General features: G+C 57.9%; 53 protein-coding genes (1 of these 53 only partly in view). 27 read left to right on the forward strand and 26 right to left on the reverse strand.

Going from position 1 to position 42,881, the window contains the following annotated elements:
- The 6 genes from G5149_RS11525 to zapE all read right to left on the reverse strand — a co-directional run.
- A protein-coding gene (locus G5149_RS11525) for a cytochrome c1 (RefSeq protein WP_421212472.1) crosses the window boundary here: on the reverse strand, positions 1–234 show its beginning. The gene continues 501 nt to the left of window position 1, outside the view; 234 of the gene's 735 nt are visible here — the first part of the coding sequence; it begins with the start codon at positions 232–234; its stop codon lies beyond the left edge, outside the window.
- Positions 231–1,448: a cytochrome b gene (locus G5149_RS11530; RefSeq protein ID WP_005341735.1), complete on the reverse strand. Its 1,218-nt coding sequence runs from the start codon at positions 1,446–1,448 to the stop codon at positions 231–233. Before G5149_RS11530 ends, G5149_RS11525 begins: the two co-directional genes overlap by 4 nt.
- 2 nt (positions 1,449–1,450) lie before the next feature.
- Positions 1,451–2,041 carry a ubiquinol-cytochrome c reductase iron-sulfur subunit gene (petA, locus tag G5149_RS11535; protein ID WP_040068840.1) on the reverse strand — a complete coding sequence of 197 codons (591 nt, stop codon included), beginning with the start codon at positions 2,039–2,041 and terminating at the stop codon, positions 1,451–1,453.
- A gap of 295 nt (positions 2,042–2,336) precedes the next feature.
- On the reverse strand, positions 2,337–2,729 hold the full coding sequence (gene rpsI / locus G5149_RS11540) for a 30S ribosomal protein S9 (protein ID WP_005336286.1): 393 nt from the start codon (positions 2,727–2,729) through the stop codon (positions 2,337–2,339).
- Between the two features lie 15 nt (positions 2,730–2,744).
- Positions 2,745–3,173 (reverse strand): 50S ribosomal protein L13, encoded by a 429-nt coding sequence (gene rplM / locus G5149_RS11545; RefSeq protein WP_005341737.1) that lies wholly within the window; start codon positions 3,171–3,173, stop codon positions 2,745–2,747.
- Between the two features lie 266 nt (positions 3,174–3,439).
- Positions 3,440–4,534, reverse strand: a complete 1,095-nt coding sequence (zapE, locus tag G5149_RS11550; RefSeq protein ID WP_216980255.1) for a cell division protein ZapE — start codon at positions 4,532–4,534, stop codon at positions 3,440–3,442.
- 140 nt (positions 4,535–4,674) lie between these two features.
- Between zapE and G5149_RS11555 the strand changes: the two genes are divergently transcribed.
- From G5149_RS11555 to G5149_RS11610, 12 genes are all read left to right on the forward strand, one after another.
- Positions 4,675–5,055: a YhcB family protein gene (locus tag G5149_RS11555; protein WP_216979970.1), complete on the forward strand. Its 381-nt coding sequence runs from the start codon at positions 4,675–4,677 to the stop codon at positions 5,053–5,055.
- 81 nt (positions 5,056–5,136) lie between these two features.
- A complete protein-coding gene (locus G5149_RS11560) occupies positions 5,137–6,498 on the forward strand; it encodes a Do family serine endopeptidase (protein WP_421212473.1) in 1,362 nt (453 codons plus the stop codon).
- Between the two features lie 107 nt (positions 6,499–6,605).
- Entirely contained in the window at positions 6,606–7,727 is a 1,122-nt protein-coding gene (gene degS, locus G5149_RS11565) for an outer membrane-stress sensor serine endopeptidase DegS (protein WP_005341742.1), read from the forward strand.
- 320 nt (positions 7,728–8,047) lie between these two features.
- Positions 8,048–8,410: a PRD domain-containing protein gene (locus G5149_RS11570; RefSeq protein WP_216979968.1), complete on the forward strand. Its 363-nt coding sequence runs from the start codon at positions 8,048–8,050 to the stop codon at positions 8,408–8,410.
- Positions 8,411–8,776 carry an SFCGS family glycine-rich protein gene (locus tag G5149_RS11575; protein WP_005355141.1) on the forward strand — a complete coding sequence of 122 codons (366 nt, stop codon included), beginning with the start codon at positions 8,411–8,413 and terminating at the stop codon, positions 8,774–8,776.
- On the forward strand, positions 8,776–9,072 hold the full coding sequence (locus G5149_RS11580; protein ID WP_005341745.1) for a DUF4312 family protein: 297 nt from the start codon (positions 8,776–8,778) through the stop codon (positions 9,070–9,072). The genes G5149_RS11575 and G5149_RS11580 overlap by 1 nt, the downstream gene beginning before the upstream one ends.
- Before the next feature lie 39 nt (positions 9,073–9,111).
- Complete coding sequence (locus tag G5149_RS11585) at positions 9,112–9,888, forward strand: DUF4311 domain-containing protein (protein WP_005355143.1); 777 nt, start codon at positions 9,112–9,114, stop codon at positions 9,886–9,888.
- 11 nt (positions 9,889–9,899) lie between these two features.
- Positions 9,900–10,550, forward strand: coding sequence for a DUF4310 family protein (locus G5149_RS11590; protein ID WP_421212474.1), 651 nt, complete (start codon positions 9,900–9,902; stop codon positions 10,548–10,550).
- Positions 10,551–10,592: 42 nt separating this feature from the next.
- On the forward strand, positions 10,593–11,732 hold the full coding sequence (locus G5149_RS11595) for an amidohydrolase/deacetylase family metallohydrolase (RefSeq protein ID WP_421212475.1): 1,140 nt from the start codon (positions 10,593–10,595) through the stop codon (positions 11,730–11,732).
- Complete coding sequence (locus tag G5149_RS11600) at positions 11,716–12,831, forward strand: DgaE family pyridoxal phosphate-dependent ammonia lyase (RefSeq protein WP_421212476.1); 1,116 nt, start codon at positions 11,716–11,718, stop codon at positions 12,829–12,831. The genes G5149_RS11595 and G5149_RS11600 overlap by 17 nt, the downstream gene beginning before the upstream one ends.
- Complete coding sequence (dagF, locus tag G5149_RS11605) at positions 12,831–13,589, forward strand: 2-dehydro-3-deoxy-phosphogluconate aldolase (RefSeq protein WP_288729328.1); 759 nt, start codon at positions 12,831–12,833, stop codon at positions 13,587–13,589. Before G5149_RS11600 ends, dagF begins: the two co-directional genes overlap by 1 nt.
- 105 nt (positions 13,590–13,694) lie before the next feature.
- Positions 13,695–15,599 (forward strand): BglG family transcription antiterminator, encoded by a 1,905-nt coding sequence (locus tag G5149_RS11610; protein WP_288729329.1) that lies wholly within the window; start codon positions 13,695–13,697, stop codon positions 15,597–15,599.
- Between the two features lie 17 nt (positions 15,600–15,616).
- Here G5149_RS11610 and npr read toward each other — a convergent pair whose 3' ends face one another.
- From npr to G5149_RS11660, 10 genes are all read right to left on the reverse strand, one after another.
- A complete protein-coding gene (npr, locus tag G5149_RS11615) occupies positions 15,617–15,889 on the reverse strand; it encodes a PTS phosphocarrier protein NPr (protein WP_042024530.1) in 273 nt (90 codons plus the stop codon).
- A 20-nt stretch (positions 15,890–15,909) separates the two neighbouring features.
- Positions 15,910–16,776 carry an RNase adapter RapZ gene (rapZ, locus tag G5149_RS11620; protein WP_021231839.1) on the reverse strand — a complete coding sequence of 289 codons (867 nt, stop codon included), beginning with the start codon at positions 16,774–16,776 and terminating at the stop codon, positions 15,910–15,912.
- A 45-nt stretch (positions 16,777–16,821) separates the two neighbouring features.
- Complete coding sequence (gene ptsN / locus G5149_RS11625) at positions 16,822–17,268, reverse strand: PTS IIA-like nitrogen regulatory protein PtsN (protein WP_005336322.1); 447 nt, start codon at positions 17,266–17,268, stop codon at positions 16,822–16,824.
- Positions 17,269–17,270: 2 nt separating this feature from the next.
- Positions 17,271–17,558: a ribosome hibernation promoting factor gene (gene hpf, locus G5149_RS11630; RefSeq protein WP_005336323.1), complete on the reverse strand. Its 288-nt coding sequence runs from the start codon at positions 17,556–17,558 to the stop codon at positions 17,271–17,273.
- 21 nt (positions 17,559–17,579) lie between these two features.
- Positions 17,580–19,019, reverse strand: a complete 1,440-nt coding sequence (locus tag G5149_RS11635) for an RNA polymerase factor sigma-54 (RefSeq protein WP_005341771.1) — start codon at positions 19,017–19,019, stop codon at positions 17,580–17,582.
- A 65-nt stretch (positions 19,020–19,084) separates the two neighbouring features.
- On the reverse strand, positions 19,085–19,810 hold the full coding sequence (gene lptB, locus G5149_RS11640; protein WP_005336333.1) for an LPS export ABC transporter ATP-binding protein: 726 nt from the start codon (positions 19,808–19,810) through the stop codon (positions 19,085–19,087).
- 3 nt (positions 19,811–19,813) lie between these two features.
- Positions 19,814–20,341: a lipopolysaccharide transport periplasmic protein LptA gene (gene lptA / locus G5149_RS11645; RefSeq protein WP_040068817.1), complete on the reverse strand. Its 528-nt coding sequence runs from the start codon at positions 20,339–20,341 to the stop codon at positions 19,814–19,816.
- Positions 20,328–20,888, reverse strand: a complete 561-nt coding sequence (lptC, locus tag G5149_RS11650) for an LPS export ABC transporter periplasmic protein LptC (RefSeq protein WP_005336338.1) — start codon at positions 20,886–20,888, stop codon at positions 20,328–20,330. Before lptC ends, lptA begins: the two co-directional genes overlap by 14 nt.
- Positions 20,885–21,439, reverse strand: coding sequence for a 3-deoxy-manno-octulosonate-8-phosphatase KdsC (gene kdsC, locus G5149_RS11655; RefSeq protein WP_113740250.1), 555 nt, complete (start codon positions 21,437–21,439; stop codon positions 20,885–20,887). Before kdsC ends, lptC begins: the two co-directional genes overlap by 4 nt.
- The gene (locus G5149_RS11660; RefSeq protein ID WP_040068812.1) at positions 21,439–22,434 is read right to left on the reverse strand and encodes a KpsF/GutQ family sugar-phosphate isomerase; all 996 of its coding nucleotides are present in this window, start codon (positions 22,432–22,434) and stop codon (positions 21,439–21,441) included. Before G5149_RS11660 ends, kdsC begins: the two co-directional genes overlap by 1 nt.
- A 207-nt stretch (positions 22,435–22,641) precedes the next feature.
- Between G5149_RS11660 and mlaF the strand changes: the two genes are divergently transcribed.
- Genes mlaF through murA form a run of 7 tightly spaced genes read left to right on the forward strand, consistent with a single transcriptional unit; the run spans position 22,642 to position 27,162 of the window.
- A complete protein-coding gene (gene mlaF / locus G5149_RS11665; RefSeq protein WP_005336343.1) occupies positions 22,642–23,442 on the forward strand; it encodes a phospholipid ABC transporter ATP-binding protein MlaF in 801 nt (266 codons plus the stop codon).
- Positions 23,442–24,221, forward strand: coding sequence for a lipid asymmetry maintenance ABC transporter permease subunit MlaE (gene mlaE, locus G5149_RS11670; protein WP_005341787.1), 780 nt, complete (start codon positions 23,442–23,444; stop codon positions 24,219–24,221). The genes mlaF and mlaE overlap by 1 nt, the downstream gene beginning before the upstream one ends.
- Before the next feature lie 7 nt (positions 24,222–24,228).
- Positions 24,229–24,726 (forward strand): outer membrane lipid asymmetry maintenance protein MlaD, encoded by a 498-nt coding sequence (gene mlaD / locus G5149_RS11675; protein WP_005341789.1) that lies wholly within the window; start codon positions 24,229–24,231, stop codon positions 24,724–24,726.
- A 2-nt stretch (positions 24,727–24,728) separates the two neighbouring features.
- Positions 24,729–25,361: an MlaC/ttg2D family ABC transporter substrate-binding protein gene (locus G5149_RS11680; RefSeq protein ID WP_005336350.1), complete on the forward strand. Its 633-nt coding sequence runs from the start codon at positions 24,729–24,731 to the stop codon at positions 25,359–25,361.
- On the forward strand, positions 25,358–25,630 hold the full coding sequence (locus G5149_RS11685) for an STAS domain-containing protein (RefSeq protein ID WP_323896078.1): 273 nt from the start codon (positions 25,358–25,360) through the stop codon (positions 25,628–25,630). The genes G5149_RS11680 and G5149_RS11685 overlap by 4 nt, the downstream gene beginning before the upstream one ends.
- Positions 25,630–25,887, forward strand: a complete 258-nt coding sequence (ibaG, locus tag G5149_RS11690; protein WP_005306001.1) for a BolA family iron metabolism protein IbaG — start codon at positions 25,630–25,632, stop codon at positions 25,885–25,887. The genes G5149_RS11685 and ibaG overlap by 1 nt, the downstream gene beginning before the upstream one ends.
- An 18-nt stretch (positions 25,888–25,905) precedes the next feature.
- Positions 25,906–27,162 carry a UDP-N-acetylglucosamine 1-carboxyvinyltransferase gene (murA, locus tag G5149_RS11695; RefSeq protein ID WP_005341797.1) on the forward strand — a complete coding sequence of 419 codons (1,257 nt, stop codon included), beginning with the start codon at positions 25,906–25,908 and terminating at the stop codon, positions 27,160–27,162.
- Between the two features lie 579 nt (positions 27,163–27,741).
- Here the strand turns inward: murA and G5149_RS11700 are convergent.
- Positions 27,742–28,995, reverse strand: coding sequence for a phospholipase D family protein (locus G5149_RS11700; RefSeq protein ID WP_421212477.1), 1,254 nt, complete (start codon positions 28,993–28,995; stop codon positions 27,742–27,744).
- Positions 28,996–29,059: 64 nt separating this feature from the next.
- On the opposite strand from G5149_RS11700, the gene G5149_RS11705 reads away from it, so the two are divergent.
- On the forward strand, positions 29,060–29,236 hold the full coding sequence (locus G5149_RS11705; RefSeq protein ID WP_337073412.1) for a hypothetical protein: 177 nt from the start codon (positions 29,060–29,062) through the stop codon (positions 29,234–29,236).
- Here the strand turns inward: G5149_RS11705 and G5149_RS11710 are convergent.
- The 3 genes from G5149_RS11710 to tatA all read right to left on the reverse strand — a co-directional run bounded on the left by G5149_RS11710 (position 29,214) and on the right by tatA (position 31,345).
- Positions 29,214–30,635, reverse strand: a complete 1,422-nt coding sequence (locus G5149_RS11710; RefSeq protein ID WP_337073413.1) for a lytic transglycosylase F — start codon at positions 30,633–30,635, stop codon at positions 29,214–29,216. The two genes, G5149_RS11705 and G5149_RS11710, sit on opposite strands and share 23 nt — an antisense overlap.
- 229 nt (positions 30,636–30,864) lie before the next feature.
- On the reverse strand, positions 30,865–31,167 hold the full coding sequence (locus G5149_RS11715) for a YfcZ/YiiS family protein (protein WP_421212478.1): 303 nt from the start codon (positions 31,165–31,167) through the stop codon (positions 30,865–30,867).
- Positions 31,168–31,183: 16 nt separating this feature from the next.
- Positions 31,184–31,345: a twin-arginine translocase TatA/TatE family subunit gene (gene tatA / locus G5149_RS11720; RefSeq protein WP_005339944.1), complete on the reverse strand. Its 162-nt coding sequence runs from the start codon at positions 31,343–31,345 to the stop codon at positions 31,184–31,186.
- Between the two features lie 276 nt (positions 31,346–31,621).
- Here tatA and G5149_RS11725 point away from each other — a divergent pair, with 276 nt between their 5' ends.
- Complete coding sequence (locus tag G5149_RS11725; RefSeq protein ID WP_216979955.1) at positions 31,622–32,590, forward strand: LysR substrate-binding domain-containing protein; 969 nt, start codon at positions 31,622–31,624, stop codon at positions 32,588–32,590.
- A 68-nt stretch (positions 32,591–32,658) separates the two neighbouring features.
- Here G5149_RS11725 and G5149_RS11730 read toward each other — a convergent pair whose 3' ends face one another.
- Both G5149_RS11730 and G5149_RS11735 read right to left on the reverse strand, forming a co-directional pair.
- Positions 32,659–33,258 carry a YhgN family NAAT transporter gene (locus G5149_RS11730; protein ID WP_005341806.1) on the reverse strand — a complete coding sequence of 200 codons (600 nt, stop codon included), beginning with the start codon at positions 33,256–33,258 and terminating at the stop codon, positions 32,659–32,661.
- Positions 33,259–33,357: 99 nt separating this feature from the next.
- On the reverse strand, positions 33,358–33,603 hold the full coding sequence (locus G5149_RS11735; protein ID WP_216979954.1) for a YecH family metal-binding protein: 246 nt from the start codon (positions 33,601–33,603) through the stop codon (positions 33,358–33,360).
- 210 nt (positions 33,604–33,813) lie between these two features.
- Here G5149_RS11735 and G5149_RS11740 point away from each other — a divergent pair, with 210 nt between their 5' ends.
- On the forward strand, positions 33,814–35,097 hold the full coding sequence (locus G5149_RS11740) for a dicarboxylate/amino acid:cation symporter (RefSeq protein WP_005341810.1): 1,284 nt from the start codon (positions 33,814–33,816) through the stop codon (positions 35,095–35,097).
- Positions 35,098–35,104: 7 nt separating this feature from the next.
- Here G5149_RS11740 and G5149_RS11745 read toward each other — a convergent pair whose 3' ends face one another.
- Both G5149_RS11745 and G5149_RS11750 read right to left on the reverse strand, forming a co-directional pair.
- Positions 35,105–35,419: a DUF2007 domain-containing protein gene (locus G5149_RS11745; RefSeq protein ID WP_005341811.1), complete on the reverse strand. Its 315-nt coding sequence runs from the start codon at positions 35,417–35,419 to the stop codon at positions 35,105–35,107.
- 9 nt (positions 35,420–35,428) lie between these two features.
- A complete protein-coding gene (locus G5149_RS11750) occupies positions 35,429–36,331 on the reverse strand; it encodes a LysR family transcriptional regulator (RefSeq protein ID WP_216979952.1) in 903 nt (300 codons plus the stop codon).
- 96 nt (positions 36,332–36,427) lie between these two features.
- Between G5149_RS11750 and G5149_RS11755 the strand changes: the two genes are divergently transcribed.
- Positions 36,428–37,480: an HlyD family secretion protein gene (locus G5149_RS11755; RefSeq protein ID WP_216979951.1), complete on the forward strand. Its 1,053-nt coding sequence runs from the start codon at positions 36,428–36,430 to the stop codon at positions 37,478–37,480.
- Entirely contained in the window at positions 37,480–39,033 is a 1,554-nt protein-coding gene (locus tag G5149_RS11760; RefSeq protein ID WP_005341814.1) for a DHA2 family efflux MFS transporter permease subunit, read from the forward strand. The genes G5149_RS11755 and G5149_RS11760 overlap by 1 nt, the downstream gene beginning before the upstream one ends.
- Before the next feature lie 78 nt (positions 39,034–39,111).
- Here the strand turns inward: G5149_RS11760 and G5149_RS11765 are convergent, their stop codons facing one another.
- On the reverse strand, positions 39,112–39,738 hold the full coding sequence (locus G5149_RS11765; protein WP_194494934.1) for a lysoplasmalogenase: 627 nt from the start codon (positions 39,736–39,738) through the stop codon (positions 39,112–39,114).
- A gap of 187 nt (positions 39,739–39,925) precedes the next feature.
- Here G5149_RS11765 and G5149_RS11770 point away from each other — a divergent pair, with 187 nt between their 5' ends.
- Positions 39,926–40,066, forward strand: a complete 141-nt coding sequence (locus tag G5149_RS11770; protein WP_216980339.1) for a hypothetical protein — start codon at positions 39,926–39,928, stop codon at positions 40,064–40,066.
- A gap of 66 nt (positions 40,067–40,132) precedes the next feature.
- Here the strand turns inward: G5149_RS11770 and G5149_RS11775 are convergent, their stop codons facing one another.
- Positions 40,133–41,263, reverse strand: a complete 1,131-nt coding sequence (locus G5149_RS11775) for a fatty acid desaturase (protein WP_421212479.1) — start codon at positions 41,261–41,263, stop codon at positions 40,133–40,135.
- A 147-nt stretch (positions 41,264–41,410) separates the two neighbouring features.
- Between G5149_RS11775 and fabR the strand changes: the two genes are divergently transcribed.
- Both fabR and G5149_RS11785 read left to right on the forward strand, forming a co-directional pair.
- Positions 41,411–42,031 carry an HTH-type transcriptional repressor FabR gene (fabR, locus tag G5149_RS11780; RefSeq protein WP_005341820.1) on the forward strand — a complete coding sequence of 207 codons (621 nt, stop codon included), beginning with the start codon at positions 41,411–41,413 and terminating at the stop codon, positions 42,029–42,031.
- A gap of 19 nt (positions 42,032–42,050) precedes the next feature.
- Positions 42,051–42,416: a YijD family membrane protein gene (locus G5149_RS11785; RefSeq protein WP_005341821.1), complete on the forward strand. Its 366-nt coding sequence runs from the start codon at positions 42,051–42,053 to the stop codon at positions 42,414–42,416.
- The last annotated feature ends 465 nt before the right edge of the window (positions 42,417–42,881 follow it).

The raw sequence follows: 42,881 nt of genomic DNA on the forward strand, positions 1-42,881 counted from the left end.
GAGGTTCTCCTTCATCAGCTCCTCGGAGATCTCCAGATCGGCAGCAACCCGGTTGTAGCGTTGATACTGGGTAGAATGGCAGCCTGCACAATAGTTCATGAAGGTGGCAGCTCCACGTTGCAGGGATGCCTTGTCGCTCAGATCATAATTGGCTTTGTCCAGATACACGGCCCCAGCATTGGCAAACACCAGTGATGGCAGCAGGGTCAGCACTGCAAATATTATTTTTTTCATTTAAATGTAACCCTCTCCGGCAGCGGCTTGGTGCGTTCGTTTTTGCTGTAGAAGAACAACAGCACGAAGAAACCGAAATAACCCAAGGTACAAATCTGGGCAACCAGCGTCAGGGTCGGCGTCGACGGCAGTACACCCAGCACCCCCAGAATGATGAAGCAGACCACAAACTGGGCGATGTTAAGCTTGTGCAGCTTGCTGCGATAGCGAACAGAACGCACCTTGCAGCGATCCAGCCAAGGCAGCAGGAACAACACCACAATAGAGAGGCCCATCATGATGACGCCAAGCAGCTTGTCAGGTACCGCACGCAGAATCGCGTAGAAGGGGGTGAAGTACCACACTGGCGCGATGTGAGCAGGAGTCTTGAGGCCGTTGGCCACTTCAAAGTTCGGCTTCTCGAGGAAGTAACCCCACATATCCGGCTTGAAGAAAATGATGGCGCAGAAGAAGAACAGGAAGCCAGCCACACCGATCATATCCTTGACGGTGAAGTAAGGGTGGAACGCCACCGCATCCAGCGGCCAGCCGTTCTCGTCCTTGTGCTTCTTGATGTCTATGCCATCCGGGTTGTTGGAACCCACTTCGTGCAGCGCCAGGATATGCATCGCAACCAGCATCACCAAAACCAGCGGCAACGCGATGACGTGCAGCGCGAAGAAGCGGTTCAGGGTCGCACCAGAGATAACGTAGTCACCACGGATCCACAGGGTAAGATCATCACCGATGACCGGAATGGCACCAAACAGCGAGATGATGACCTGGGCCCCCCAGAATGACATCTGTCCCCAAGGTAGCAAGTAGCCCATAAAGGCTTCCGCCATCAGCACCAGAAAGATCAGCATGCCGAAGATCCACAGCAACTCGCGTGGTTTCTGGTAAGAGCCGTAAATCATACCGCGGAACATGTGCAGGTAGACCACCACGAAGAAAGCAGAGGCACCGGTAGAGTGCATGTAACGCAGCAGCCAGCCATACTCCACATCACGCATGATGTACTCGACAGAGGCAAATGCACCCTCCGCAGAGGGGTTGTAGTTCATGGTCAGCCAGATGCCGGTGATGATCTGGTTAACCAGCACCAACATGGCCAGCGAACCAAAGAAGTACCAGAAATTCAGGTTCTTCGGTGCCGGATACTTGGCCATGTGGTCGTTGTACATGGCCGTAAGCGGGAAGCGGTCGTCAATCCAGCCCATCAGTTTGCTCAACATGATCAGGCCTCCTTGCCATCGGCACCGACCAGAATGGTGGTGTCGTTAATGAATTGATACGGTGGAATAACCAGATTCAGTGGTGCAGGCACCCCCTGGAACACACGGCCAGCCATATCGAACTTGGAGCCATGACACGGGCAGAAGAAGCCGGATGTGACCCCCTGCACCTGCTCGCCAAAACTGTCAGGCAGATAAGAAGGCGAACACCCGAGATGGGTGCAAATACCGACCGCGACAAAGATCTCTGGCTTGATGGATCTGTAGCCATTATGTGCATAATCAGGCTGTTGCGGCTCTTCTGATGAGGGATCCCGCAACTTGTCATCATGTGCAGCCAGGGCATCCAGCGTCTGTTTGGTGCGTTTGACCACCCAGACGGGTTTGCCACGCCACTCGACACGGATGAGCTGACCCGGTTCCAACTTGCTGATATCGACTTCAACCGGTGCACCGGCTGCTTTGGCCTTGGCACTCGGATTCCATGACTTTATAAACGGCACTGCGGTAAACGCAGCTCCTACCCCACCAACGGCAACCGTTGACCAGGTAAGAAATCTGCGGCGACCGGTATCAACTGGCGCATTGCTCATCCAAAAACTCTCCCATGTGGACTCCGCACATTCTTATAGTGTCCCTGTTCCCCATTTTTCCCGTGACAACAGCGGCGGAAGCTGGATTTACAATTGCCACAGAAAACAGGGGAAATTTTAAAGAAAAGATAACAACTTGACAAGAAAGAGCGGTGAGCAATAAAAACAATAAAGAAACAATTTTTTGTCTTTTGTGACGCGTGGTTAGCATTGATGTCGGTAATATTACCAATAAAAAAAGCCTGGCGGTTGCCAGGCTTTTTTGACACTCGAAAGAGTGAGCACCAAAAGCGAATTAACGCTTGGAGTACTGCGGACGCTTACGAGCTTTGTGCAGACCGACTTTCTTACGCTCAACCTTACGGGCATCGCGAGTAACAAAGCCTGCTTTACGCAGTTCGGAACGCAGGGTTTCATCGTACTGCATCAGAGCACGAGTGATACCGTGGCGGATCGCACCAGCTTGACCGGAGATGCCACCACCGTTAACGGTGATGTACAGATCCAGTTTCTCGGTCATCTCAACCAGTTCCAGCGGCTGACGAACTACCATGCGGGCAGTCGGACGACCGAAGTACTGCTCCAGGGAGCGCTGGTTGATTACGATCTTACCGCTACCCGCTTTGATGAATACGCGAGCAGTGGAGCTTTTGCGACGGCCGGTACCGTAGTATTGATTTTCTGCCATGTTGCCAGTTCCCGATTAGATATCCAGTACTTGAGGTTGCTGAGCAGCGTGAGCGTGCTCGGCGCCTGCGTAAACTTTCAGTTTACGGAACATGGCACGGCCCAGAGGACCTTTCGGCAGCATGCCTTTAACAGCAGCTTCGATTACCATTTCCGGTTTACGCTGAATCAGCTTGTCGAAGCTGATGGACTTGATACCACCCGGGAAACCGGAGTGAGCGTGGTACATTTTGTCGGTAGTTTTCTTACCGGTAACACGTACCTTCTCAGCGTTTACAACGATGATGTAATCACCGGTGTCAACGTGCGGAGTGTATTCAGCTTTGTGCTTACCACGCAGACGAGCAGCGATCTCGGTTGCGATACGACCCAGAGTTTTACCTTCTGCGTCCACAATGTACCAGTCACGTTTTACGGTTTCTGGCTTGGCAACGAAAGTTTTCATTAAGTTAAACCCAATTACCTGTTACAGACCCAATTGTTTATGGGGGCTCTCCCACAAACAACAAACGATGGCCTACCTGTACCCCTTCGAATACAAGTAAAGCTTAAAGTGTTGCTGTCTTATCGACAGCTGTAACGTGGGCCGAGCGATTATAAGTGAAGTTGCCTTAAATATCACCTGCTAATTTCACTGCCATGAAGCTAGCAAATGTCGCCCGGCCCTACCTGCCGCAGATGCCCATCCGACTGGCAGGCGCGGTATTGTGACTAAGGAAGGTGCACTCTGGCAAGGTATTCGTGCGATTGCATTTCCTGAAGCCGTGAAAGACAGCGTTTGAATTCGAAATTCAGCAGCCCTTCGCCGTAGAGTTCTGCCATGGGAACAGCCGCCGACATGATGAGCTTGACGTGCCGTTCATAAAACTCATCGACCATGGCAATGAAGCGGCGGGCCGCGTCATCCGTGCCTGTGCCCATTGGTTGAACATTGGCCAGCAACACGGTGTGGAACAGCCGGGCCAACTCGATATAGTCGTTTTGGGAGCGGGGAGTACAACAAAGTTGCTCGAAATCCATATAGAGCACCCCTTCTCCCATACCCAGCGACGTCAGCTGACGATGATTGACCTCGAACGCCCCCTCGCAAGCAGTGTGCCCACCGGTTAATTGCTGAAAATAGTGGTCAAGATTAGCTTTTGCCTGCAAATCCAGCGGGCAGTGATAAATCTCGGCTTGTTCCAGCGTGCGCAGGCGATAGTCGATACCGCCATCCACGTTAAGCACTTCACAATGACGCTCGATAAGCTCGATAGCTGGCAGAAAACGGGCTCGCTGCAGCCCGTTGCGATAAAGATCCTGTGGCGGAATATTTGAAGTGGCGACCAGCACGACGCCGTGACCAAACAGCTCCTGAAACAGCGTGCCCAGCAGCATGGCATCGGTGATGTCGGAGACAAAAAATTCGTCGAAACAGATGATGTCTGTTTCGCTAGCAAGCTTACTGGCTACCAGCTTGAGGGGATCGGATTGCCCGCTCAGCCCTTGCAGTTCATCGTGAATACGATGCATGAAACGGTGGAAATGGCTGCGCATCTTGCGCGTCCCCGGCAGGCTGTCGAAAAAAGTATCCATCAGCCAGGTCTTGCCTCGGCCCACTCCACCCCACATATATATCCCGAGGACGGGCTCCGGCGGCTTGGGCTTTTGCAGCCAGCCCAGCAGGCCGCGGGCTCTGGTCGGAGTCGGGGTTTGGCACAAATCCTGATAGAGTCGCTCCAGACGGGCCACCGCCATCGCCTGGGCGGGGTCGGCCACGAAGCCGGGGCGCTGCAAATCCTGCTGATATTTTTGCTGCGGGGTCATCCTGTCGATTGCCTTCAAGTCCCTGAATGAAGGACAAAATGGTATCACGCTCTCGGGGTGCACGGTATAGTGCCATCAAGGCGTAGCGGCCGCTTTGGCCGCATCAACCCACATTCATTTAGCTGTAACAAGGAGCATCTATGAGTCTGTTAAACGGGATCCTGCTGGCTGTCGCGGCCTTGATTATCGGTATCGTTCTCGGCCGTTTTTCGGTGCGTAGTCGCGATGCCGGCCGTCTGGAACAGGAACTGAAAAAGGCCCACAAGGAGCTCGAAAGCTATCAGGGCCAGATCAACACCCACTTCGCCGACAGCGCCGCGCTGATGGAGCAACTGGCCGAACAGTATCAGACCCTCTATCGCCATATGGCGGAGCAGAGCAAATTCCTGGCCAAGGCCCAGGAACCCCTGTTCCGTGAATCATTGGTAGAAGAAGCACCAACCAAAGAACCAGAGGAGCCGGGCGTACCGCCTCGCGACTATGCCGGTGCCTCTTCCGGACTGCTCAAACAACCAAACTAGTTCCTCGCGGAACTAATTGACCTGCCCTGTGGTCTGACCTTGACGATTGCAATGCAACTTTTTCTGGGAGCTGTTTTTCATATGCGTAAACCTCTTTCCATGCTCAGTGTGCTAGCCCTCAGTGTCGGTATCGCCACGTCTGCGGCCCCCGCTCAGGCTGCACTGCCTTCCCTGTTAGGCTCGAATCAGGAGATGCCAAGTCTGGCGCCAGTGCTCGAACAGGTCACTCCTGCCGTAGTCAATATCTCTGTCTCCGGTAAGAAAGTGACCCGTCAGCGCCTACCGGAACAGTTCCGCTTTTTCTTTGGTCCCAACATGCCCGACGAGCAAGTGAGCGAACAGCCGTTCCAGGCTCTCGGCTCTGGCGTCATCATCGATGCCAAGAAGGGGTATGTGATCACCAACGCTCACGTAGTGCACGAAGCGGACGAGATCAAGGTCACTCTGAAGGATGGCCGTGAGTATGCGGCCAAGAAGATCGGTGAAGACAAGCAGTCCGACATCGCCCTGCTGCAAATCAAGGCCGAGGAACTGGTACAGATCAAGTTCGCCGACTCCGACGAACTGCGGGTGGGTGACTACGCGCTGGCTATCGGCAACCCGTTTGGGCTGGGTCAGACCGTCACGTCAGGTATAGTCAGCGCGCTCGGTCGAAGCGGCCTCAACATCGAGAATCTGGAGAACTTCATCCAGACTGATGCGGCCATCAACTCAGGTAACTCCGGTGGTGCCCTGCTCAACCTGCGTGGCGAGCTGATCGGTATCAATACCGCGATTCTGGGCCCGAACGGCGGCAACATTGGCATCGGCTTTGCCATTCCCTCTAACATGGTGCGGGATCTGACCGAGCAAATCGTCAAATATGGTGAAGTACGTCGTGGTCAGTTGGGTATTACCGGCACCGAGCTCACCTCAGACATCGCCAAAACCTTCGGCTACAACAAGAAGGATGGCGCCTTCGTCAACCAGGTCATGCCTGACTCCGCCGCAGATAAGGCGGGCATCAAGGCGGGCGATATCATCGTCAGCATCGATGGCAAGCCGGTTCGCTCCTTCGGCGAGCTGCGAGCCAAGATCGCCACCATGGGTGCTGGCAAGCAGGTCGCGTTGGGACTGATCCGCGATGGCAAGTCACAAACAGCCAAGGTAACCCTGAAGCAAGCCGATGACAGCGAAGTCCGCGCCAGCGCACTGCACCCGGCACTGGAAGGGGCCAAGCTGAGCACCACTACCGATCCGGTATCCGGCGTCGCAGTGGCTGACATTGATCCACGCTCTCCGGCAGCCGCTTCCGGCCTGCAGAAGGGGGACATCATCATCGGGGTCAACCGTCTGCGCATCAACACGTTGGGCGAGCTGAGCAAGGCGCTCAAGAACAAGCCTGACGTACTGGCGCTCAATATCCAGCGTGGTGACTCCTCGCTCTATCTGGTGATCCGCTAACACGCGGTTATTCGCCAACCGCTCTATCACCCGCGGCCTCGCCGCGGGTGATTTTTATCCATTGATAGTGTTATTCTCTGCCCGCAGCCAGCACGGATGAGAATGACATGAAAATCCCCTCTTTAGTCAGTTACTTGGGCAAGTCCATCGGTTTCGGTTTGACCGTCGCCGCACTGCTGTTGCTGCTGTTTCCCAATTTCCGTGGCGGGGCTCAACTGCCCGGCCTGATCACCAATGCCCGCGAACTGAGCTTCTCCTACGCCGCCCACCGCGCCGGCCCGGCAGTCGTCAACATCTATACCCGAAGCTTTGCCTCCAATCAGGGCAATCGCGGACAACTGCAGCCACAGGGGCTGGGCTCCGGCGTCATCATGACCCAGCGCGGCTACGTGCTGACCAACTACCACGTCATCGCCGATGCCGATCAGATCATCGTCGCCCTGCAGGATGGCCGCGTCTTCAGCGCCGAACTGATCGGCACAGACCCGCTCACCGATCTTGCCGTACTTTATATCGAGTCAGATAACTTGCCTGTGATCCCGCAAGATCCGGAACGCTTGCCTGAAGTGGGCGACGTGGTACTCGCCATCGGCAACCCCTATAACGTCGGCCAGACCATCACCCAGGGCATCATCAGTGCGACCGGCCGTACCGGCCTCTCCAGCATGGGGCCCGACAGCAATGGCCGACAGGATCTGCTGCAAACCGACGCGGCCATCAATGCTGGCAACTCGGGGGGTGCTCTGGTCAACGGTAGGGGCGATCTGGTTGGCATCAACACAGCCACCTATCACCTCAACGGCAATCAGGAGAGCTACGGCATCAGCTTTGCCATCCCCTACCGGCTGGCCAAGCGGATCATGGACGAGTTGATCGCCAACGGCCGCGTCATTCGCGGTTATCTCGGCATCTCCAGCGTCGAGATCAACCCCATCGTCGCCCGCATGATGAACCTGGGCGAACTGCGCGGTCTCATCGTCGAGAGTCTGGATCCTGTCGGTCCGGCGGCCAAAGGTGGCCTGCAACGGGGTGACGTGCTGCTCAAGATCAACGGTGAAGCGATCACCGGGGTACGTGCCGCCATGGACAAGATTGTAGAGAGCCGCCCCGGCACCCAGCTGACCATCTCGGTGTTGCGCTCTGGTAAGCCACTCGAGGTGGTAGTGACCATCGAAGAGGATCTGCGCTACCAGAACCGGGCTGCCGCCAGCGCGGCAGGCGCCAGCTAACCTCAACCCCATCTCATCGTTCAAGGGCGGGCAACCGCCCTTTTTCTTGCATGCTGTTTCATAAATACGCCCCGCCTGCGTGAGGCGACTCACACTTTTCGCCAAGGCTCAGCTGCCAGCTGAAAACGGGAAAGTGCGCCTTCGCTCACACTAACCCAGCCTCGTTCAGACCTTTTTCACTCTCTTTTGCCAACAAAAGGCCCTCTTTGACCCCGAATGATCGGGATTTCCGCTTCGAATCGGAAAAAAGCTGCCTCCACTCTCCATCCATGTCGGCTTAGGGTAGAGCCATCCCTTCTGCCAGCCTTGGAGAGCAGACATTGCAAACAGATACCTACGACCAGACCCTGACCCCGGACAGTCCGGCACTGCTGCGCCAGACCGATCAGGTCCTGGCACGCATTCATATTCTGCTGGGCGATCAGGGCATCCACCCCAACGAGGTACAGCAGCAGATGCTGGCCTCCCATATCAAAGCCATGGTGTGGCGCTCCCACAGCGGCGAACCGCTGCCGGAAGTTGACCTCAGCCTGTTTGAGGAGATATCGCCCCTCTCTCTGCGTCTCGCCGAGCAGGTTGTCAGCTGGCTAGAGCGACTCGCCTACGAAGAGGCACACCTCTTGTCCGTCCATTTTGAAGTAGCCAAAGAAAACGAACTCAGCTCAGTAACAGGAGATAACTAAATGACTGCCATCAAACTCGTGATTGGAGATCGTCTCGGTAAAGGTCAGAAAGTAGGTGCAGGCGCGGAAGCTGCAGGTGCCAACGTGACCATCATCCCCGGCATGGCTGCCGATATGAAGCTCGGCGACGTGATGAACAAGGAACAGGCTGATCTCGGCATCTCCTTCTGCGGCAGCGGCGGCGCCGGTGCCATCACCGCCCAAACCAAGTACGGCTACAAGTGCCGCTACGGCATGCGCTCCGTTGAAGAGGGTGTCACCGCCATCAACGAAGGTTGCGTGGTGCTGGGCTTTGGCTTCATGGACAAGGAAGAGCTGGGCCAGAAACTGGTCGAAGCCTTCGCCAAGAAGCACGGACGCGCCTGATGAAAGAGAACTTCACCACCAAGGTCACCGTCAGCGGCAAGGGAACCAGCCGTCAGCAGGCATTTGCCTCCGCTCTCAGCCAGGTGCAGCCAACGCTCCTCAAGGACAACCAGCAGGTACTGCTGCGCATTGAGCCGGTCGATGTACAGGTGCTTAGAGCCGAGGAGTCGGTCCGGGTGGAGAAGTTCCTGTTCTTCTTCCTGCCGCGCCAGCGCCGCGAATACCGCGTCCAGCTGGAGATCACGGTTCAGGTCACCAGTCTCGACGTCGCCAGGGTGACGTTCACCCAGGTGTGATCTCCTGACCGGCACCACCCCACAAGAAGGATACGTTGGATGTTTCTAATCATATTTATCAAGTCTCTCATCATTGGCGGCCTGGTTGGCGTCGGGGTGGGGGCCGGCGCGGCGCGGATGTTCCACGCCCCGACCGTACAGGGCATGGGCGCCTTCCGCACCCTGGGCGAACTCAACTCCTGCGAAGGGGATCCCGCTTCCCACTTCTCGTTTGGTCTCGGCTTCTTCTTCAACGCCTGGGCCTCCACCGTAGCGGCGGGCGCCTTCACCCAGGATGTGGATCACCGCATCATTCCGCACTGGGCCACGGCGGCACTGCTGTTCAAGAACCGGGATCTTGCCACCACCCTGCACGACCCGAAAAAGATGGCCATCGCCGGCGGCATCATAGGTGCCATCGTGGTCGCCTTCCTCAACAGCACGGCTGCTGCCGTCCCGGCCGCCCTGCAGGTCACTGCGGTCAAGGTGCTGGTACCGGCTGCCAACCTGCTGGTCAATACCGTCATGCCGGTGATCTTCTGGCTCGCAGCCATTGAGGCGGGCAAGAAATCCGGTTTCTGGGCCACCATCTTCGGCGGTCTGGCACAGCTCATCATGGGCAACGCGGTACCAGGTCTGGTGCTCGGCATCCTGATCGGCAAGGGCGTGGAAGAGAGCGGCTGGAACCACGTCACCAAGGTGATGATGGCGGCCATCGTCCTGCTGTTCGTGCTGAGCGGCTTCTTCCGCGGCTTCGATATGAAACTGATTGAATCCTTCCATATGGGTGTCCCCCTGTGGCTGGAAAGTGTCCATAACCTGCTGAGCGGCAAATAAGGGGTCACACCATGGATGAGAAACTGACAAACAACTTCTGGTATGCCGACTGGTCATTCCCCATCTTCGTCGGCCTGCTCTCGGCCGGGGTCTTTGCCGGTACCCACATGTTCTATCTGTACGGGGTTGGTGCCTTCAACGAGGTAGCCTTCGTCGCCATGCTGAAAGCCGGAATGGACACGGGTGCCTATGGCGCAGTGGCGGCCTTCGGCGCCAGCTTCCTGTTCGCCCGCATCATCGAGGGATCCCTGGTGGGGATCCTGGATATCGGCGGTGCCATCCAGACCGGGGTTGGCCTCGGAGTGCCAGCTCTGCTGCTGGGGGCCGGCATCGTCTATCCGGTGGAGAACTTCGGCGCCTCGCTGGCAACCGGTATGGGGATTGGTCTGGCCATCGGCTACGTCATCATTCTGGCGCGCAAGTTCACCATCAACCAGAGCAACTCCACTTACGGTGCTGACGTGATGATGGGTGCTGGCAACAGCTCTGGCCGCTTCCTCGGCCCCCTCATCATTCTCTCCGCCATGGGTGCCTCGATCCCCATCGGTATCGGTTCCCTGCTGGGTGCGCTGCTGTTCTACGTGTGGGGCAAGCCCATCACTGGCGGTGCCATCCTGGGAGCCATGCTGCTGGGTACCTTCTTCCCGGTCGCCCTTGTGTAAGTACCAGCCGCCCTGCAGGGCGGCTCGCCAGAGGTTATCAGCATGTACGACATCATCATCAGAGCGGGGCGGCTGGGAGATGGCCAGCTCGTCGATATCGCCATCGGGGAGGGTAAAATCGCCGCCATCGGCTCCCTGCCGGGGGCAGCAACGGCGAGGCAGATCCTGGATCTCGGCGGCCGGGTGCATGTGAGCGCAGGCTGGATCGACGGCCACACCCACTGCTACCCCGCCTCTCCCATCTATCACGATGAACCGGACAAGGTCGGGGTCGAATCAGGCGTCACTACCGTCATCGATGCAGGCAGCACCGGGGCCGACGATGTGGATGATTTCCAGCAGATCGCTGCAGGTTGCAAGACCCGGGTGCATGCCCTGCTCAACATCTCCCGCATCGGCCTGCTACGCCAGAACGAGCTGGCGGATAGCAGAGACCTCGATATGGATCTCGCCTCGGCGGCCATTCGCCGCCACCCCGACTTTATTGTCGGCATCAAGGCGCGGATGAGCGGCAGCGTGATCGGAGAAAACGGTCTGCAACCGCTGCGCATGGCCAAGGCCCTGCAACAGGCTCACGGCCAGCTGCCGCTGATGGTGCACGTGGGTAACACACCGCCTGATCTGGACGAGATAGTTGCCTTGCTGGGGGATGGCGATCTGCTGACCCACTGCTTCAACGGCAAGCCCAACCGCATCCTGACCCCGGCTGGCGAGCTGCGTCAGGCGGTGCGCGAGGCGATGCAGCGGGGCCTCTTGCTCGACATCGGCCACGGCGGTGCCAGCTTCAGCTTCGAGGTGGCGGAGCTGGCGATCCGTCAGGGGATCCTGCCCCGCACCATCAGCTCCGACATCTACTGCAAAAACCGCATCAAAGGGCCGGTCTACAGTCTGGCCCACGTGATGTCGAAGTTTCTCGCCATCGGCATGACGCTGGAGCAGGTGCTCGCCTGCGTCACCCATCAGGCCGCCGATGCCCTGCGCCTTTCCGGCAAAGGGCGACTCGAGGTGGGCGCCGATGCCGATCTGACCCTGTTCGAGGTGAGCAGCGGCCCCACCCTCTTTACCGATACCGAAGCCGGCGCCCGCAATGGCGATCGGCAGTTGCTGCCCCTCGCCGCCCTGGTCGGTGGCGAACTGGTTCTGACTCACTATGGGAAATCACACCATGCCTTCTGTGTATGAGAAATATCAGCTCAAACCGGTGATCAACGCCTCCGGGCGCATGACCATTCTCGGCGTCTCCACCCCCGAACAGGAGGTGGTCGACGCGGTCAACTTCGGCCTCGGCCACTACTTCGAGGTGAAGGATCTGGTCAACAAGACCGGCGCCTATCTGGCGGGCTTGCTGGACGTGGAAGATGCGGTGGTAGTCTCCTGCGCCAGCGCCGGCATCGCCCAGTCGGTGGCCGCCGTGATAGTGCGCGGCGACCCCTACCGCCTCGAGCAGTTGCACGCCCATGCCCACAATGTGCCGAGCGAAATCGTGCTGCCCAAGGGGCACAACGTCAACTTCGGCGCCCCGGTCGGTACCATGGTCAACCTGGGGTGCGGCAAGGTGGTGGAGGCCGGCTACGCCAATGAGTGCTCTGCTGCCCAACTGGCCGCCGCCATCAATGCCAACACTGCAGCCATCCTCTACATCAAGTCCCACCACTGCGTGCAGAAGAGCATTCTGTCGGTGGCCGAGGCAGCCGAGGTCGCCAGGGCCCACGGGCTCCCGCTCATCGTTGATGCGGCTGCCGAGGAGGATCTGCACCTCTACTACAACCAGGGAGCGGATCTGGTCATCTACAGCGGTGCCAAGGCCATTGAAGGGCCCACCAGCGGGCTGGTAGTTGGCAAGCGCCAGTACGTGGAGTGGGTCAAGCAGCAGGCCAACGGCATCGGCCGAGCCATGAAGGTGGGCAAGGAGGGGATCCTCGGCCTCACCCATGCCATCGAGCGCTACCTGGCCAAAGAGAAAGAGAGCGGCGCCGCCATGGTCGTCAAGATGACCCCATTTATCGAGCGTCTGAACCAGCTGTCCGGCGTCACCGCCAAAGTGGTGTGGGACAGCGCCGGGCGCGACATCGCCCGCACCGATATCGCCTTCGACCACCAGCAGATCGGCATGACCACAGTGCAGGTCGTCAGCCGTTTGCAACAGGGCACGCCTGCCATCTACTGCCGTGGCTACAAGGCCAACGAGGGGCATATCGAGATCGATGTACGCAGCGTCACCGTGCCCCAGCTCGACCAAATTCACTCTGCCATTGCCAACCTCGTTCAGGAGAATCGCTGATGTCCCTTACCCCCAACTACTACCGTGATCGGGTCTGTCTCAACGTGCTGGCAGGTTCCAAAGAGAATGCCGTCGAGGTGTACGACGCAGCCGAAGGCCACGTACTGGTCGGTGTGCTCTCCAAAAACTACCCGGATATTCCCTCCGCAGTTGCCGATATGAAGGAGTACGCCAAGCTTATCGACAACGCCCTCTCCATCGGTCTGGGGGCCGGCGATCCACGCCAATCCGCCATGGTGGCCGAGCTGGCCTGCCAGCTGCAGCCCCAGCACGTCAATCAGGTGTTCACCGGTGTTGGCGCCAGCAGGGCGCTGCTCGGCCAGTCACAAACGCTGGTTAACGGCCTGATCTCCCCCACCGGTACGCCGGGTATGGTGAAGATCTCCACCGGCCCGCTCAGCGCCGGGCAGCCGGACGGGATTGTCCCCATCGATACCGCCATCGCCCTGCTCAAGGACATGGGTGGCAGCTCGGTCAAATTCTTCCCCATGGGCGGGCTGGCCTGCCGCGACGAGTATCAGGCGGTGGCCGAGGCCTGTGCTCGCCACGGCTTCTGGCTGGAGCCCACCGGCGGCATCGATCTGGACAACTTCGAGGAGATTGTGCGGATTGCGCTGGACGCCGGAGTCGAGAAGGTGATCCCCCACGTTTATAGCTCCATCATCGACAGTGCGAGCGGGCACACTCGCCCCGAGGATGTGCGCGCCTTGCTTGAAATGGTGAAACAGTTATTACCTGAACATGTAGGTAAAGGCTGATATGCCGCCAGCCACTGGCTGATAGAGTTGGCAGTGGCTGGTTTGTTGGTTGCCCCGTAGTTAACATTGATCCTTTATCTCTCGACAGGAGTCTCGCCCCCCCTCATGATCAAGCTGCCCCACCCCAGACTCCATCAGCTGCTCACGCAACTCCATGCGGCGCCGCTACCTCAGGAGGAGCTTGCTCGTCGCCTTAACGTCTCCACCCGTACGGTACGCACCGATGTGGCAACTCTCAACGAGCTGATTGCTAACCACGGAGCTCACCTTATCCATCAGCGTGGCAGCGGCTACCAACTGAAGATCTACAACCAGGGATTGTTTGATGGATTATTGGCCGCACAGGAGCAGGAGTGTACGCTGCCACGCACTAGCCGTGAGCGAGTACTGCATCTGCAGATCTTGTTGCTAACGGCAGAGCAGGGAATCAAGCTCGATGACTTGGCGGATACCTGGTACCTGAGCCGGACAGCACTACAGGGGGACATGGCGGAGGTACGTGAACAACTCGGCCACTTTAGACTCAGTGTCGAGAGCAAACCCCGACAGGGTATGCGCATCCAAGGCTGCGAAACTGCTATTCGCGCCTGCCTAACCCAATTGCTCTATCAGGAGCTATTGCACAGCACCCAGTTACAGAGCCTGCTGCCAAATATCTGTCCCAGCAAGACGATGGAGGTGGTAGGCAACCACATTCATGCCCAACTCGCTCGCCATCAGTTGCGTCTCGCTGACGAGAGCCTGCAGCAGCTCACGATCTACTGTGCCGTAGCTCTGCTGAGGCAAGCGTCCGGTCACGAACTGCACCAATTCACCAGTGAAGACCTTACCACTCCACTGCTGGAAGCTGCCCGCGATATTTATACTGAGCTACCAACCCTGACGTCACCCACAGATGGCGAAATAGCTAGTCTCGCTATCCAGATCCAGGCTCGTCTGATGGCAGACAGTCCGAGCCTGAGCCCGGTCATGGCAGTGGAAAGCGAACAGCTTGTGACACATTTGCTGACCTACATCCATCAGCACTACCCCTATGACTTGCGTGGTGACCAGCAACTGCGAGCCGATCTGCAGAGCCACATTAGCGCCATGTTGCTGCGGGTCAAATACCAGATTGGCAGCCACAATCCACTGGCAGATCACATCAAGCAGTACTATCCCCTTGCCTATGACATCACCCTGGCGGCCATTTCGGAGTGGTTCAAGCAGACCCCCTACCGACTGACCCACCACGAGATCGGCTATCTGGTGATCCATATCGGGGTAGGTCTGGAACGTAACTATGATATCGGCTACACCAGACGCCCGCAGGCACTGCTGTTATGCGACTCGGGAAATGCCACCTTCAGGGTGCTGGAGGCGCGCATCAGACGAGAATATCCCCAGCTACAGCTGACCACGCTGGAATCGGTGCGTGATTATGACGGGTTGGCACACATCGAGCAGGACTTTGTCATTAGTACCGTCAAGGTGAGCGAGAAGGGGGGACCTGTCGTACAAGTCGACCCCTTCCCGACCCAGTACCAGCTGGAGCAACTCGGCAAGCTGGTGCTGATCGATCGCACCCGCCCCTACATGCTCGACAAATATTTCGATGCGAACCACTTCATGGTGGTGAGTGAACCTCTCAGCCAACATCAGCTTTTTACACAGGTTTGCGATCAGCTGGAAGACGAGGGACTAGTCGAGCAAGATTTCCGCACGTCGCTGCAGGAACGGGAAAGCATCGTCTCCACCATGTTGGGAGAAGGGATCGCCCTGCCCCACTCCCTCGGCCTGCTGGCACGCCGCACTCTGGTTTACACCGTGCTGGCACCGCAGGGGATCGAATGGGGCAATGGCGAAGTCGCGACGCTCATCTTCGTACTGGCCATCAGCAAGGCCGACTACGAAGAGGCTATGGGTCTCTACGACCTGTTTCTGGCACTGATGAACGAAAAAGCCAACAGGAATCTGCTGGCTTGCAGGGATTTTGCCAGCTTCAAAGCGCTGGCGCGTACCGGTTCATAATATCGAGCGAGGAGTGACTACTCCTCGTTGAAGCCGGAGGTGAACAGCTCCACCACGGCAGCAAGGGCCTCCTCCTCTTCGGGGCCCTCTACCTGAACCTCTACCTGCCTGCCTTGAGCCGAATCGAGCATCAACAAGCCAATAATGCTGTCGGCATCAGCCTCCACACCATCTTCATTGCGCAGCAACACATGGGCATCGAAACCCTGCACCAGTTCGAACAGCATCATGGCCGGTCTGGCATGAATACCCAGCTTGTTTTTCACTTCAACCGAGGCGGAAACAGTCATCGGATCGTCCTATTGGTCCGTCAGGATTGGGGGGCACTCTTGTCGAGAGTGCGGTGGCGGATCTGCACGTTCTTGCCAAGCAAGCGGAAAGCACTCGCCAACCGCTCGGCGATAAAGACCGAGCGGTGCTGCCCACCGGTACAACCGATACCGACCGTCAGGTAGCTGCGATTATTGCGCTCCAGATGGGGCAACCAGGTCACCAGCATGTTTTCGATCTGCTGGGTAAACAGCATCACGTCAGCCTGCGCCGAGAGGTAGTTGGCAACCGGTTCATCCTTGCCGGTAAACGGCTTGAGCTCGGGGATCCAGTGTGGATTGGGCAGGAAACGGGCATCGAACACGAAGTCGGCATCCTTGGGAATGCCGTACTTGAACCCGAATGACTCGAAGACCAGCACCAGCTCGTTCTCTTTCTTGCCGAGAACCCGGGTCTTGATGAGCTCGCTCAGGTCGTGAATGCTGAGGGTGGTGGTGTCGATACGCAGGTCAGCAGTAGAAGAGATGGGCGCCAGCAGGTGGGTCTCCTCCCGAATCGCCTCATCCAGCGACAGCTTGTTGCGTGAGAGAGGGTGCAAGCGGCGGCTCTCACCATAACGCTTGAGCAGAGTGCCGTTGTCGGCGTCGAAGAAAAAGCTGGAGAACTCTACCCGCCCCTCATTGCGCACCTGAGCCAACAGATTTTCCAGTTTCTCCGGATCACTCGGCAGGTTGCGCACATCGATGCTGACCGCCAGTTTGTCATATTGGCTCTCCACAGAGACAATCAGCTGGGGCAGCAGATTGACCGGCAGGTTGTCCACACAGTAGTAACCCAGATCTTCCAGCACTCGCAGGGCTACCGTTTTACCGGAGCCCGAACGTCCACTTACCACGATTAACTGCATCTTGTTCCCTCACGCCAAAACGGGTGTCTCATCCTTGGCCTGCTGTCAGGCCGAGGTCATGATCTGATAGAGCTCTTCGTCGCTGGTTGCCTGACGCAACTGGCGGCAAACCGCCTTGTCGCCCAGCTTGGAAGCCATCAGAGAAAGGGTCTTGAGATGCTGCTTGCACTCGCTTTCCGGCACCAGCAAGGCAAACAGCAGGTCAACCGGTTGATTGTCGATGGAGTCGAAAGGAATAGGATCGGCAAAGGTCATCAGGATCGCGGTTGGCGGGAACTCATCGTCAATGCGACCGTGGGGGATCGCAATACCGGCACCGATCCCGGTACTCCCCATCTTTTCGCGGGCCAGCAAGCATTCAAACAGCGCCTGACGGGAGGTGCCAAGGCGTTCGGCGGCCAGCTCGCTGATGATTTCGAGGGCGCGTTTCTTGCTGGTACAAGGGACTGCACTCTTGGTGCAGTCCCGACTCAGTATGTGTTCAAGTTGCATGGTTATTTTTTATTTAACTTATCTTTGTGCTTGATGATCTGCCTGTCGAGCTTGTCGAGCAGGGTGTCTATTGCCGCATACATGTCGGCATGCTCGGAATTGGCAAACACCTCGCCACCGCTGACATGCAGCTTGGCTTCGGCAATCTGGTTCAGTTTTTCCACGCTAAGCACCACATGAACATTGTTGATGTGGTCGAAGTGACGCTCGAGTTTGGCAAATTTGTTATTCACATAATCACGCAGAGCTTCGGTGATCTCGACATGGTGTCCGGTCAGGTTAATTTGCATAACATCATCCTTTTGTTTTGCCTAAACCAGGCGTTTGCGCTGATTGGAAGGTGGGATAAACAAGGATTCGCGATACTTAGCGATCGTGCGTCTCGCCACCATAATACCCTGTTCGGCCAGCAAATCCGCGATCTTGCTATCACTTAACGGCTTGGCAGGATTCTCTGCCGTGACCAGCTTCTTGATTAGCGCGCGAATTGCGGTCGATGAGCACTCTCCTCCTCCTTCGGTGTTCACATGGCTGGAGAAAAAAAACTTCAACTCGAAGATACCACGGGGGGTATGCATATACTTCTGGGTCGTTACCCGGGAGATGGTCGACTCATGCATCTCCACCGCTTCGGCGATATCGTTGAGCACCATCGGCTTCATCGCCTCTTCACCATACTCGAAAAAGCCCTGTTGTTGCTCGACAATGCAACTGGCCACTTTCAGCAGGGTATCATTGCGACTTTCCAGGCTCTTGATGAACCACTTGGCTTCCTGCAAATGGGAGCGAATAAACTGAGTATCCGTGCTGCTGCGGGCATTGCGGGCCATAGCGGCATAAGCCTCATTGACCCGGATACGAGGGGCGGAATCGGGATTAAGCTCTACCACCCACTTGCTGCCCTTCTTGACTACGGAGACGTCAGGGATCACATACTGGGAGTCGCTCTGGATGATGCCGTTGCCGGGGCGCGGCTCCAGCAACTGGATCAGGTCCAGCACCTCCTTGAGATCGCTCTCTTTGAGTTTTGTCTTGCGGGCAAGGGTGCGGTAATCCCGGTTGCCGAGCAGCTCCATGTGCTCGAGGATCACCTCTTTGGCCTCGTTGAGCCAGGGGGTCTGCGGGTCATACTGGTCCAGCTGGATCAGCAAACACTCCTGCACAGAACGGGCAGCAATGCCGACCGGATCGAAGTGCTGCACCCGCTTGAGTACCGCCTCGACCTCATCGAGTTCCACCTCTACGTCATCGCTGGTGACTGCAGCCTGGATATCCTCCAGCGCAACGGTCAGATAACCGGATTCGTCGATGGCATCGATGATGGCGAGCGCGATGGCGGCATCCACATCGCTGAACGGTGTGAGCCGCATCTGCCACAGCAGATAATCCTGCAGGTTTTCGGTGGTTTCACCCTGATAGACGCTATCTTCCCCATCATGGATGGGGCCCGCGCTCTGGGCGGTGCCGGCAGAGTAAACCTCGTCCCAGGTGGTATCCACCGGCAACTCGTCCGGCATCTGCTCTTGGGCCATGGCATCGCTGGAATCCAGCTGGCTGGCATCGACCGGCGCTTCCGGACTGGTCTCTTGCGCCTCGCTCTCTTCCTGCTCCAGCAGAGGGTTGTTTTCGAGCGCTTGCTGAATTTCCTGCTGAAGTTCCAGAGTGGAGAGCTGGAGCAGACGAATCGCTTGTTGTAATTGCGGCGTCATGGTCAGGGACTGACCGAGACGCAACTGTAATGTCGGCTTCATCTACGTCGGGATATCCTTATGTTCAGCGAGGCACTCGTCAAAGGAAATGAAGGCATGCCCCCTTACTATAGACTGAATTGATCGCCCAAATAGACGCGCTTGACCTGCTCATCGGCAAGGATGTCAGCCGGTGCACCTTCGGCAATCATCTTGCCGTGGCTGACGATATAGGCCTTCTCACATACGTCCAGAGTCTCTCTGACGTTGTGGTCGGTAATCAAGACGCCAAGGCCCCTATCTTTCAGATGCTGAATGATCTTCTTGATGTCTATCACAGAAATCGGGTCAACCCCTGCAAAGGGTTCATCCAGCAGAATAAAACGCGGCTCGGCCGCCAGCGCACGGGCGATCTCGACCCGGCGACGCTCACCACCGGAGAGGCTCTGACCCAGGTTGTCGCGAATGTGGGTGATATTGAACTCTTCCAGCAGTTGCTGAACCTTGTCCTCACGCTCCTCACGGCTCAACCCCTTGCGGGTCTGCATCACGCCCATCAGGTTGTCGAACACCGACAGGCGACGGAAGATGGAGGCCTCCTGCGGCAGGTAACCGATACCGTTACGCGCCCGCACATGCATGGGCTGCAGGCTGATGTCCTGATCGTCGATGGTGATGAGACCGGCATCGCGCTGCACCAGCCCCACGATCATGTAGAAGGAGGTGGTCTTGCCCGCCCCGTTGGGGCCGAGCAGGCCAACAATCTGGCCGGTGCCCACTTCAAGGCTGACATCACTCACCACCATGCGGCGCTTGTAGCTCTTCTGCAGGCCCACTGCTTTCAACACTGCCATGGCTTATTTTCCCTGCTTCTTCTGGTCGGCGGGCTTGTCGAAATTCTCTACCTGATCAGGCAGGAACACGGTTTTGACCCGCTGGCTCGGGCTCTTGCTCTCGGCGATCATCTTCTGTTTGACGATGTCGTAGCGGATCAGATCGCCATTGACCTGGCTATCTTCCTGCTTGAGCTGACCGTTGCCGGTGATGGTCACCAGCCGGTTCTTCAGCTCGTAGCGGATAGTGTTGCCGTGGGCATTGACCGGCTTGCCGTTATCCAGGATCTGGAAGAAGGTGGCGGGCTTGCCGTAGGCAGTCATCACCTCGGCCCCTTTCTCGCCGGAACGGGTCACAACCACCTTGTCAGCTTTGATCCGGATGGTGCCCTGATTGATGGTCACATCCTCTTCGAAAGTGATGCGGTTGTCCTGCATCTCGGCCACCTGTTTGACGGCATCGACGTAGACCTTCTCGGCAAAGTCGGACTCTTTGGCGGTCACCGCACCACACAACAACAGGGCTGCGAGGGCCAGATTAGCGTTTTTCATTGAAATAGATGGCATGGCCTTGATCCAGTAACTCAAAATATTTGCGGTCCAGATGGCCCTTGAGGCCAACCCCTTGGGTCTGGAAATCCCGACCCAGAATGTTCACTTCCCGGTTGCTGCGCACATCCTGTGTCACCAGATCCAGCTCCAGATAGGGGGTATCCAGTGTGGAGATGAAAGAGGTAGGTAGCAGACCATCCAGATGCACCTTGTCCCGCAGGATGACGTTGTCGCCGGTGTTGAGCACGCCGGTTTCGGCGGTCACCTTCCACTCGGCGGCCCCCTGATCGTCATACATGTAGACCACCGGCTTGTCGAAGGTGGCCTGCTCGAGGATTTGATAATACTCGGCGTAGGTCGACTCCAACCGCTCGGTACGCTTGCCATTGATATCAAAACGGGTGGTCACCAGATCTTTGGCGACAAAATCCGGCTGATAGTTTTCGATTTTGACGGCGCTCTCAGGCACCAGCTCAACCTTGCCCAACTGCCAGGCAACCAGCGCGACCAGAAACAGCAGGGCAAACAACAGGGTCTGTCTGCTCATACCGAGGCCTCGGGCTGATAATCGTCGTGGCCCTGCGCCTGCAAAATGAGGTCACACACCTCGCGCACCGCGCCCATGCCACCGCCAAGCCGGGTCACCATATCGGCACGACTCAGCACTAGCGGATGGGCATCGGCCACCGCGATACCCAGGCCGCAAGCGTCCATCACCGGCAGATCGATGGTGTCATCGCCCATATAGGCGGCCTGCTCAGCAGTCAGCCCCAGCTTGGCCAGCAGCGCTTCGAAGTGAGGCAGCTTTTTATCAGCCCCCTGCACCACATGAGCCACCCCCAGACTTTTCATCCGATCGCTGACGATACGGGAGTTGCGCCCGGTGATGATGGCAATCTCGATCCCGGCATTGAGCAGCGCTCGCATGCCCGCGCCATCGCGGGTACAGAAGGTTTTCAGCTCTTCGCCGTTGTTTCCCATGTAGATGAGGCCATTGGAGAGCACCCCGTCCACATCGCACACCAGCAGGCGGATTTGCGCCGCCTTCTCAAACTGGCTGCGCGTCACCGGACCATAGAGGGTCGGTACGTTTTGCATCAAATTACTCCGGCTTTCAGCAGGTCGTGCATGTTGAAGGCGCCGAGCGGGCGTTTCTCTTCATCCACGACCAGTAATCCGTTGATTTTTCTCGTTTCCATCAGCTTGACGGCTTCCGCAGCCATCATCTCTGGACCTACGGTAACACAGTTGGCCGTCATCACGCGGCTGATGGGGGTGTGATGGATATCGATCTGCTGGTCGAGAATGCGGCGCAGGTCGCCATCGGTAAAGAGCCCGGCCAGCAGGCCATCGCCATCGACCACTGCCGTCATACCGAGCCCCTTGCGGCTCACTTCCAGCAGCGCCTGGCTGATGGTGGCATCTATCCCCACCCGGGGCAACAGATCGCCACTGTGCATCAGGTCGCCAACCCGCAGCAACAGACGCTTGCCGAGCGACCCGCCCGGGTGAGAGAGGGCGAAGTCATCGGCGGTAAAACCGCGCGCTTCCAGCAGGGCCACCGCCAGGGCATCGCCCATGACTAAGGTTGCCGTGGTGCTGGAAGTGGGTGCCAGACCCAGCGGGCAGGCCTCTTTCTCCACCTTGATGCACAGATGCACGTTGGCCTCTTTGGCCATGGTGGAGGCCGGATTGCCGGTCATACAGATGAGCGGAATGCCGCGGCGCTTTAGTACCGGCAGCAAGGCCAGGATTTCGTCGCTCTCGCCGGAGTTGGAGATAGCGATGATAAGGTCACCGCTGGAGATCATCCCCAGATCACCGTGACTCGCTTCTCCCGGGTGAAGGAAGAAGGCCGGTGTGCCGGTGCTGGCGAGGGTGGCGGCAATCTTGCTGCCGATATGGCCCGATTTGCCCATGCCGGTGACCACTATCTTGCCACCGCAGCGCAGCACCATTTCGCACGCCTTGTCGAAGGCGTCGTTCAGATACTGATAGAGTCCATCAATGGCTTGCTTTTCTGTGTCCAGCACCGCGCGGGCACTGCGACGAAAATCGAACAGTTCAGACACTTTCTCAGGCTTTACAGACATAAAGACACAGCTCCGGGCCGAAATTAGCTGCGGGATTATAAAAAAGTCTGCCCGGATAAGCGAATCGGATGGCAAGTCCTGCACCCAGCGACGCACTTTGTTACAGAAAACTGTCGCGCAAACGGGTCCAGGGGCTGTTCAATAGTTGTTCCTTGCTGTTGCTTAGACCTAGACTAGCCCATAAAATTCGCACCTCATTTACACCGGATGGACAATTGTTTGAACAATGACCTGATCACCATCTCCGATCTGACCTTCAGTCACGGAGATCGGCTGTTGTATGACGGGATCAACCTGACCATTCCTCGTGGCAAGGTGACCGCCGTCATGGGCCCGAGCGGCATCGGTAAAACCACCCTGCTGCGGCTGATCGGTGGCCAGCTCAAGCCGGAGTCCGGTCACATTCTGTTTGACGGGGAAGATATCCCCACCCTCTCCCGTTCGCGCCTCTATGAAGTGCGCAAGCGGATGAGCATGCTGTTCCAGAGCGGCGCCCTGTTTACCGGCATGACGGTCTACGACAATGTGGCCTTCCCGCTACGGGAACACTCCGGCCTGCCGGAGGAGCTGATCCACACCATCGTCATGATGAAGCTGCAGGCGGTGGGCTTGCGCGGCGCGGCGAAACTGATGCCCTCCGAGCTCTCCGGCGGCATGGCGCGCCGGGCAGCGCTGGCACGGGCAATTGCGCTCGATCCTGACCTCATCATGTATGACGAGCCGTTCGTCGGGCAGGACCCCATCACCATGGCGGTGCTGGTCAAGCTGATCAAGGAGCTAAACGATGCCCTTGGTATCACCTCCGTCATCGTCACCCACGACGTGAAAGAGGTGCTGAGCATCGCCGATTACGCCTACATCATTGCCAATCGCAAAGTAGTGGCCCACGGCACGCCGGATCAGCTGCGCGAGGAACACAATCCCGAAGTCGAGCAGTTCCTCAAAGGATTGCCCGATGGTCCTGTTCCGTTTCATTTTCCGGCAGGCGATCTGCTACAGGATCTCTGATGTTGATAAGTCAAATAAGCAAGCTGGGGCGGGTCGGAGTGCGGTTTATCAGCTCCGTCGGTCGTGCCACCATCATGTTGTTCCATGCGCTGGCGGGCAAACCCGAACCGCGCAAGCATTTCCCGCTGCTTGTCCAGCAGCTCTATGTGGTGGGCGTGCAGTCGGTGGCCATCATTCTGGTCTCCGGCCTGTTCATCGGCATGGTGCTCTCGCTGCAGGGTTACAACGTATTGAAGGATTTCGGCGCCGAGCAGAGCCTGGGGCCGCTGGTTTCCCTCTCCCTGCTGCGGGAACTGGGGCCTGTGGTCACGGCGCTGCTGTTTGCCGGCCGTGCCGGTTCGGCCCTGACCGCCGAGATCGGTCTGATGAAGGCCACCGAGCAGCTTTCGAGCCTCGAGATGATGGCGGTCGATCCGCTGCGCCGGGTGGTAGCCCCCCGCTTCTGGGCTGGCGTCATCAGCATGCCACTGCTGGCTTTTATGTTCAGCCTGATCGGTATCTTCGGCGGCAAACTGGTCGGCGTGGACTGGCTCGGCGTGGACGAAGGGGGCTTCTGGTCTGCCATGCAGGCCTCCGTCGATTGGGGTGAAGACATCATGCAGGGCGCCATCAAGAGCCTGATCTTCGCCCTGGTGGTTACCTGGATTGCGCTCTTTAACGGCTATGATGCCAAGCCGACCTCGGCCGGGATCAGTCAGGCCACGACCCGTACCGTGGTCCACTCATCCCTCGCCGTACTCGGCCTGGATTTTATACTCACTGCAGTCATGTTTGGATAAGGTAAAGATGAAGTTCAGCAAAGTAGAATTCCTGGTCGGCACCTTCATGCTGGCTGGCATCGGTGCCATTCTGGCACTGGCCCTGCAAGTGGCCGGTTTGAGCTTCAAACCGGAAGGAGAAACCTATACCCTGCGCGCGCATTTCGATAATATCGGCGGCCTGAAAGTCCGTTCGCCGGTCAAGGTCGGCGGCGTGGTGGTCGGTCGGGTCAGCGATATCGTACTGGACCCGAAAACCCAGGTGCCTGAAGTGACCCTGATGATGCAAAAGAGCGCTGGCGAGTTCGCCGATACCAGCACCCTCTCCATCCTCACCTCCGGTCTGCTCGGCGAGCAGTACATCGGTCTGGCCCCCGGTTTCAGCGATGAGGAGATGGGCACCGAGATGCTCAAGGATGGCGACCTGATTGAAGACACCAAATCCGCCATCGTGCTGGAAGATCTGATTGGCAAGTTCCTCTACAGCCAATCCTCCGACAGCAAATCAGACAGCAAGAAGGAGTAACCATGTTCAAGAAAATCGCCCTGCTGCTGGGTCTGATGACCAGCATGCTCTTTTCCCTGTCTGCCCAGGCCGCAGTCGATGCCACCGACCCTAACGCGCTGGTTGATCAGGCTGCCAAGCAGACCTTTGCCCGCCTGAAGGCCGATCAGGCCCAGGTGAAGAGCAATCCGGATCACCTGCGGGTGATCATCCGCGAAGAGCTGCTGCCCTATGTGGACAACCGCTTCGCCGCCTACAAGGTGCTTGGCAACCAGATTAAAGAGACCACCGAAGCGCAGCGCAATGCCTTCGTCGAGGTGTTCACCGAGTACATGGTGAGCTCCTACGCCGATGCGTTGGCCCATTTTGACAAGCAGACCGTCAAGGTCGAGCCGGGCAAAGCCCCCAGCGGTAACATCACCGCCGTCAACGTCAGCGTGAAAGAGGCCGGCAAGCCGGACATCTTCCTCGAGTTCAAGCTGCGCAAGAATAACAAGACCGGTGAATGGAAAGCCTTTGACATGGTGGCAGAGGGGATCAGCCTGCTCTCCGCCAAACAGAGCGAGCTGGGCGGCCTCATTCGCCAGAATGGCATCGATGCGGTGATCGCCCAGTTGCGCGAACACAACGCAAAGCCGCTGGTACTCAAACCATGACCCTCAGCGGTGAGCTGCAGGCGCCACAGGTCAATGACCTGTGGCAACGCCGCGCCGAATGGTGGCAGGACGACCAGCTCGAGCTCAGCGGCGTCGCCACCCTCGACTCTGCCGGGCTGGCCCTGCTGGTCAAATGGGCCAAAGCCGTATTAGCGCGAGGCGCCACACCGCTACTGGTGGGCGCCTCCAGTGATTTCTATACCCTGGCCAACCTCTACGGGGTGGCAGGGCTGTTTCAGTCAACCCCGCTCACAACTGAGGACGCATAATGCAAGTCTCTGAAATTGAAGCGATACTCCTTGAGGCTCTGCCATTGTCCGAAGTCCATGTCAAAGGGGACGGTAGTCACTACCAAGTGATCGCCGTCGGTGACATGTTTGACGGCATGAGCCGGGTCAAGAAGCAGCAGGCCATCTATGCCCCGCTGATGGACAAGATCGCCAGCAACGCCATCCATGCCCTCTCCATCAAGGCGTTCACCGACGCCGAGTGGAAACGCGAACGTAAATTCCTATTGCCCTCCTGATTTGGTAACGAAGTAAAAATGGACAAATTCAAAATCGATGGTCGTTGTACTCTCAACGGCGAAGTGACCATCTCTGGCGCCAAAAACGCAGCCCTGCCGATCCTGTTCGCGACCCTGCTGTGTGATGAAGAGGTGCACCTCTCCAACGTGCCGCGCCTGAAAGATGTGGGCACCACTATCAAGCTGCTGGAGATGCTGGGCGCGACCACCAAGGTCAACGGCAACGTCACCGTACTGACCGGTGCGGTGAACAACCACGTCGCCCCCTACGAGCTGGTGAAGACCATGCGCGCTTCCATCCTGGCGCTGGGCCCGCTGGCTGCCCGTTTCGGTGCTGCTGACGTCTCCCTGCCGGGCGGCTGCGCCATCGGCGCCCGTCCGGTCAACCTGCACGTCCACGGTCTGGAGCTGATGGGCGCCAAGATCACCATCGAGGATGGCTACATCAAGGCCCGCGTTGACGGTCGCCTGAAGGGTGCCCATATCCTGATGGACATGGTCTCCGTCACCGGTACCGAAAACCTGATGATGGCCGCCACCCTGGCTGAAGGCCGTACCGTGATCGAAAACGCCGCGCGCGAGCCGGAAGTGGTCGATCTGGCCCACTTCCTCAACGCGCTGGGCGCCAAGATCCAGGGTGCAGGCACCGACACCCTGATCATCGACGGCGTCGAGCGTCTGCACGGCGGCAGCTACAGCGTCCAGCCTGACCGTATCGAAACCGGTACCTTCCTGGTGGGCGCAGCGGTTACCGGCGGCAAGATCACCTGCCGTAACACCGACCCTACCCTGCTGGAAGCGGTACTGGTCAAGCTGGAAGAGGCTGGCGCCCTGATTGAGAAGGGTGAAGACTGGATTACCCTCGACATGACTGGCCGCACCCTCAAGCCGGTCACCATCAAGACTGCCCCCTACCCGGCCTTCCCGACCGACATGCAAGCCCAGTTCACCGTACTGAACGCGGTGGCCCAAGGTACCGGCATGATCACCGAGACCATCTTCGAGAACCGCTTCATGCACGTTCCCGAGCTGGTACGGATGGGCGCCGACATCGAGTTGCAGGGTAACGTGGCCATCTGCCGCGATACCGCCCAGCTCAAGGGTGCCCAGGTGATGGCGACCGATCTGCGCGCCTCTGCCAGTCTGGTGCTGGCCGGCTTCGTGGCTGAAGGTTCCACCATCGTCGATCGCATCTACCACATCGACCGTGGCTACGAGAACATCGAGCAGAAGCTGCAAGGTCTGGGTGGCCACATCGAGCGCATCAAGGGCTGATAGCTCCCTGATCGCTGGCCGATAAAAAGGCCCCCTCGCTAATGCAAGGGGGCCTTTTTACATTCGCCTGGGCTGCCGAGATTTAATGCGGTCGAGAGTGGCCCATATCGTGCCAGGCTATTTACCAGCCCCCCTGGCGGCCAATGTTCATTGGCTCGAGACTCGCCAAAGAACCAAAAAAGTGGGGTGACATGTCCATGTCACCCCCTCGCAAATAGCATGTTCCATATTGGAGTCCGGCCACGCCGAGCTTCTGTTTCACTTTCCGATAGTTCGCGACCCATCTGAAGTGCGCGCCAATTGCAGCGATGCAACCGGCCAGCTACCCGTTACAACCTTCGTCCACACGGCAGACAAGCCACCGTGTTTGTCCTTGCAACTGAAATATTACGCATAAAAACAAAATAAAAAACGTTTTTATGCCCATTCCATTCACATTGAAGTACAAAAAACAGCCTTATCATCACCACTAAATTGTTATAAAACAGCTAGATAGATTCAATCATAGTTATTAACCCGCAAAGGTCATCAGCAATGACTTACAAGGCTTTGCGAGATCTCGCACAAAAAATGGCCGCCTCACAGCCAACGGCGCAGTGGCAACCAGTCGCTCAGGCGGGCTATCAGCCGCCTTGACCACCCCTCGGGTTTGCGCGGCAATCCACCGGCCTGCACCTGCCAGCGAGCCAGCCACATTCGCAGCGCCTCGCAGATCGGCGGGCAGTGCAGATGCAGCATCAGCTCGGTATTGAGAAACAGCGAGCGGGGATCAAGGTTGAGGCTGCCAAACAGCGCCCGCGCCTCCCCCAGCAGGATCAGCTTGGCGTGCAGGCTGCCGTGGCCATGATCAAACTCGGCGACCCGGATCCCGCGACGCAGCAACCAGCCGAGATAGCGTTGGTAGGCGCCATAGACCAGCGGCACATCGGTACTGGCCAGCGAGTTGGTGAGAATATCGATGGCAACACCCTGCTGGCGCAGCCGCGCCAGACGATGCCGAAACCCGCGGGTCAGGATGAGGTAAGGGGTCACCAACCCCAGCGAGCCGGGATTGTCAGCCAGCTGGCGCCACAACTGGCGAGCGGTGGTGGGGCGGGAGATCAGCCCCTTGCCGGGACGATCGAACCACACCTCGGCAAGACCCTCATGCCATTGCAGCGGCACATCGCTTTCGTCGAACAGTTCCGCGGGCAGATCGTAGACCGTCGCCACCGTCGGATCCGTCATGGTGAACAGGAAGTCGTTGACCACCTCTATTTCGGCGGGCAGCAGCTCGCGGCGCAGCAGATGGCGGATGGGGTGACTCCAGCGGCTGCGCCAGAACTGCTCGAACCCCTGCGTCATCTGCTGGCATAGCCTCCCCTGACAGGCGAGATCGAGATCCACGAAGGGAGCTTGCGGATCCAGACCGAAGTAGCGATCGCCGATGTTACGCCCGCCAATCAGTGCCAGCTTGCCATCCACCAGCAACAGCTTGTTGTGCATCCGGTGGTTGATACGGCGAAAGCTGAACAACCCCTCCAGCAGCAGTGCCAGCGGGCGCCAGCCCCGCAGCCAGAAAGGGTTGAACAGCCGCACCTCGATCCCCGGATAGTGAGCCACCATCTCCAGAAAGCGGTTGTCACCGGCATAAAGATCATCCACCAGCAGCTGCACCTTGACGCCGCGCCGGGCGGCATGAAGCAGCTCGCTCAGCAGCAGCTTGCCGCTGCTGTCCTCCTCCCAGCTGTAGTACTGCGCCTGGATCCGCTCGCGGGCATGGCGGATCCAGTGACAACGCACCTTGAGCGCCAGCTGGGGATCGTCGATCAGGGCAAAGGAACCGGGGATCATCCTGCTGTCATGGCCGGGTGTCATAACGCTGGCGAGCCTCTCACATACTCAAAAGGAGTTGCTGATGGAACTGCATGATACCCCGATGTTGCGCTATCTGGGCCAACTCAGCCAGCCAGATCTCATCCCGGCCACCGGCCCCGCCCACTGGTTCCTGCAACACAGGGACGGTGGCTGGCAACTGCCGACCGTGCAGGCGACCCTGCTAGTCAACCGGCTCAGGGCTGAGCCGCTTCGATAGCGGCAGCCTTGCCCTCGATCTGGGGCAGGCTGAAACGATAGGCCACGTAGTACTTGTAGATGGTGCCAACATAGTTGATCGGCCCCTGCCCGACTTCGTTGGCCACCAGTTGATCCACGTTGCCGAACCAGACGTTAGGATCGAGCCCCTGCTTCTCCGCCTTGCCTCGCAGCGCCTGCACCCGGTTCGGCCCGGCGTTGTAGGCGGCGAGGGCAAACAGGTGACGGTTGAGCCGATCCAGCTCGGGATCATTGAAGTAGGTATCGAGGATCAACCGCATGTAGCGGCAGGCGGCTTCCACATTGCCCTCAAGGGTGGTCAGTCTGACGCCGTTGATGCCGACCTCCCGCCCCGTGCTAGGCAGCAGTTGCATGATGCCCACGGCCCCCTTGTGCGAACGCACCTTGGGATTGAGGCCGGACTCCTTGTAACCGAGCGCCGCCAGCATCAGCCAGTCGAGATCGTATTGATTAGCGTACTTCTCCAGCACCTTGCGAATGGTCGCCAGTCGCCCCATGGGATCCGGCGCCAGGATATTGCTCATCTGATCGCTGTGAACCAGCAACCGGCGCAGAGTCATGTCGCTGTAGAGGCTGTTGCGGCTGACGCTCGCCAGATAGCCATTGACCGCCTTGAGCAGCTCGGGGCTGTTCTTGCGCAGCGCCCAGCCACTGGTGCCATTGCTGCGCAGGGGGATCAACTTGTGAGCCTTGAGACCGGAGATCATGCCACCCAGCCAGATCCGCCCCTTGTAGCTGTCGGTCACCGTCAGAGGAATAATGCCTGCAGCCACCATCTCCAGCAGATCGCCATCCTGTAGATATTCGGGCACCGTTTCGATATAGACGGGGGGCAGCCCCAACTCACGAAACAGCCAGTTGAGCTGACGCAAACTCTCGTAGTAGCTGGAGCTGGCGCGCACCCAGACCCGCCTGCCGGAGAGCTGGGTAATGCGGTTGAAGGCGGGCAAGCTGTTCTGGCTCACCACCCACTCCTCGATGGAGGAGATGAGCGGCCGGGAGAAGGCCACCTGTTCACGCCGGGTCGGGGTCACCGTCATGGTCGCCGCCACCAGATCGCCGCGCCCCTCGGCCAGATAGTCCAGCAGCTTGTCCTGGCGCACCGGGATGTAGACCACCTTGAGTTTGACCTTCTCTTTGGCAAGATAGATGTTGTTCAGCCAGCGCTCGAATCCTTGCAGCTGATTGACCAGAATGCCGTACTGGGAGCCGCGATCGAGAAAATAGAAACCACGCTCATAGACCACCAGAGCCCTGAGTTCGCGCTTTTGCAGAATGCTTTCGAGGTCCCCGGGTTGGGGCAAACGCACCGGCTTGAGCTCAGCCGCCAGCAGGGGAAAACAGCAGAGGGCCAGCAGAGCCCAGATCCAGCGTCGCATCACGATGGCTGCCCCTGTGCTGAGGTCACGCCTGCTGCCTGTTGGCAGCACGGATCACGATAGAGAGTGGGATTGGGGGCAGAGATCCATCGCTGCGTCATGATGTTTACGCCTTCTGTTGGCCGACTCGCGCCGGGCAAAAACGTCTGTGGGATAGAGTAACTATAGAACGCCGACCCACAGCAGAAGGGTCAACACGGCAGGCAAACCTGCCGCGTTATCAGACCACTCAGATAGAGCGGGCCCGCATTTCGAAAATCAGTTTTTCGGCAGTGCAGGTGAATTGCAGGCGGGCTTTCAGGATCACGCCGTTGGCGCCCTGGGTCAGTTCGCTGCTAACTTGAGCTTCGGCAGTGACCTGTTTGGCCAGTACTTCATAGGCAGCCAGCTTGGCGCGGGCATCAGCCTCGGCAGCGGCTTCAATAACCAGATCCATCACATCGTCGCCTTCGCCGATGATGGTGCCGATCTCGGCAAAGCAGCCGCAGCTGTCACAGGTTTCGTTCAGTTCAACTTTCTCGTCTACAGACATGTTCTACTCCTACTGCTTATTTCGGATGATTTGCGTCGTCACGCATCGCCTTGCGAAAATCTTTGATGGCGGTACCCAGATCCTCACCTGCACTAGCAAGACGCTTGCTGCCGAAGACCAGCACAACGACCAGCAAGAGGATCAACATATGCCAGATATGAATTCCACCGAGTCCCATAGGGATACTCCCTCACAAAGAGATATCTGTTACTTGTATCAAAATAGAGCGCAGGGATTGTTGGGCAAAATCAAGGCAGGTGCAAGTGAGCAAATAAATCATAGCCAAAAAATAGGGCGACCCTGAGGTCGCCATATTGATTGTGCTACATGTCCCCTCAACCGCTACATCCTGTACCAGTGGTTCATGCGAACCTGAGACCATTCGAGGATAAGATCGCCAAGATATGAAAACAAATGGTATAAATTCATCTTAGAATTGAAGAGGATTCATATCATGCTGCTGGAACAACTAGGTCGTATTGATCTTAATCTGCTTATTATCCTGCAGGTGCTGCTGGAGGAGCGCAACGGCAGCAAGGCAGCACGCCGCCTTCACCTGAGCCAGTCAGCAGTCAGCAAAGCCCTCGGCCGTCTGCGCGATACCTTCAACGATCCCCTCTTCATCCGCTCTGCCTACGGGCTGGAACCCACCGGCCGTGCCCTTGCGCTGCAACAGCAGTTGCAACCCATCCTGCTGTCGCTGGACAACCTGATCCAGCCGCCCGAGTTCGACCCCGCCAGCTCGGAGCGAGAGTTCGTCATCGCCAGCATGGACAGCGCATTTACCCTGTTTGCGCCGCTCTACCTGAGCGAGCTGAAACGGCAAGCGCCGCGGATCCGGCTGCGTTACGAAGAGTGGACCGAGAACAGTCTGACCGAGATGAGCCAGGGGCAAGTGGATATCGCCTTCGCGGTGCGGGAAAACTGCATCAACTCCGATTATCGGCTCGACACCCTGCCCGGTAGCATCTGTCAGCGACTACTGGCTATAGACGATCTCACCTGTCTGGTGCAACAGCATCATCCGGCGTTGCGGGAGCAGGAGTGGGATCTCGATCGCTACCTCAGCTATCCCCATGTTCAGACCTACTGCGAGGGACGGGATCGCTGGATGCTGGACCACAAGCTGGCGGAACAGGATCTCTACCGACGCATCGAGGCCACCGTGCCCTCCTTCGAGGCAGCGCTGCGGATGGGGATGCACTCCGACATGATTGTGACCCTCTCCAAGCTCTACGCGCGCCATGCTACTCAGGTCTACCCGCTGTTGCAGCTCCCTCTTCCCATCGAACTGGACAGCATTTCCCACCTGCTGATATGGCATCAGCGCCACAGTGAAGATCCTGGCCACCGCTGGCTACGGGAGACCCTCCTCTCGCTCATCATGAACAAACTGGAATCCTCCGTCATCGGGCACTCCTGACTAATCATTGCTGAAAGTCAGATAGCAAAAGGGGCTCGATAAGAGCCCCGTTCCATCGTGCCGGACAGTCAGTTCTGGCCCGTCACCGCCAGATAATGATGTACACCATCCAGCAACATCTGCACCGAGATCATCACCAGCAGCATGCCCATCAGCCGTTCCACCGCAGTAAGTCCCCGCTCACCCAGCAGCTTGTTGAATACCTCGTAGAACATCAGGATCACCGCGCTGGCAGCCCAGGCCAGAAAGAGTGCCAGCGACCAGTCCACCATTCGGGCTGGCTCCTGATTGGCCAGCAACATCAAAGAGGCCAGGATCGAAGGGCCAGCGATCATCGGAATCGCCATCGGTACCAGGAAGGGCTCCTCACCCGCCGCCAGCCCGGTCACGCCCCCCTCACTCGGGAAGATCATCTTGATGGCGATCAGGAACAGGATAATGCCGCCTGCGATGCTGACCGCCTCCTGCCGCAGATTGAGGAAACCGAGGATCTGCTGACCGACAAACAGAAAGAGCATCATGATAGCCAGCGAGAAGAGCAGTTCGCGCACCATCACCTTGCGGCGTCGCTTGGGATCGATATGACGCAAGATGGAGAGGAAGACCGGCAAGTTGCCCAGCGGGTCCATGATCAGAAACAGCATGACTGCGGCAGAGAAAGTATCCATACAACGCCCGGACTACGCCTTGAACAGAGAAAAGACAAGGGGCGAAATATAGCAAAGGGTGAAGAATTGAGCGAGCGCCATGATGCGCTCGCAGCGGGGTTAACCGTGGTTGCAGATCTTGTCGGCGCGGGTCTGGAAGCCCTCTGCCGAATCGATGAATTTGCCGCGGGCCGCCAAAAAATCAATCAGAGCCTCTGCATCCATCTCTCGAGCACTACAGGTATGGAAGCGAGCTTCGGCACCGAACCTTTCGGCCATCGCCTGTTTCAGGCTGGCAGGGGTAAATTGCCCCCCCTGTACCAGCATCATCTCCATCACTTCATGACCATGTATCGATTGCGACATTTTCAAGCCTCATAAATAAACATATTTAATGCCAATTAAATATCGCCCTGCCCGTAGGGATCTTGATATAAACCAATAAATTGTGCATTACCTGGCCGGAGGAGTGGTCAGCGCCGCCGCTTTGTCGATAATGTGGCAACCCGCGTCAGGGATCGCTACACTGACGCCCCTTTTTCGCCATCGCAGACAATTTATAAGGATATTGGCGTCATGCTGTTCCATGGAGAGGCTCTCAAGCCCTGGCAGATCTGGACCCGCCGCCCACTCTGGCTCAAGACCCTGATCGGCATGCTGATTGGCGTCGGCCTGGGCGTCGGCTTTGAAGAGCAAGCTCTGCTACTCAAACCCCTTGGGGTCTTGTTCGTCAATACCATCCAGATGCTGATGGTTCCTCTTATCTTCTGCTCGGTCATCGCCGGTCTCACTTCTCTACTCAAGGGCAAGGGACTGGATCGCATCGGCAGCAAGGCGATCTGCCTCTACTTCTGCTCGACCGCCATCGCCATCTGCATCGGCCTGATGATGGGCTGGCTACTGGAGCCCGGCATGGGCGCCAATATGGGCCCACATCAGCGACTGGGAGGAGAAGCCCAACCAGCCCTGGCGAGTGTGCTGAATCAACTGGTGCCGAGTAACCCGGTACAGGCAATGGTGGATGGCAAGATTCTACAGGTGATCGTCTTTGCAGTCGCGCTGGCAGTGGCCCTTAACGCCAGTGGACGCCGCGGCCGGCCAGCCATCCTCTTCTTCACCTCATTGGCCGAAGGGATGTTCAAGTTGACCCAGATGGTGATGGCGCTAGCCCCCTATGGAGTCTGCGCTCTGATGGCCTGGATGACCTGTAAATACGGTCTCGACCTGCTGTTACCGCTGCTCAAGGTGATCGGTGCCGTCTACCTGGGTTGTCTGCTGCACGTGCTCGGAGTCTACAGCAGCCTGCTACTCCTGCTGGCGCGGCTCAATCCCTTGCACTACTTCAAGAGTATCGTCGATGCCCAGGCGGTGGCTTTCACCAGCAGCTCCAGCAGCTCTACCCTGCCCATCAGTCTGGCCTGCGCCGAGAAGCGGCTGGGGGTCTCACCCGCCATCACCGCCAAAGTGCTGCCCATCGGCGCCACCATCAACATGGATGGCACGGCCCTCTATCAGGGAGTCACTGCACTGTTCGTGGCTCAGGCATTCGGGGTGGATCTGCACATGGTCGATTACCTGACCATCATCAGCATCGCCACCCTGGCCAGTATCGGCACCGCCGGCACGCCAGGCACCGGGTTAATGCTGTTGACCCTGACACTGACGGCTGTCGGACTGCCACTGGAAGGGGTTGCACTAATTGCTGGTATTGACCGGCTCCTCGACATGGCGCGCACCACGGTCAATGTATCGGGGGATATTTTGGTGTCGGTGCTGATCGCCCGCAGTGAGAACGAGCTGGATCTGGCGACCTATCACGATGCCAGCGCGGGGGAAGATATCGAGTTTCCACCACGCTAGCATAAGATTAGCTGTCGTGGGGATCGTGATGACAGCGCCAACACACTTCGAAGTTGGCGCCGTTCTCCTCCCCGCACTGACCGCACAGCCAGCCATTACCTTGCCGCTGCTGGTAACGCTCGATAACCCGCCCTGCTCTGCTGCGATCTTCGGCCCTGACCATCAAGGTCACCTGCAGCAGGTCAACGGGCAGATCGCCAAAAGCGCCTGACAGGCCATCGCCATTGAGACGCACCGCCACCCCTTCGACCTCCAGCGCCCCTTTCAGGGCGTGTGCCTCCAGGGTATGAGAGGCGCGATAGAGATTGATCCAGTTATCCATAGCTCCCCCTTATAACAGCTTGTCGATGCCAAACTCGGCGCCGTTCTCAATCATGAAATCGATGAATGCCCGCAACTTGCGCGGCATCAGTTGCCGCTCCGGAAACAAAAGATAGATAGGGACTCTGGGTTGCTGCCACTCGGACAGCAGGGTCACCAGTTCACCGCTGGCCAACTCCTCCTGACAGAGCATAGCGGGTAGCGAGGCCAACCCCAGCCCCGCCTTCGCCGCCTCTCGGGCACAGGTAATATTATTGACCCGAAAACGGGATGGGGGGTCAACCAGTACCTCTCTGCCATCTCGCTCGAAGCACCAGTGAGAGGCGAGAAATCCGCTGCTCACCGTCACCCGCTCATGGTTTGCCAGATCTTCCGGTCGCGTGATGGCCGAGCTGCGCGCCAGATAGTCCGAGCTGGCACAGAGCAACCGCCCAGTGCTCCAGAGTCGGCGAGCCGCCAGATTGGAGTCACTCATGTCACCTATCCGCACCACGGCATCCAGACCTTCGCTGATGGGATCCACTACCCGGTTGGTCAGTTCCAGTTCCACCTGCAGGGTGGGATAGCGTTGCAAAAACTTGGCGACGATCCGCCCGATCACCAGCTGACCCGTCTCGATGGGTACCGCCAGCTTCAAGGTGCCAGTCACCTCCTGCTGGCTGGCGCTCAGCATCAGCTCGGCTTCGGTCAGGGCATCGACGGCCTTGCTGCAGTGCAGGTAGTACTTCTCCCCCTCCTCGGTCAAGGTGAGCTGACGTGTGGAACGGTAGAGCAGGCGAACCCCGAGCCGCTGTTCCAACTCGGCGATACGGCGGCTGACCATCGCCTTGGTCATTCCCAGCTCTCGGGCGGCTCCCGTAAATGAGCCCTTATCGACGATACGAACCAGAATTAACGCGGCATTGAGGTCCATTGTTGCACCAGTGAAACTATATATCTCGATATCTCATACTAATCGAAACAGTTGACCAGTGTTAGCCTGCGCCCCTTAAGTTCAGGAATCACAAAAATGAGTCAACACAAAAAAATTCCCCTGCTGGCAGCCATGATATTGGCGCTGCTCGGTCTGCTGTTCGCCGGTTACTGGTATCTTCACGGCCGCTATTTTGAAAGTACCGACAACGCCTACCTGCAGAGTGAAGTGACCGGGATCAGCTCCAAGTTGCCCGGCTATATCCGCGAAGTGCTGATCACCGATAACCAGCCGGTCAAAGCGGGTCAGTTGATCGCCCGTCTCGATGATCGCGAATACAAAACCAGGGTTGCGGAAGCAGAAGCCGACCTGCGCCTCAATCAGGCGACGGCCGAAAATCTGGCCGCCACCCGCACCCAACAACGGAGCCTGATCCAGCAGGCCGAGGCCAAGGTCGCCTCGGCCAATGCCGAACAGCTGCGCGCCAGCCAGCAGGTCAACAGGATCAGTCAGCTCAACCAGCGCCACTACAGCTCGCAAGATAGCCTTGATGAGGTGAACGCCTCCCTTCAGGTGGCGAGGGCGCAGGCCGAAGAGGCCAAAGCCGCCCTGCAGGCGGCCCGTGAGCGACTGCTGGTACTGGATGCCGAGCGCAAACAGAACCTGGCCAAGCTGGCATTGAGCGAAGCACAACTGGAGCAGGCCAAGCTGGAGTTAGGTTATACCGAGCTGCGAGCACCGGCCGATGGCATCATCGGCAAGCGCAGTCTGCGGGAAGGGCTCTACGTCCAGTCCGGCATGCAGGTCGCCAGTCTGGTGCCGCTGCAGCAGGTGTGGGTCGAGGCCAACTTCAAGGAGACCCAGCTCGCCCATATGCAGCGAGGCCAAAAAGTAAAAGTGGTGCTGGATGCCTACCCGGATCAACCGGTCGAGGGGATCATCGACAGCCTAGCCCCGGCCACCGGTGCCAAGTTCGCCCTGCTGCCGCCGGAGAATGCCACCGGCAACTTCACCAAAATCGTGCAGCGGGTACCGGTCAAGATCCGCATCCCCCAGCCGGGCCTGCTGGCAGGCAAGCTGCTGCCGGGTCTCTCTACCGAAGTGATCGTGGATACCCGCACGCCTGATCCCGTGGTTGCCGCCAACTGATGGAACCCATTCCACGTCGCAACTGGATCGCGGTCATGGGGGGGCTTATCGGCGCCTTCATGGCCATCCTCGATATCCAGATCACTAATGCCTCCCTGAAGGATATTCAGGGGGCGCTGTCGGCCACCCTGAGCGAAAGCTCCTGGATCTCCACCTCCTATCTGGTGGCGGAGATGATCGCCATCCCCCTGAGCGGCTGGCTGAGCCGAGGGCTGAGCGTGCGCCGCTACCTGCTCTGGACCACCGGCGCCTTTATCGCTGCCTCCGTGCTCTGCTCGTTCAGCTGGAACCTCACCAGCATGATCGTCTTCCGGGCGCTGCAGGGCTTCACCGGCGGGGCACTTATCCCGATGGCCTTTTCCCTTATCGTCACCCTGCTGCCGCTGCAGAAGCGGGCCACCGGCATGGCCCTGTTTGGCCTCTGCGCCACCTTCGCCCCCGCCATCGGCCCGACCCTCGGCGGCTGGCTCACCGAGCAGATGTCGTGGCACTACATCTTCTATCTCAACGTACCGCCAGGACTGCTGGTGATGGCCATGCTGGCCCACGGGCTGGATAAAAAACCGGTGGACTGGGCCGTGATTAAGCGGGTGGACCTTATCGGCATCGTCACCATGGCGCTCGGGCTCGGCTTACTGGAGGTGGTACTGGAGGAGGGCAACCGAGAGGACTGGTTCGGCTCAAGCTTCATCGTGCGACTGGCAGTCATCTCGGCGGTGGCGCTGGTGTTCTTCGTCATCAGCCAGCTGATCCGCCGTCACCCGCTGGTCAATCTGCGGCTGCTGCACAACCCGCGCTTCGCGCTGGCCTGCTTCGCCTATCTGATCCTCGGGATGGCGTTGATGGGCTCTATCTATGTGTTGCCGCTCTACATGACCCAGATCCACAACTACAACGCGCTGGAAATCGGCGAGGTACTGATGTGGATGGGACTGCCGCAACTGCTGGTGCTGCCGCTGGTGCCCAAACTGACCCACAAGATAGACCCGCGCTATCTGGTGAGCTTCGGCTTCCTGATCTTCGCCGTCAGCTGCTTTATGAACGTCAACATGAGTGCCGACTACGCCGGGCCACAGCTGATCCAGTCGCTCATCGTGCGGGCGCTGGGGCAACCCTTCATCATGGTGCCGCTGTCACTGGTCGCTACCGCCAGCCTGAGCCACGACGAAATCCCCTCCTCCTCGACCCTGCTCAACGTGCTGCGCAACCTCGGCGGCGCATTCGGTATCGCCATCATCGCGACCCTGCTCGACAACGATACCCGCACCCATGTGCTGCAAATTGGCAGCACTCTGGCTGCCAGCAGTATCGAGGGGCAGAGCTATCTGCTGCAGCTGGCCCAGAGCATGATGGCGCAGGGCTCTGGCCCCGAGATTGCCCAGCAGCAAGCTCGGGCCATGCTGGCCAATACCATCAACCGGGAGGCGGCCATCATGGCCTACAACCAGGTGTTCTACATCATGGGGATCTTCCTGCTGATCGCCAGCGCCCTGATGCTGTTGCTCAAATCCCCCGTCCCACGGGCAGCCGATGCCGAACCGCTAGAGGCGTGAAAAACCGCCGGGCATAAAACGAAAAACGGGCGAATACCCGTTTTTCTTTATCTGTTACCTGTACTCAACCACGTGGTGTTATCCCGCCAGCGACCCTGCAATCAGGAATTGCGCGGCGAAGTAGCTGCTCATCACCCAGGCTCGAGCGTGGGGAAAGGGGCGGCGGAAGCGATCGAGCGCCAGCATGCTGTCGGAGAAGAGGAACATCAGTGCTCCCACCAGAGCTGCGGCAGAACCGGCTGTAAGAGAGGCGTGCCAGGCACCGGCGGCCACCCAGGCCATGCCGATGATCACCAGCATGTAGCAGAAGACCGGGATCCGCATCTCTCCCAGCTTGCTCCACAGCAGGCCAAATACCATGCCGGCAATCAGCAACAGCAGCAAACCGTCCACCAGATTGAGCAACAGCGGCCCCTGGGCAAACCCGACGATATAGCAGAGATGCGCGACAAGAAATGCCGCCAATCCCTGAATGAAGCGATCGCTTGGCAGCATCAGCAACACATCCCCCGCCAGCGAGAGGCAGAGGCCGAGCAGGATCCAGGCGTGAGAACCGTCGTGGTCATAACTTTGGTAGCCGAATGCCAAGGCGATGATAAACAGCATGGTCAGCGGCTTGCTGATATAGAACTGGCGGCTGTCTGAACCGTAGGCAGCACGGATGTGCCACCAACCTGAAGCGATGATCAAGAAACTCAATAACATGCCCTGCTCCTCACCTGTTGCTCGCAGTCATACGACAACTATTTTTATCATGGTGCAGGGTAACAAATTCCCTCTCCCAGTGGCAGGGATGCCTAGCAAATAGCCAGACTAAGCCTAAAGTCTAATTGCCGCCCCGAGCGATTCAGGGGATAAGTGACGGGTCTGGAGGATCACCATGGATGAAGCTATGAAAAACTATCTACCCGCCATCGACATCATGATGTGCCATCTGGGGATCAGCTTTGAGCAGGCCTGTGAACAGCTGGGACTGAGCCCACTGGAGCAGCAAACCCTGAGCCTGCTACAAGAACAGGATCGACCCGAGTAGCAAACAACCTGCTGCCTCCGCTACACAAAAGAAGACCACCTGACGGCGGTCTTCTTTTTCATCCAGCTAGGCAGCCCGTGTAGTGATACCTGCCAGCAGGCGGCTCCAGCTGCGCTTACCTGCGATAAAGCTGTCCCGCAGGGCTCTGTACTCCAATTGCAGCTTGAGACGGTCATAGCGCGCCAGAGCCTTGCGCTTGCGCTGTTCCAGCAGCCGTTTGCGACTGGCGTAGTAGTGCTGCAGCTGCTGGCTCAGCTTTGAATACTCTTCCTGTAACAGTGCCTGCCACAATTCACGGTCATCCTGCTTGCAGAGTTGCGCCTGGGCCCGTTTCAACTGCATCTCCAGCCTTGCCTGTTCAATCCGCTCTTCCGGCACAGAACGAAGGTTTGCCGCCAAGCCACACCAGGAGGCAAATCGAATCAACCACTTGGTCGGATCGAACTGCCACCAGTGAATGCCATTGCGGTAATCATGCTCGAACAGATGGTGAAAATTATGATACCCCTCACCAAAGGTAAAAAAGGCCAAAATACCGTTGTCGCGGGCCGTGTTACGGTCGGTATAAGGCTGACTGCCCCAAATATGTGCCAGTGAATTGATAAAGAAGGTGGTGTGGTGGGTCATCACCATCCGCAGCACGCCCGCCAGCAGCAGCATGCCGAGCAGATCCCCGTGCCACAGGCCAAGCAACAGCGGCAGGCCCAGATTGGTCGCCAGTACCAGCACCAGATAGTGGCGATGCTGAAACGCGACTACGGAGTTATTCTGCAGGTCCCGTACATTGCTGTAATCGCCATACACATCTCCCTGATACTCTCGTAGCATCCAACCAATATGGGAGTACCAAAAACCGCGCCCGGCGCTGTAGGGATCCTTATCGTTGTCATCCACATGGCGGTGATGGCGACGGTGGTCGGCAGCCCAGTGTAACGCCGAGTTCTGCAATGCCAGCGCACCGCCAATCGCAAACAACCACTGCAACGCAGGATGCGCCTTATAAGTCTTGTGCGACCAGAGACGGTGATAGCCAGCGGTGATGGATAGGCCACTCAAACAGAACAGCAGCAGGAGCGTGACCCACTGCCAGATGTCGTAACCGTGGCTCATGCCATACCAGGGCACGGCAACCAGTGCAACCAGTCCGGAGAGGGAAAACAACAGGGTATTGGTGATAATAATCGGGGGTTTAGCCATCTTCTTGCATCCTTTCAGCGAACAGCTGTTAGCCATTTTCCATGGCAACTTCGCCATGGTCAATGGTAAAAAAGTAGGATACAAACCTGATCCGAAGGCGCCTTCGGGTTATCATTTGGCCTCGTTAAGCTGAAGGTGACTGATTTCGTGGGTATTCGCGCTCAACAAAAAGAAAAAACACGGCGTACATTGATTGATGCTGCATTCAGCCAACTATGCGCCAACCGAAGTTTCTCCAACCTCAGTCTGCGGGAAGTTGCCCGTGAAGCGGGTATCGCTCCCACCTCCTTCTATCGCCACTTCCGCGACATGGAGGAGCTGGGACTCACCTTGGTTGATGAGGGGGGACTGACCCTGCGTCAACTGATGCGCCAGGCACGACAGCGCATTGCCGGTGGTGGCAGTGTCATCAGCACCTCGGTGCAGACCTTTATGGAGTTCGTCGAGAACAATCCCAATATCTTCCGCCTGCTGTTGCGGGAACGTTCCGGCACCTCGGCCGCGTTTCGCCAGGCGGTAGCACGCGAGATCCAGCACTTTATCGCCGAGCTGACCGACTACCTTGAAGCAACGACCAGAGCGCCACGGGAAGATGCCTACATCCAGGCAGAAGCCATGGTTACCATCGTCTTCAGTGCCGGTGCCGATGCGCTCGACATGACCAGCGAAGAGTGCCGGGCGCTCTCCGACCGAACTATTCGCCAACTGCGGATGATAGCCATGGGCGCAGAGGTACAAAACCAGAAGCGCCGTGAACCCCACCCATGACCACAGGATGGAGAATGACATGTCTGAACAGCTTATGATCCCCAAAAAACCGCTCGCCATGGCCATGCTGATAGGCATCTGTGGCGATGCCTCTCTGACCGTGCTGACCAACTCGGTCGTGCCTTTCTCCTTCTTCCCGCTGATTGCCCTCTGGCTGGCGGCCTACCAGCTTTTTCAGCACTATCGCCATGAACCCATGGTGGGCAACACCCCCATCTGCACCCTGCTCTGCTTCTTTATCGGTGTCTTCGGCCACTCCGCGCTGCTCAAGGTGCAATACCCGGAGCTTGGCAGCAACTTCTTCTCCCTGATCATGATGCTGCTGCTACTGGCAGCCCTCTCCATCAAGCTCGGCCTGAGCATTGGCAACAAAGAGAAGCCCTGATAAATCGACCGAGTGATGGTAATCAGCTGATAGATAAAGCAAAGAGGTCTTCCCGACGGGAAGGCCTCTTTGCTTGAACGGTACCTGATTAATCCGGCAATCTCGGTATTCCCAACCTCACCAAGCAGCTTGGCCTCCAAGATAGAGGAGAGGGAGCAATATGAAGCTGTCTTGTAGCCAGCATGCAGATAAAGCCTGAGTTGGTTGGCCATAGCACCACTCGAATGGCTGTAAATTGAGCTGATAACGCTCTGATATAACTAGAAAATAGTGATAAGAACAGGCTGTCTGGTTCTCTTCCTGCAGATAAACACTAACACTGGCTGTCTAACACGCTAAAAACACCAAAGCCCTGTCGTCAGACTGGGCTTGTGCTGGCTCTGGTGTACAAATCTGTGGCTCTTATGAGCAAACCGCCCATAGCAAAAAGGCCTTCCCAATCGGGAAGGCCTTCAAATTAGTGGC

This window comes from Aeromonas sp. 600479 (assembly GCF_049175515.1).
GTDB classification, from domain to species: domain Bacteria; phylum Pseudomonadota; class Gammaproteobacteria; order Enterobacterales; family Aeromonadaceae; genus Aeromonas; species Aeromonas veronii_A.

Excerpts from the sequence above, each read along its gene's own strand:
- G5149_RS11735 (WP_216979954.1), bottom strand. The coding sequence starts at position 33,603 with ATGTCGCAATCGATACATGGTCATGAAGTGATGGAGATGATGCTGGTA.
- G5149_RS11595 (WP_421212475.1), top strand. The coding sequence starts at position 10,593 with ATGTACGACATCATCATCAGAGCGGGGCGGCTGGGAGATGGCCAGCTC.
- G5149_RS11740 (WP_005341810.1), top strand. The coding sequence starts at position 33,814 with ATGCTGTTCCATGGAGAGGCTCTCAAGCCCTGGCAGATCTGGACCCGC.
- G5149_RS11745 (WP_005341811.1), bottom strand. The coding sequence starts at position 35,419 with ATGGATAACTGGATCAATCTCTATCGCGCCTCTCATACCCTGGAGGCA.
- G5149_RS11610 (WP_288729329.1), top strand. The coding sequence starts at position 13,695 with ATGATCAAGCTGCCCCACCCCAGACTCCATCAGCTGCTCACGCAACTC.
- kdsC (WP_113740250.1), bottom strand. The coding sequence starts at position 21,439 with ATGCAAAACGTACCGACCCTCTATGGTCCGGTGACGCGCAGCCAGTTT.
- G5149_RS11705 (WP_337073412.1), top strand. The coding sequence starts at position 29,060 with ATGGAACTGCATGATACCCCGATGTTGCGCTATCTGGGCCAACTCAGC.
- G5149_RS11585 (WP_005355143.1), top strand. The coding sequence starts at position 9,112 with ATGTTTCTAATCATATTTATCAAGTCTCTCATCATTGGCGGCCTGGTT.
- G5149_RS11680 (WP_005336350.1), top strand. The coding sequence starts at position 24,729 with ATGTTCAAGAAAATCGCCCTGCTGCTGGGTCTGATGACCAGCATGCTC.
- dagF (WP_288729328.1), top strand. The coding sequence starts at position 12,831 with ATGTCCCTTACCCCCAACTACTACCGTGATCGGGTCTGTCTCAACGTG.
- G5149_RS11755 (WP_216979951.1), top strand. The coding sequence starts at position 36,428 with ATGAGTCAACACAAAAAAATTCCCCTGCTGGCAGCCATGATATTGGCG.
- ibaG (WP_005306001.1), top strand. The coding sequence starts at position 25,630 with ATGCAAGTCTCTGAAATTGAAGCGATACTCCTTGAGGCTCTGCCATTG.
- G5149_RS11715 (WP_421212478.1), bottom strand. The coding sequence starts at position 31,167 with ATGTCTGTAGACGAGAAAGTTGAACTGAACGAAACCTGTGACAGCTGC.
- G5149_RS11575 (WP_005355141.1), top strand. The coding sequence starts at position 8,411 with ATGACTGCCATCAAACTCGTGATTGGAGATCGTCTCGGTAAAGGTCAG.
- lptC (WP_005336338.1), bottom strand. The coding sequence starts at position 20,888 with ATGAGCAGACAGACCCTGTTGTTTGCCCTGCTGTTTCTGGTCGCGCTG.
- mlaF (WP_005336343.1), top strand. The coding sequence starts at position 22,642 with ATGGACAATTGTTTGAACAATGACCTGATCACCATCTCCGATCTGACC.
- G5149_RS11660 (WP_040068812.1), bottom strand. The coding sequence starts at position 22,434 with ATGTCTGTAAAGCCTGAGAAAGTGTCTGAACTGTTCGATTTTCGTCGC.
- rpsI (WP_005336286.1), bottom strand. The coding sequence starts at position 2,729 with ATGGCAGAAAATCAATACTACGGTACCGGCCGTCGCAAAAGCTCCACT.
- G5149_RS11555 (WP_216979970.1), top strand. The coding sequence starts at position 4,675 with ATGAGTCTGTTAAACGGGATCCTGCTGGCTGTCGCGGCCTTGATTATC.
- lptA (WP_040068817.1), bottom strand. The coding sequence starts at position 20,341 with ATGAAAAACGCTAATCTGGCCCTCGCAGCCCTGTTGTTGTGTGGTGCG.
- G5149_RS11725 (WP_216979955.1), top strand. The coding sequence starts at position 31,622 with ATGCTGCTGGAACAACTAGGTCGTATTGATCTTAATCTGCTTATTATC.
- rapZ (WP_021231839.1), bottom strand. The coding sequence starts at position 16,776 with ATGCAGTTAATCGTGGTAAGTGGACGTTCGGGCTCCGGTAAAACGGTA.
- G5149_RS11750 (WP_216979952.1), bottom strand. The coding sequence starts at position 36,331 with ATGGACCTCAATGCCGCGTTAATTCTGGTTCGTATCGTCGATAAGGGC.
- G5149_RS11770 (WP_216980339.1), top strand. The coding sequence starts at position 39,926 with ATGAAAAACTATCTACCCGCCATCGACATCATGATGTGCCATCTGGGG.
- murA (WP_005341797.1), top strand. The coding sequence starts at position 25,906 with ATGGACAAATTCAAAATCGATGGTCGTTGTACTCTCAACGGCGAAGTG.
- rplM (WP_005341737.1), bottom strand. The coding sequence starts at position 3,173 with ATGAAAACTTTCGTTGCCAAGCCAGAAACCGTAAAACGTGACTGGTAC.
- G5149_RS11685 (WP_323896078.1), top strand. The coding sequence starts at position 25,358 with ATGACCCTCAGCGGTGAGCTGCAGGCGCCACAGGTCAATGACCTGTGG.
- G5149_RS11710 (WP_337073413.1), bottom strand. The coding sequence starts at position 30,635 with ATGCGACGCTGGATCTGGGCTCTGCTGGCCCTCTGCTGTTTTCCCCTG.
- npr (WP_042024530.1), bottom strand. The coding sequence starts at position 15,889 with ATGACTGTTTCCGCCTCGGTTGAAGTGAAAAACAAGCTGGGTATTCAT.
- G5149_RS11775 (WP_421212479.1), bottom strand. The coding sequence starts at position 41,263 with ATGGCTAAACCCCCGATTATTATCACCAATACCCTGTTGTTTTCCCTC.
- G5149_RS11530 (WP_005341735.1), bottom strand. The coding sequence starts at position 1,448 with ATGTTGAGCAAACTGATGGGCTGGATTGACGACCGCTTCCCGCTTACG.
- G5149_RS11600 (WP_421212476.1), top strand. The coding sequence starts at position 11,716 with ATGCCTTCTGTGTATGAGAAATATCAGCTCAAACCGGTGATCAACGCC.
- mlaE (WP_005341787.1), top strand. The coding sequence starts at position 23,442 with ATGTTGATAAGTCAAATAAGCAAGCTGGGGCGGGTCGGAGTGCGGTTT.
- G5149_RS11560 (WP_421212473.1), top strand. The coding sequence starts at position 5,137 with ATGCGTAAACCTCTTTCCATGCTCAGTGTGCTAGCCCTCAGTGTCGGT.
- G5149_RS11635 (WP_005341771.1), bottom strand. The coding sequence starts at position 19,019 with ATGAAGCCGACATTACAGTTGCGTCTCGGTCAGTCCCTGACCATGACG.
- G5149_RS11785 (WP_005341821.1), top strand. The coding sequence starts at position 42,051 with ATGTCTGAACAGCTTATGATCCCCAAAAAACCGCTCGCCATGGCCATG.
- hpf (WP_005336323.1), bottom strand. The coding sequence starts at position 17,558 with ATGCAAATTAACCTGACCGGACACCATGTCGAGATCACCGAAGCTCTG.
- petA (WP_040068840.1), bottom strand. The coding sequence starts at position 2,041 with ATGAGCAATGCGCCAGTTGATACCGGTCGCCGCAGATTTCTTACCTGG.
- degS (WP_005341742.1), top strand. The coding sequence starts at position 6,606 with ATGAAAATCCCCTCTTTAGTCAGTTACTTGGGCAAGTCCATCGGTTTC.
- G5149_RS11765 (WP_194494934.1), bottom strand. The coding sequence starts at position 39,738 with ATGTTATTGAGTTTCTTGATCATCGCTTCAGGTTGGTGGCACATCCGT.
- G5149_RS11760 (WP_005341814.1), top strand. The coding sequence starts at position 37,480 with ATGGAACCCATTCCACGTCGCAACTGGATCGCGGTCATGGGGGGGCTT.
- zapE (WP_216980255.1), bottom strand. The coding sequence starts at position 4,534 with ATGACCCCGCAGCAAAAATATCAGCAGGATTTGCAGCGCCCCGGCTTC.
- tatA (WP_005339944.1), bottom strand. The coding sequence starts at position 31,345 with ATGGGACTCGGTGGAATTCATATCTGGCATATGTTGATCCTCTTGCTG.
- mlaD (WP_005341789.1), top strand. The coding sequence starts at position 24,229 with ATGAAGTTCAGCAAAGTAGAATTCCTGGTCGGCACCTTCATGCTGGCT.
- G5149_RS11580 (WP_005341745.1), top strand. The coding sequence starts at position 8,776 with ATGAAAGAGAACTTCACCACCAAGGTCACCGTCAGCGGCAAGGGAACC.
- ptsN (WP_005336322.1), bottom strand. The coding sequence starts at position 17,268 with ATGCAACTTGAACACATACTGAGTCGGGACTGCACCAAGAGTGCAGTC.
- lptB (WP_005336333.1), bottom strand. The coding sequence starts at position 19,810 with ATGGCAGTGTTGAAAGCAGTGGGCCTGCAGAAGAGCTACAAGCGCCGC.
- G5149_RS11700 (WP_421212477.1), bottom strand. The coding sequence starts at position 28,995 with ATGATCCCCGGTTCCTTTGCCCTGATCGACGATCCCCAGCTGGCGCTC.
- G5149_RS11730 (WP_005341806.1), bottom strand. The coding sequence starts at position 33,258 with ATGGATACTTTCTCTGCCGCAGTCATGCTGTTTCTGATCATGGACCCG.
- G5149_RS11590 (WP_421212474.1), top strand. The coding sequence starts at position 9,900 with ATGGATGAGAAACTGACAAACAACTTCTGGTATGCCGACTGGTCATTC.